Source organism: Mycoplasma sp. 10961, from assembly GCF_055523525.1.
Genome location: NZ_JBVFVD010000001.1, coordinates 461,373 through 519,043, shown reverse-complemented (window position 1 = coordinate 519,043; position 57,671 = coordinate 461,373). Strand labels below are relative to the sequence as shown.

The window sequence follows — 57,671 nt, the reverse complement described above, 5'->3', positions numbered from 1 at the left end:
GGATCAATCTTCAGCATTACCTGATGGTGAAAAAGAACCAGAAACATAACCACTAGAATCTATATTGAAATATCAAGCACCAAACCAATTCACTGAATTTGGTTTGGTTTCTTCATTCATATATGATTTATTTTGATCATTAATAGAAAAGTATGATTCATAAGCATACTTAGTGTATTCACGAGGCACTAATTCAGTTAACGAAAAGGTATATTTTAATCTTGGAGTATATGTGTAAAATGATCCGCCAGGCGAAAAGAACAGTGGAGTTTCAGAAGTTGGATATTTTTTTAAATGATCTGGAGTTTCTAATTCATTTGCTAAACGTCAAAGGTCATTTACAGATAAATTTTGGAAAAGTAAATAATCTTTTATTTCATCAGGAATACCAAACTTTTTCAATATCTCTGGATTAATATAACCTTTTTTATCTATATCATAATTTAATAAACTATAAAAATAACTAGTAAAATACGAATTTCAAAATTGCCTTGCTCCGTGTGAATGTCCATCATTTGTATTATTTTGTGGAGGATTATAGTATATTTCTGTTGTTTGGCGTTTGTTTAAATCTTTTGCTACTTCATTTTTCACGTCTATTTTAGGATCTTCGATTAGTCCAATTTCAGCATAAACACTTGCTCAGTGGTGCATGTATTCATGGATGATAGTTGGCATTAAAAAACCAATAATTTCATATAAATCAAATTGCTTATTTTGAGCCCCCGAACCATTCACGAAGATTCTGCGGGAATCAGGCATGTACAATCCATTGGCATTTTCATCAATAGCTTTATAATCATTTAAGATAAGTGCCTGTAAATCTTTGATTTCTTGACCATAAGGTATTTTACGTTTAAATTCATGAACTAACATTAGCAAACCTTGTTTACCAAGTAGATAATTATATGTTTTTCCATCATCATTTGTATAACTATATTCTCGAAAGATAAGTTCAGTCTCAGGATCAAGATATTCAAGGAAGGGTTGTTTACCCCTGATTTTTTCTTCTACTTTATCAAGGCTCGTATAAATACTTTCATTTAGTTTTACTAAGGATTGTTGTTTTTCTTCATTAGTAATATTAGCAGTTAAAAATACTTCATTTTCTGAAATAGGTAAAAAGTTATGCAATGGAACTAGTGGTTTTGCTTCATGTATTGGTTTAGAAGGATCCTTCGATTCTTCTTGACCCTTATATGCATTATTATCAATGGTGTTGTCACTAGTTGGTTCATTTTCATTAATTGCTTCTTTTTCAGTATCAATTTGATTAGTATTAGTTGAATCGCTATCACTAGTTTGAGTTTTACTCCCGGATTTATTATCATTTGGTTTTGAACCTTCTTGTGCATCAGATCCACTATTTAGTAGGGGTGTAGGTTGTTGATCTACTTTTTCTGAATTATCAGAACCACTTGGTTTATTATAAGTACTATTGTTGGGTTTTTCTGCTTCTGGTTGCTTCGTGACAGTTTTAGGATCTTCTGTTACTGGTTCTTTTGTCCCTGGGTTAGAATGTGTATTTTCTTCTCTTGGTGGATTAGGATTTGCTGGCTCTTCTTGTTCTCTATTTTCAATAGGTGGATTTGTAGCTACTACATGGTTTAATGTTGTAAATGGACGTTTGACATTAAATGATGTATCGTTGTTTACCTTGATGGTATCTAGTTCGTATGTAGTACCTTTAGTTAAACCAGTAATAGTAATTTTATATTCATTATCAGCTGGTTTGTTTAAACTTGAAACTGTAAAATTATGAACTGTATCATTAATTTTTACATTAAGTTGGTCTGTTCCTTGTAGACCAGTAATTTTAGCGGTGAATTGAGCACTAGTTTGAGTTACTGTAATTTCATTAACATTTTGAATAGTAAATTGTCTTTTTTGAGGCAGAGGTGCCGTACACGAAACAGCAGTAATTGTGGAAATGGTAACAAAGTTAGTTGTTACTAATAAAAATTTTCGTAATTTCATGATATTTCCCCGTAGTATATGTTTATTGTTTATAAATATCTTTTATTATATATATATATATATATATATATAATTTTATTATAAATACTAAAAAATGGTATAATAAAAATGCCTTAGTTTTTAAGGCAAAAAATTGGTATTACTTAATGAATTAGGAGTTATATATGTACACAAAAAAACTTAAAAAAATATTTATTATTTCGTCTATAGCAGCATCTGCAATTCCATTGGTTGCCATAAATGGAATCGATACTGTAAATAGTCTAAATAACATTATAACAGAAGATTTAAAGATACAAAATATAAATTTGGAAAGTCAATTTTTACAAGTTCAAAGCACCGGATCTGAGCAACGTTTGTTAAATTTTGGTGTAAATAGGTTAGAAATATTTACAAAGTTAAACAATGTTCAGCAATCTGAGATTATAAAATTTATAAAGGAAAATGTTGGTAACGATATACCAGTTAAATATGAAGAATTTGCAGGTGTTTTATCCATTGCTTATTTAAAAAATATTAATAAGGACATTTTAATTAATAAAGTTCTTAATTATTTTATTGATAATAAAATTACTTATAACAATATTTATAATTTTAATACAAAGACTCAATACGAAGATTTTGAAAAAAGCAAACTTGATAATGATAGTGCAGAAAATTTACAAATACCTGAAAGCAGATACAACTATGTAAATTTTAAAAATGAATCTGATAATGATCATTTATTTTCATTTGTAGGACTAACTAAAAAGACACGCGAAAGACATTTCAATAGTTTTATAAACAACAAATTAAATGTAGGTGTTTTAGAACTAGGGGTAGCCGAGACACATTCAAAAGCTTTTGATTGAAATAGAAAATATGGAAATGGTATTTGGTGAAGAGACGTATGATTTTATAGTGAAAAATCATCGAGACATGCCACCCAAGTTTCTGAATTAATAGCTGGTACAAAAGGAATTAATCCAACAGTTACTGTAGTATCTGTTCAAGCTGATATGAAGTGAAATGGCCTTTCAAGTGAATTCAATTATTTACTAAAATATACTAATTTAGTAAATAATAGTTGGGGATATCCATATGATCCAGATGATACCATGAAATGATTGTATAATTACTTAGACAATTTAATTTTTAACAACCCTGAGTTAATAAATGTTGTTGCATCTGGCAATGGTTATCGTAGACAAAAAGAAATGAGTGCTCTTGCTCTATCTAAGAATAGTATTGTTGTAGGAGCCACTTCAAATACAAATCCTGAAAAGCGTGCTGATTATAGTCAAGTTGCGAATTACAAAAACTATTTATCAGTTGTCGCGCCTGGTGGAGACTATTGATTCTCTGATAGAACAATTTATGAGGGTATAGAATATGGCTACGATAATTCTGGAACTAGCTTTTCAGCTCCGGTAGTTACCAGTATAGCTGCTATGTTAAAACAAAAATATAAAAGTTATTTTGATTTAGGTTCAGACTCAATTATCTTTAAATCTGCACTTATTACAGGTTCAAGAAAACCTAAAGGTGTTAATAATCTTTATACAGTTGAAACTGGATTCGGTATACCTCAATATGATAAAATTGAAAATGCATTGCAATCTCTAATTGTCTTACCAAATGCTAAAAAAGGAAATAACCCTGTTACTAACACTAGAAAAGTTTACTTTAATAAAGGAGATAAAATCAGAGCTTCGCTAGCATTTTTATACAATGGTACAAATGATATAACTGATGTTGATTTTAAAGTTAAAAATGAAATTGGTATAACCATAGATTCCTCAAATTCTTCATTTAACAATATTGAAGTTGTTGAATTTACTGTTCCTTTTTCAGGATGATACACACTAGAAGCTTATATACCTAAAACTACTAGAAATAGTGTGGAGACTGTAATTACATATGTTAAAGAAAACTAATAAAAGGAAACTTTGAAAATATACTTTGTTTTGTTTTTTGGTTTTAAGTATTCTTAGTATTCCAACAACTCTTTTATTAATACATTATAATGATTTGAAGAAACAAGAAGAATATTCTAAAATCCGTAATTATGCATTCTGGAACTCTAATAGTAGTGTTTTTACAAAAGAAGGTGGATCGCCACAAGTTTTTGCGATTGATAAAGATAGGATTGCTGATGAAGATAAACGTTATTTAGAACATATTGAAATAAATAATTATACTCCTGGTTCTGGTTTTGGATTTTATCATGTTTTTAAGTATTATAATAACTTAACTTATGATAACTTGCATAATAAAAAATTCCCCAAATGAAAAACAAAAAATATACAAAGCAATAGTTATCTATTTAAAAACAAAGATGATTTTATCAACTTATTAAAGAAGAACCAACCTAATTATTATACTAGCGATACAGTTATCTTAAATGACTATGCAGAACTATTGAGCAAAATTAATTTTGAGTCCCATGATTTATTAATGTTAAATAATTTTTTAGGTCTTAAATTAGCTTGATCTGATAACCGAAAATTGGGTTGGAATATTTCGGACTACAATTTGGATACAAATAATAAAAAAATTGTAATAAATTTTGAGTATAATGATAAAGTTCGTAAATTTTTATTCACTAATGATTTTAAATGAGGAGTACATGGTGCTTTTGGAAATGATGAGTGATATAAAACCTATTTTTTAATTGTTCCAAAATCAGCTGCTAAAAATGCAGAAGAGTTAGACATTGACTTTGTATATAATTAATTTTAAAATAAACCACAACCACAATTAAAAAAATAAATATTTATCAAAATAAATCTGGACAGAAACGATGATATTTTCACGTTAACTTTTCTGTCCAGATTTAACATACGAATATTTTATTAAAAAGAAAGATATTATTAAATGATATTTAAAAAACTGAAGAATTAAAAAAATTTAGGCAATATAATAAATATTAAATTTTAACATCTTAAGCAGACTTTAGTATATTTCACAAAATTAGAAAAATAATTTAATAAATAACTAAAAGAATAAATTAAAACTATATAATTTAATTATGATTATAAAAAAACAAAGCAAAAATGCACCTAAGACAAACAAAATTGCCACCAAAAAGAAAAAGAAAGTTCTTGATTATTCTTGAATTGATACTTTAAAAAAGGATGAGAAAGATGCGGTAATAATGTTCTACGACAGAATTTTTAAAGAAAATAATATTGAAGTTGATATTAACGAAGCATTACAAGCAGAAAAAAATAAGCATTAGACCTTAGTGTCTAATATTCATTAGTTAGTTTATCTAAAATTAATGTATTAGTATTATCTTTTATGCAAAACTTTTTTGGGTTTTAATCAAAATTTGCAAATCATAGTATTTATTTTCAAAAATATAGTTAAGTAGCTAATTACAACGTAATAAAATATTAAATTAATAAACCAGACTAATTATAGTCAGGTTTTTTAACTTTTAATTTTTATATTCTTATCTAGTCAAATTAATATTACAAGTTTTTATACTTTTTAGTTATATATATATATATATATATATTATAATAAGTCAATGACAAATAACATAATAAATTAAATAAAGGAAACAAACCATGAAATTAAAAAAAATAATACTTTTAACTACCTTTACAAGTGTAACAACTTTATCTGTAGTATCATGTTCTTCTCCTGAAGATGAACAATTCGAAAAATATTTTGACAAACTTTTTGCAGATTCAAAACACCTTATTACTAGTGAGCAAAAAGAAGCTATGCGAGAAGCTTTTAAAATTAGTTTAAAAGACCCAGAATTTAAAAAAGGTGTTGATGTATTACTAAATAATACTATAAATAATAATTTACTTAACATACAACAACAAACTCAAGAAGAAACTAATTATAAAAATGCTCATAAAACCGTTTTAGATAAAAATGTTGATAATATTAGCATAGCTGATGCACCAAAAGTAAGAAGTGCAATCAATGAGTATAGTAATTTAAGCAAAGAAGTTAAAACTAAATTGCAACCACAAAAAAACCACTTAGATTCCCTTTTAAAAGAAATAGTTAGTTTAGAAAATCGCCAAATAAATAATTTTAGAAATATTCATAATGTTATTTTGAACAAGACTGTTAGCAATGTCTCTCTAGCTGATGAAGCAAGATTAAATTCTGCACTTAGTGATTATCAATCCTTAAGCAATAACGTTAAAAATAAATTAGATTATTACTATAATATATTATTAAATTTACAAGATACAATAACTGATTTAAAACGTGTTGAACAAAACCAAAAAAATATTAATACTAAAGTGAATAATTATAAAAATGCTCATGCTGAGGTCTTACGTAAAAATACTAACAACATTACAATAGATGATGAAACTAAAGTTAAAAATGCTGTAAATGCATATTATAGCTTAGATAGAGAGACCAAAAGTAACTTGCAAGCTGAAATTAACCTTCTTGATAATTTAAATAAAAAAATAATAAGTTTAAAACAGGCAAACCAAGGTTCACAACAAAGTGATAAAAATCCAGAACCAAATAATCCAAATACAGATACACAAACTCCAAGTTACGAAAACTCTAATTATACTAGTGATGAAAATAACATTCTTGGTTTTGATACACTAGATGTTGAGCAACACAGGCTAGATTATTTCAGTTTACAAAATTACCAGAAAAATTGAAGCATTCAAAATATTAAATATGAACTTGAATCAAATGGATATCGAAGTTTAATTGGTAATGTAGATGGAATTAGTGCAACTAAATATAAAACTATTAAACAAGTTGATAATCAATATCAATATGCTATTATCATTGAAATAGATGTTTCACAGCAAAATGCATACCAAAATGCTAAGGCTTTTATTTCCAAGTTAAACAATGATCCTAAATATAAAGTGACTGGTTACCGTATTAAAAATATTGGTAAAAGTAACCGTAATCAAAATATGGATGAAATCTTTGATGCATTACCTGATAAATTACCTTTATTAGAATTATTTTTCGCTTCAACTAATACAAATGTAATGAAAAAGTTAAAAGATAAGGAAATTAAAGAATTAAACTTTTACACTGAGCCAGGTTTAAATACTGGATCCAATATTGAAAATTGATCAATCAACCCGCTTGTTTTAACTAAAGTCAAAAATTTAAATCTAAATGACAATACTAATAAAACTAGATCATATGATGTGATTAAATTTGACAACTTATCATTTGATGAAGAAGATGTTTATATTGCTGGTGAATTTGACTTGTATAAAGTGAACAAGGCTTTAAAGATGTTTTATTGAACCAGAAATAATGAAAAATTCTTCCAAGGATTAAATCGAACTTATAGTCTTAAGGATAATAATAGTCGTAATTTTGTTGCGTCATGACCACTTGGTCTTGATTTTTCTAATGTACCAAGCATAAAAAACTTAGCAGGTTTAGAGCTTAAAGATCGAAACGGTAATGAAAGAAATTTAAACAAAATTAAACTCTATAACAATCAATCTATTTGAACAATTTCTACTCAAGATATGAATAAAGGTCAATTTAGTGATATTTTAGTCGGTGATAATTTTAATAATGTACCAACTAAAATTACTTTTAGTAACGCTAAAGCAACTAAGGAAATTAGGATAGTTGTAGAAAAACCAAATAATTATGAGCGGCTAAATTATAATGGAATAGCTGAACTAAGAAATTTATTAAAATATAATGAAGGTATTTTTGATGAATATAGTGTTATTATTGTTCAAGAGGGCGAAACTAGTTTATTTCAATCAATAAAAGATGCTGGTTTTAATGCTAGGTATGAAAAAGAACAAGATAAGAAAATCCCATATAATACTAAATCAAAATAAATTAAACAATGTAAACCACTAACAATAAAAGCCATATGTATTTATATAGTGAACCCATAAAATTGGACTAAAATTAATTTAAGGATTGATGCCTATATCCTAAAGGTGTCAGTCCTTTTAATTTTGCGATAATTCGTTTTTTGTTGTAATAATTTATATACTTACGCATCGCTTTTTCTAAGTCTTCTAGAGTTTTGAATTCTTTTTCATGACCATAAAACATTTCGTTTTTCATGGTTCCAAAAAATATTTCAATAACACAATTATCATAGCAATTTCCCTTTCGTGACATACTTTGTTTAATGCCTCTTTTACTTAATTTGTCACGATATTGTTTCATTTGATATTGCCATCCCTGGTCAGAATGTAAAATTAAACCATTAAGATTTTTATACTTTTTAAAAGCTTTATTTAGCATTTGATTCACTTGTTCAAAATTAGGACTTTTTGAAATTGTGTATGAAACAACTTCGCGGTTATGTACATCTATAATTGGTGATAAATATAGTTTTCCACTTGCTATTTTGAATTCAGAAACATCAGTGCTTCAAGTTTGATTCAATTTTATAGTTTTGAAATTTCGCTCATAATAAGTGTTATGATTCTTTTTGTCAACAATCCTTGTAAGGAGTAAGTTATTACAAATTTTTCCAATTTCACCTTTATATGATTTATATTTTGATTTTGGCTGTAAACCAAATAAATTAAGTAATTTCACCAATCTTTTAACCCTTTTATGGTTAATAATATAACCTCTATTTCTTAATTCTAAACAAATTCTTCGATATCCATAACGGGATTTATTCTCATTAAAAATTTTCGTTATTACTTGTTTTAAATCAAAATCTTTATCATTTTTTGAAAAACTTTGAACAATATAAAAGTATGTTGACTTTGCTAATTGGAAAAAGTCTAGCATTAATCTTAATTTATATTTATTCCTTGATTCAAATATTACTTTTGCTTTTTCTTGTTTGGTTGCTCTGTCCTTTGTTGAACCAAGGCTCTCAATTTTTTTAAGAGGTCTACCTCCATTTCAAGCTGGGCATTTCTTTCTTCGAGTTCTTTAATTCTAGATAATGTTTTATCTTGTTTTGGGTTATTATTCTTTGGCATGGTCATTGGCATTTTACCTTTCTTTTTATTTATAAGACCATTATACCCAAATAATTTAAATTTTTTCACTCATGAATTAATTATTCCAGAATTAATTAATAGTTTTGCTTCCAAAGAGCGGATTGATTTACCATTTAATACTTGCTTAATAATTTCTAATTTAAAACTAGGACTGAAGTTTCGTCGTTTATTTCTTTCTGTAAATATTTCTAATCCGTGGAGGTTGTACAAATGCTTTATAAACTGAATTGTACGCATATTTACATTAAAAATTTCGGCAATTTGTTTGCTACTCTTACCAGTTTTATATAGTTTTATAATCTTTAGTTTATCTTCTAATTTTAACTTCATAATAAAAACCCCCTAAGTTTTACCAATTGATTTGGTCCAACTTGTGGGGTTCACTATATTAATACATATGGCTTTTAAGTTATGTTTTAATATCCAAATTTTGATAATTGTTGTTCATTATCATTTCATTTTTTGGCTACTTTAACTTTTAATGTTAAGGTAACTTTGGTTTGCAATTGGTGTGCTATTTTGTGTCTTGCATTTTGGCTTATTTGTTTAATTTTAGACGCATTTTTACCAATTACCATACCTTTTTGTGAATCTTTTTTAACATAAATATATGCATCAATATAAATATGTTCAGGATCTGATTCGTTAAATTCTGTTACTTCAACTGCTATTGAATGAGGCAATTCTTCATACAGTAAATTAATGGCACTTTCCCTTATGATTTCTTTAGCTATAAAACGTATAGATTTATCGGTAATGTAATCTGGATCATATTGCAAAGTATCTTCATAGGCAAAATTATCTTTAATTAATTTAAGTAAATAATTTATTGAATTTTTATTACTTATATCAGTAGATACAATGTAATCAAAGTTATATGCTTGTAATTCAGATATTTTGGATGTTAATAATTCTGGATTTCCTTTAATTTTATTGACTTTAGAAATAACTGCAATTTTATGCGTTTGATTAGTAATTTTTTTTAAAATTAATTTATCACCTTTGCCAATTTTTTCGTCAGCTGGGCTTAAAAATAAAACTACATCCACATTTTTAATTGACTCGTAAGCAGATTTGTTTAAACTTTCACCAAGTTTATTTTCAGCTTTATGAATTCCAGGAGTATCAGTAAAAATAAGTTGGAAATCTTCATCAGTATAAATACCAGTTATTTGGTCCCTTGTTGTTTGGGCAGTATCTGTTACAATTGCAATATCATAGCCAACAATTGCATTTACTAAACTGCTCTTACCGACATTTGGCCTTCCTAAAATACTAGCAAAACAAATTTTCATTATTTAATATCTTTTGGTGTAATTGGAAATGGAACTAATTCAGATAATTTGTTTATGCGCACTTTTTGCCCATCATTTGAATATTGGTAAATTAATGCATCTTGCGGCATAAATTCGCTCATTACTTGGCGACACCCAGCACAAGGACTTATTTCATCTTCTTTTTTAGAAATGATGTGGATTTCTTTGAAACTTCCAACTTTTGCTCCGTAAGCAACTGAGCCAAATAAGGCACTACGCTCAGCACATAAACCAGATGGGTAAGCAGCATTTTCAACGTTAACTCCAGGGTATTCATTGCCTGATTCATCAATAGCAATAGCGGCTACTTGGAAATTTGAATATGGTGCATATGATTTAGTTAATAAATATCTTAATTTTTCAATGTTCATAATATTGTTATCCTTCACGTGTAATATTTAATGGGTTAAATATAGCATCAACAATTTTGTTCATTTCGATTCTTTCGTTTTCTTCTTCATGATCATAACCAAATAAATGTACCAGCCCATGGGTAAATAAGTAACAAAATTCTCGTTTTAGAGAATGATTAAATTTAATTGCCTGGCGCTTTACTCGATCTCAACAAATCACCAATTCTCCTAAGTGTAGTAACGGCAATTTATCATATAATTCTTGATCGCGGAAATCAAATGATAAGATATCAGTAATATAGTCTTTATTACGATATGTTTTATTCAATTTTTTAATTTCATTGCGTGAAACAAGTGAGACATCTAAAATAATTGTTTGCTTGTCATGTAAATTAAAATAATTAATAAAATTTTTTAAAATTTTGTATAACTCAGCTTCAAAAACTGTTGGTGCTTTAATATTATTTATGAAATTAATTATAGTTTGTTGTGATTTCACAAATATATTATATAATATATTTATAGTAAATATTTCATTTTCTGGAATGTTTATTATTTTTAAAATATAAATTCAAACAAAGAAAGGAATTGACTATATGAAAAAAACAAAGAAAACATTTATATTATTAACAAATATTATAGCTTTACCACTTGGTTCTGTTGCTGCTATTGCGTGTAATAAAGACCCAGAAAAGCCTGCAAATCCAATTGACCCAATTCAAAGCAGTGTAAAGAACTTTACAACTACTCATGCAGAAATTCTAGCTAAAATTCCAAGTAATGTTGCCCTAACAGATGAATCTAAATTAAATGCTGCTTTAAATGATTATAATAATTTAAATTCAGATATTAAAAATGCTTTAACAAGTCAAAAAGCATTATTAGATCAATTAAGTGAAAAAATACGCGAACTTAAAGAGACTCAAAACAATCAAATACAAAATCCAAACCCTAGTCCAAGCGATCCAAATAAACCAAATGAACCTACAAAACAAAATGAATTAAGTGTTAAACAAGACAAAATTAATGCTATTAAACAAAGCGCAGCTAGTTTACCAACTGGTGTTATTTCAATATTTGATATTATCTTAAATAATGAAACATACCTGCAAGAAGTTAGTGTTGACACCTTAACGAACTTTGTTAATACCTTATTAACTATTAATAGTAATTCTTCTGCTTATCAAACAAAAAATTATGTAAGTGAATATCAAAACTTTTTAGAAAAAGTTTTAGACAAAAACTATAATTCATTACTTACTCAATATCAAAATAGTATTACTTTAATTAGTTCAAACAACCAAGAAATTTTAACAAATTTAACAAATGAATTACCAAAACTTCAAGAGCTTGAAACTAGTTTTGTAATTTTTAAGGCAAATGGTGAAAAAATCTTAAATGATTTTAATGAAATAGTTAAGATTTTTAACCAAGAAAATTCAATTTTTAATTCTGAAGTTAAAACTTCTTTATTAAATTTAGAAGCAGTTAATGATTATAAAACTAATAATAATTTATTAAAGTCTATTAATAAATATTCATCTATTAATACAAAAGCTTTAAGTTTAAAAACTATTTATAAAGCTTTTGTAGCTAAAACTAATAAAGATGCAGCAACTAATGATTTTATTAATTCAGTAAGTTCATATTACAATGGAGAATTTATTAATAATGCTAAATTATCTGACCCTAACTTGGTTAGCCAATTAGATACTTTTATTAATCAAGCTAATGAAATTAGTAAAAATTCTCAAAACCAGGAGAATTTAAATAACTTAAGAACTCAAGCAAAAACAAATATTAATAGTTTAAATAATTTAAGTAATGAACTTAAAAATGCATTTGGAGCTCATATTGACACTTTAAATATTGAATCATTAATTAATGAAACTAAAAACAATGCTAATTTATACAATAATAAAGTTACAAATATTTTAGCTGCAATTAATGAAGCTAATAAAGTTAAAGACACAAGTAAATACAATAATGCTTCTAATAAAACTGATTTTGATAGATATTTATTAGAAGCATCAAATTTATTAGAAAATAACTTATTGATTAATAAAGTTGAATACGTTAATTCAGCTTCAAATATTAATTCTATTAACAACATTTTAAATAATTTATCTGAAGCTCAAAGTAATTTAAACGGTAATGCTTCAAGTGCTGAAATTCAACAATTTAAAACAGATATTGAAAGTAAGCTTACACCGCAATTATCTGAGAATTTAACAAGATATAATTTAGCTAGTGAAGTATACAGTGTAAATATTACTGAACAAAACAAAAGCTTCTTTTTAGCTAATCCAAAAGTTGAAGGAGCAACTTTAACTTTAAAAGCAATTAAAACTGTTGAAAGCAATATTAACCAACTTACCTTTGTTTATACAGCTAAAAGTACAAGCGAAGCATCGCTAGTAACCGACGTAGAAAAAACATATACTTTTACGAATGATTTTAATACTAAATTAAATTTACTTAATTACACTAATTTAGATGAAATTTTTACTGTAAACTATGAAAATTTAAAAAAATATTACCAAAGTGATTTAAGTGCTAGTGAAGCTAACATTAAAGAAAACTTTAACGCCAAAAATAATATTTTGCATAACTATTTTAAATTTAGATTTAAGGCAGGAAGTTTTAAATATGAAAATTATAAAGTAGCAGCAGAACTGGAATTTTTAGTTAACGAAAGAGTTATTAAAACTTTGGAATTATCAACTCAAAATAATGTTACTTTTAAAGAAGAATGGTTAAAAGGTGTAAGTATAACCCCAAGTGATTGATTCAAGCAACAAAAATTCTATAAAGAGCCTGGATCATGACAACCTGCACATACTGCATCAGACTTTCAACAAAAATATCTTTTTTTCGTATCACAAAGATCTTCTAATATTTTAACGTGATTTGCACTTGATATTTTTAATACTGAAAAAGCTAAGATTGAAAACTTAAAAAATAAAGAACTTAAATCACAAGTTAATTTAGTTAATCCAACTGTAAAAAATAACAATAACCAAAATGCTTTAACACCCGAAGAAATCAAACAAGTTCATGCAAAAATTAAAGAAACATTTATTTCTCAAATTTTTACTATTACTGTTCCAAGTGGTGTAAGTTATGAATGAATTAACTATAATGAAACTGATATTTTCCATGTTAATGATTCTAATAAAGATGTTGCTATTTTTAAATTTAAAGTTAAACATGGTGATAAAGAACAAATTATTGATGTTGAATTAGCAAATGAAAAAAATGATAAATCAACTAACCAAGATCAAAATGATTTTAATTATTTATTGAATTTAATTAAAACAGAGACTAAAGAGGATGCTTCCAAAATTTTAGAATTAACAAAGGTTAAAGATCCTAAGAAAACTCATAATCAAGTTAATTCTAAAGATGCGGTTAATGCATTTAATGAATATTACGAATTACCAAAAGTAGGTAAATTCCAAATATATGCTGATGAATTAACTGAATCAAAAAACTTTGTAGATTCTAGTGTTGGAGGAAGTGCAAAAGTTAAATTCTGAATTAAAGAAAATGGAACTAAAGTTGATAAAACTGCTAACAGATTTTTAGTCAATTATCAAAGTCTTTCAGAATACTCTAAAACAATTAAATACTTTAAACCTTTAACATATTTAGACATTAAACCTGCTAATTCTAATAGTTGATTCACTGCATCAGATTTTAGTTCTGCTAATATTGATCAAAATCATAAAAGTATTATTGATCAAATTAATTCAACTAACTTTGAATTACGTAAAGCTAACGTAGCTAAAGATACAAATTATGCAATTATAGATCCAAAAGATATCGTAACTCAAAATGCCGCTAATAAACTTAATTATTTACTTAAATTAAAGGCTAATGCAACAAGTGAAGATAGTTCAAAAAATAATGAATTTAAAAATCCAAGTAAAACTAGTGCATCAGATGATAAGAAAATTGAAAATAGTAAGCAACAAGAAAGTTTATGATCTTCTAGTGTAAGCATTGCTAATACAAGTGATCAAAGTAATTCAATAAATTTAACTGAAATCCAAAAGAACTATTTTGTTTATTATTATGATGTTGCAAGTAATAATTCAAATGAACTAAGTTTTAAACTAGGATTTATTAGCAAAACTGATACTACTAAAAGATATACTAATTCTTCTAAGGTTATTACTCTTAAAAACCTTAGAAATGATTATAAAGAAAACTTATATCCTGAAATAATAGTAAATGCTTTAACTTATGATGATTTAACTATTGCTAACATTAGTTCATTATCAGTACAAGAATTTATTAGTAAAGATAAAACTTCTTTAAAATCTTATGTCAGTGTAAAAAATAATCAAACCTATAAAAACTTTACTCTTAGCAAAGATCAATTTAGCATTGAAGAAGTAAAGCAAGGTGATAATAATTCAGTTTATGTTAAGTTTAAAGTTACAAATCCAACAACTAATTTATCATACGTTGCTAATACTTGATATAAAATAACTGGTTTTAGATCAGGAACTACAACTAAAGAAAACTTAACTTTTAAAACTACAACATTGCAAACAGTTTTTGACTCAAGTTCAAGCATAACTAGAACTAGGGAAATTGAACCATATTTTGAAGATCTGCTATGAACTTATGATGCTAAAACTAATTCAGCATCATGAACTTTAGCTGAAAAATATATCTCAAAAACTCTGTTAGCAAATAATGCAACTCAAAGAAAATTAACAGTCACATTATTTGCTAACCAATTAATTCAAGATGATCATAGGTTAAAAAGAATTAGTGGTGAAGGTGAAGAAACTTATAAACATACCCCTTATGAATTTGACTTTGAGCAACTATTTTCAGGTCAAACTTTATCAGTTTCACGTCAAACCAAATTATATTCAAAATTAAGTGGTGGCAATTATCCACAATTTAACTATACTTTAAGTGCCAAGTATGAATCTGGTAAAGGTGTTATTTTTAAAGTTACTGTTGATAATAATGAATATAAAATATTAGTAGCTAATCCATATAAAGAAGCTATTACTTATAAAGAAACATTAGATAACTCTAAATTTGGTACTTTTGATAAAAACAAAGCCTTTTTAATTAATACAGCTGGGGCTAATGTAACAATACAATATACCAACTCACTTCAAAAAGAAACTTTTAGTAATTGAGAAACAAATCAATTTAACTACCAAAAGTTAGATTATACTCAAGAAAATCAACCAATTTTATTCTATAATTCAGAAGAAATAATCAAATCAAATGAATATAATCCAAACCAAAATGTTAGTTATAAATTACACGAAGGTTATAAACTAGACCAAGAATATATGCATAGCTCTTGAGAAGGAATTGACCTAGTTGATAATGTAAGGGCTCGTAGCTTTGCGTATAACCGTGGTTCAGCAACTATGTTAGCTAAGGTATCAAAAGATCTTTCTGACGGAAGATTTTACGTTATAACTAATAACCACGTGCAACATATTTCAAACTTTAGCGAAGTTGAAGGCGAGAATTTAGGCAAAAAACAAAAAAGTAGTTATTTAACTAAAGCATCTAATAATTTTGGGAATGATGTTGATGATGGATTTTCATATTGAGGTGGCTTAAATGTTGCTAATGAAGTACCTATTGAAGTAATTTGATCAGGTGTTGATCAAATTAATGAAAAAGGCGAAAAAGTAACTGGTATGCAAGTTGACATAACAGTCTTTGCAGTAGATATTAAACCCTTAATTGAAGCGGCTCGTAAAGAAGGAAAATTTGACTTAGTTGCTTGATTTGAAAATTGATATAAATTACCAAATATGGATATGAACTATTTTGGTTCTGAAGATGGAGTTCAATTTGGACCAAATGTCAAACAATTTGCTATTAATGGTTTTCCATATGGAAAACAAGCTGGATACTTTGTTAATCGAGCGCAAACTAGTTCAAGTGTAATAAGTTTATTTAGACAAAATGGTTATGTGCAATCATTCTTTAATTCAGGAAATTCTGGAACGGGAATTTTAGGACCAAATAATTCATATATTTCAACAATTAATTCTGGAGTTCCTTTAACTGAATTATTAGCTTGAAACTATGAAACATCTGCTTATAACTATTTAGGAGTTAATAAACCTGGCCAAGAAGCTTTAAGTATTAAAAACACAAATTCAGTAGCAGCTCAAATTTTAAGATGACATCTTAAAAAACCTGCTGAAGTTGATTTGCCTTGATTCTTACAAGAAGTTAAAGGTAATTAAACAAACTAAAAACCTTTCAATATTTTGGAAAAGCAAAATAAACTTGAAAGGTTTTTTATATATTATTTTGGTTGTCTTTAATTTAGTATTCTGTCAAAAACATCCAAAAAAACAAGCAAAAATAACTTTTAAAAATTATTTTTTTTATTATAATAGAAAAGCAATATTTAATTATTGCCTCTTACTAGTGGGAGATATCAAAATATCGCTAGACCACAATATCGAAAGGATACTAACATGGCAAAAAAAGAAATACAACGTGTTGCTAAATTGCAATTCCTAGCTGGAAAAGCAAAGCCTGGACCAGCTCTTGCTGGTGTAGGCGTTAACATGCCAGAATTTACTAAAGCATTTAACGATGCAACCAGAGACAGAGGTGATGAACCAGTTCCTGTCTTAATTACTGTTTACAAAGATAAGACATTTGAATTTAAATTATTCACAGCGCCTGCATCATACAAAATTAAACAAGCTGCTAAGATTCAACAAGGGTCAAAAAATGCTAAAACTACTATTGTTGCTACAATTTCTAAAGATCAACTTAGAGAAATTGCTGAATATAAATTACCTGACTTAAACACAAATGATATTGATGCTGCAATGGCTACAATTGCTGGTACAGCAAAACAAATGGGTGTTTTAGTTGAAGGTTATGATGATATTTTTAAAGCAAAAGCTGCAGCAAAAGCTGCTGCCAAATCAGCTGCACTTGCTGAATTGAAAGCCGCGGCTTTAGAAGCTGACTTGGCAAATTTAGCTGAAACTAAAGGACAAGGTATTGAAGTTACAACTATTAGTGATGAAGAAAAAACTAATGAAGGAGTTGAATAATGGCTAGACATTTATCTAAAAATCTCAAAAATGCTCGTGAGCAATTTGATAGAACTGTTGCCTATGATTTAGAAGAAGCAATAGAATTAGCTAAAAAAACTTCATATGCAAAATTTGATGCTTCAATTGATTTAGCATTTAACTTAAACCTGGATGTACGTAAGGCTGATCAACAACTTCGTGGATCTGTATTATTACCAAATGGTACAGGTAAAACAATTAGAGTTTTAGTTGCGACAAACAGCCCTGAAAAATCAAAAGCGGCTAAAGAAGCAGGCGCAGATATCGTAGTGGATGGACCAGCCCTTGAACAAAAAATAAAAGAAGATGAATTTGATTTTGATGTAATGGTTGCTGATCCTGCTATGATGCCTTTATTAGGAAAGTATGGTAAAAAACTAGGACCTAAAGGTTTAATGCCTAACCCTAAAACTGGTACAGTTACACCAACTCCTGAAAAAGCAGTTGAAGAACTTAAAAAAGGTAAAGCAAACTACCGTACAGATAAAGCAGGTATTGTCCACTCATTAATTGGTAAACAGTCAATGTCAACACAAGCATTAGCAGAAAATGCAAAGGTTCTTATTTCTTTAATAAAGAAACTAAAACCTGCTGCAGTTAAAGGAACTTATATGTTGAACTTAACAGTTTCTGCTTCAATGGGACCAAGTGTAAAAATTAAAATTGATAAATAATTTTAAAATCAAGTCTATTTGGCTTGATTTTTTACTTACTAATATTTTAGCTATATATGACATAAAAATTGTCATAGTAAATTTCCTAGTTTATTTTCTAAACTTTTTGTTTACAAATTTCTTAATTGATTAATTTTATAAAAAATAAATTATGAAGTATGATATATATCATATATTGAACGTAATAATATAAAATTTATTATATAATTTATGTGTTGTAAATCAGAAAAAATATTACCACAATTAACTGAAACAAATATTTGAAAGGAAACATATTTTATGAAAAACATTAAAAAAAGACTACTAATGCCCTTGGGTATGGTAGCAACAATTGGTACAGTATCAGTACCACATTATTCAACAATAAACCAAAATACAAATGGTACTTATTGATATAATAACTTAAAAAGTGACAAGTTTGAAATTAGGAATCAAGCAACCCGGCAAATTTCAAATACAAATGGTAATGAAATAGAAATTCCTATTGATAATGGCTATGAACTTAAATTGTTATTAAATCCAGGTACACAAGCGACACACGAAAACGTAATTAAACAGTTTAATTCAGATTTCATAACAAAAATTAATGAAATAAAGTTAAAGTATAAATCATACGAAATTAGTGAAATTATGCCCGTAGCATGATTTACTTTTGAAAATGAAGAACAAAGGAAGAATTTTACTAATACCATAAGTGACTGAAGCGAAATTTTTAAAGTAATAATTTACAAAAATGAGGAGATAACTCAATCTGCTTTAATTATTCACGATTTTGAACGTAATAATTATGGCACAGAATTAAAACCAACATTGCCAAAGAATAAATATATTTATGCAAGTTATTTTATCGACTATAATTTAGAATCATTTAAACATACAATGAATAAAAATATAGACATAGTAAATGCGAAATATTATTTAGATAATCAATGACCAAATAAAATAGGTATTCTTGAGGCATATGCATACCCTTTTGATAATCATTATTCAAATCTTTTTACTAAAGGAATAGAGGTGAATGATATAAATGGTACTTTAAAAAATGATTTTAAAGGTCACTCAACTCTTGTTGCAATGATATCCGGAAGTAATCATGGTGTTGACAGAAACTCGAAAGTTTATTTATCATCCTTTAACACCGATGCTGAATGAACCAAAGCATTAGAGAAAATGGTTAAAGATGGTGTAAAAATAATTAACCATAGTTATGCTACCAATTATAGAAGTAAAACTGCATATGCAGATTATAATGAAAATACACTTTACCTTGATTATTTATCACGTAAATATAACATTATAAATATTATGGGAGCAGGAAACAAGGGAAAAGATATGTATCATATAATTACAGGACGTACACATGCACTTAATTCTATTGTGGTAGGTGCTCTTTCTAATTCAGCCAACAATAAAAATTTGGGGAGCAACATCATAGCTGACTATTCTAATTATAGATTACCTAAAGGGCATGAAAATTTAGCAAAGCCATTAGTTGTGGCGCCAGGTTATTTCTATAACCCCGGAAATGGTGCAAATAAATTTGAGCCAGGCACTAGTTATGCCGCACCCATTGTAACAGGTTTAGTTTCAAATTTCCTAAAATATAAACCTGACATTGCACATAGTGAATTTGTAGTACCAATAGTTAAAACAGTATTGTCCGCTTCAGCGGTTACTCCTAAATTTTATGGACTAAAAAGAAAATCTAGTGGTTATTTGGAAAAATATGGGTCTGGAACTGTTGACTTTGTTGCAATGTTGAGAGCAGGTGACAACTATAAAACAATAAAAGTACCAGTAACTAGTAAACAAACAGATGTATTTACAAGTGAAATCATAAATTTAAACTCACAACAAACTCTTAAGATTGCGGCATCTTGGATGTTTAATGCTGGTCTTTTAAAAAATAGTGAACATCGACCATGAGAAAAGAATTGATGAAATATATTTACATCATGATTTTCTCCATCAAGTAGGGAAGCTGGAAATGAATGGGATTACACACATATCGACAAAGACCATTTAAACTTAAATGGCGTACAAAAACGGAGCAATAACCAGTGATTCAATGACTATCAACTAACACTTGAAAAATATTATCCAGATGGAACTTGAAGGAATGTAAAAAGTATCAATGAATCATTTACAAATGATGAATTAATTGAGTACAAAGCGAATGAAAAAGGAAAATACAGATATAAAATAACTAAGAAAACAGCAATAAATTTTGCAAATTCTGCCGATGATTTAATTGCTGTAACACACGTGGTAAGAGATGAAAATAATTAAAAAAATATTATTTGGGTCAATAATATCAATTTCCCCATTGTTAACTTTCTCCTGCTCAGAACCTTTAACTGAAGAAGATGCTATAAAAGAAGTTAATAAGATATACAAATTAATTCTCCCAACAAATCAAAGTTTTTCTAAATTTAAAGTATTTGCCCCTGAAGATTGGGTGGAAACTAATGGTGATAATGTAGAATATATAAAAGAACCTAGAAAGCAAGAAAACAACACAACATTTAATTTAAATTATTTTAATTCTGAGTATGAGTACTCATATAATTCTTTTATTAAAATATCTAGCAAGGAAGAATTTAATAATAAAATTATTAAACGCTTTAAAGAGTTAAATAATCAAAATGACTTTAATGAAGATGCACAAATTAAAGCATTATTTGAAAGATTATACTTAAATAACCAAGATATATATGAAGTTTTGAAACTAAAAGATATTTACATTAAACCCTTTATTGAATACTCAAACTATGGAGAAGAGGAATATTTAATTCCATTTTATGATAATAATAAAGTAACTTTAAATGTTATTAAAAATATTAACGATTTGCATCGTCCAACAGTTATGCCTGCTAAATATAATTGAGAAGTTTTCTCAATTAATAAAAATGCACAAATAATAATAAATGAATTTAATTTAGAACGAATCAATGGAACTGGTCCTTGAGATTTCCAGGGTTTTTATACTAAGATATCGAATTGATATAACCTAGAATATAAAAAGTATTATTAATTCAATTAATTTAATCTTAAAGCATGACAAAAAAGTTAACATGTAAATGTTAGCTTTTTTGTCAGTCTTTAAAATCATATTTATTTATCCGCAATTATCGACCATAAAACTAAGTTTGTGACCTATGAATTATCACTTTGAAATGATACTGAACTAATTTTTAATAATATCAGTAATACAAAATTCAAAAAAAATTTTATTTTACATTCTGACCAAGGATAACAATATCAAATGAAACAATATTATGACAAATTAAGTAAAAGAGGTATTAAACAAAGTATGTCGCGAAAAGGAAACTGATATGATAATTGTGTTATTGAAATATTTTTTGGAACCATGAAAATCGAAATGTTTTATGGTCATGAAAAAGAATTCAAAACTCTAGAAAACTTAGAAAAAGAGATGCGCAAGTATATAAATTATTACAACAAAAAAAGAATTATCACAAAATTAAAAGGACTGACGCCTTTAGGATATAGGAATCAATCCTTAAATTAATTTTAGTCCAATTTTATGGGTTCGCTATAAAACACTGCCGTGTTTTCTGTTTTCACATACATTTTTTATGTAAAATTTATGTTAAAATTAAAAGACAATTATTTTGTTAACATCTCGCAAGTGACTTTTCCAAAAACATTAAATTTTTATAATTTTTTCTACTGTAAACTGTAATATACATGTTATAATTTTTTTATTAAAATAAGTAAGAGTTAAGGGAAATTAAAATAATGAAAAAAATTAAATCTAAAATTTATTATAGTATTTTTGGACTTGCATTTGTATCTTTGCCAACTGTTTTCAGTTTTTTTCATAAAAACAAATATATATCAGAGAAATTAATATTTGATGAACAAAACTTTGAAGATATTAATATAAATAATTTAGTTATATCAAATAAAAGCGATGATACAAATATAAAAGAAGTTAAATTTGGTGTAAATAGGTTTGATATTTTAGGATCCTTTAATAATGAATTTGTAGATATATTAAAAACTAGTTTAAACTCTAAGTTTAAGGCTAAAGTACCAGTAAAATACGATGAAAATGTTGGTGTATTATCTATAGCTCATTTGGAAGAAGTTGATAATAAAGAACTCTTAGATTTTATAAATGTTTTTTTTAATAATAAAAATACATTATATAGAAAAATATATAGCTTTACAACTGGAATATATTATAAAGATTTCTTAATTGGTCTTCGAAGCGATTCAATTAAATTGAATAAAAGTATACAAAATAGTAGATACTATAACAGTAACCTTGAAACTGAGTTAGAAAATGACAGAATTTTTTCTTTTGTTGGTTTGGATAAAGAAACAAGGGTCAGACATTTTAACAATTTTATTAATAATAAATTAAATTTAGGAGTTTTAGAATGAGGTGTTGCCGAAACCCATAGTGAAGCTTTTGAATGAAATCGTAAATATGGTAACGGTCTTTGATGAAGAAATGCTTGGTTTTATACTGAAAAATACTCTAGACATGCGACACAAGTTGCAGAATTAATTGCCGGTAAAAAGGGCATTAACCCTACGGCAAGTATTGTATCGGTTCAAGTAGATACAGAAAATTGAAATGGTATTTCTGGTGAATTAAACTACCTACTAAATTATACAAATATAATTAACAATAGTTGAGGTTTACCTGGATATAATTCAGATAAAGCAGAAGACATACCGAAAGATATACTCACATATAATTGAGCTTCTAAGTACTTTGATGATATTATATATAAAAATCCTGAATTAATCAATATAATAGCGGCAGGAAATATTTATTCTAAAAAGAATGATATTTTTGAAATCGCTTTATCTAGAAATAGTATTATAGTTGGAGCTACAGATGCTTACAATAATGAAAGAAAAGCATATTACAGTCAAATAGGTAATGACTTAAATTATCTTTCTGTTGTTGCTCCCGGAGGTGATTATCGGTTCACCGATAGAACTCAGTACATAGATAAAACCGGAACATTAATAACAGCGGGATACAACAATTCCGGTACTAGTTTTTCTACCCCGGTTATTACAGCCATAGCAGGGATGCTAAAACAAAAATACAAATCTTATTTTGAACAGGGATTTGATTCAATTATTTTCAAATCATCGCTTATTACTGGGTCACGCAAACCCAATAATATAAGTTCAATTTACACAAATGAAACTGGCTATGGTATTCCAAATTATAAAAAAATAGAACAAGCAATTCAGTCCTTAATTATTTTACCAAAAACCGATAAAAGTAATGATTGATCAAAAAATTCCCGCCAGGTATATTTATCTAAAGGTGATAAAATTCGTGCTTCTTTAGCATTTTTATATAATGGCACCAACGACAAAACAGATATAGATTTTCTAATTAAAGATACATCCGGTAACTTAATCGCTTCCTCTTCATCTGGTAATAAAAATATTGAAGTTGTTGAATTCACTGTTCCGAATTCAGGTTTTTATAGATTTGAGGCATATAGATATTCAAAAAACACAAACCCTGTTCAAGTAGCAATTACATATGTTAAGGAAGAGAATAACTAATAATGGCTTGAAAAATGAGAAAAAGTCTTAAGTATGCACTTTTATTTTTAGGTTCTTCTGTTTTAATAATATCAACATCATTATATGCTTGATATTGAATTGAACATAATCAATGGCAAAAAGACAGTGAAAAAGGTGGTAGTTCTTATTGGAATAAAGATAGAACACTTCTAACTTTAGAATCGGGGTATCCAAGTTTATTTATAAAAGATCCCAATCGCCAGGTAACTATAAAAAATGAATATGATTATTATGAACCATGAAAATATAGTAATATGGATGTCCGACTTGACGAGAACAACCAAAACTCACCATGAGTTTATTCAAGTAATAATTTTAAAAATACTACATATATTTTTAAAACAAAACAAGATTTTATAAACTTGTTTAGACGTGTTAGCAGCGAAATTCATTCATATCCAAATGAAGATTTTATTATTAAAGAATTTAAAGAATTATTAGATGACATCAATTTTGAAATACATGATTTAATTTTATTAAATAATTATTATAGTCCATCAATGCCAAGCCGGGGCGATCGCAGGAAAATAGGATGGGATATAAAAAATTATAAATATGATTATGTTACAAATACTCTTTGATTAGAATGAACTAAAAACTATAAAATGAAGAAATATTTTTGAATTTCTGATTCTAGTAATTGAATTAATGATAAAGCAATAGGTTCTAATAGTTGATATAGAAGTTATTTTCTTATACTCAATAAGACAAAAGTAACAGATTCAAATGAGATTAATTTAAAAATAGAATATGATTGAATAAAATAACTAAATGTTTTGAAAGTGTTATAAATAATAACGGTAAAAGCAACAAAGCTTACTTTGTTGCTTTTACCATTCGTTAATCTAAGTTATAAATATAGAGTATGCAAGAGTTTAAAAATTCACTTTTGTGATATAATAAAATTATTATTTATAATAATTTTGTTGAATTTTAACAATCAAAGGAGCAAAAATGATATTTAATTTAGATAATGCAGATAACAAGAAACAAACTTTGGAACCTGAATATGAAGAAGATAAAAGAGTAGTTTTTAAAGATGATATAGAATCAACTATTGATGATAATGATGAAGAAATAATCCCTCAAGATAACGATGATTATTTAGTAAAACCTAGTTTAATTACAGAACCACAAGGTGGACTTAAGCCAGTTATTGTGGATGACGAAATGAAAACATCATTTTTAGAATATGCAATGAGTGTTATTGTTTCCAGAGCTTTGCCTGATGCGCGCGATGGTTTAAAACCAGTACACCGAAGAATTCTATATGATATGTTTGAACTAGGAATTACCCCAAGTTCCCAACACCGTAAAAGTGCAAGAATCGTTGGGGATGTTTTAGGTAAATATCACCCGCATGGTGATTCATCAGTTTATGAAGCAATGGTGCGTATGGCACAAGATTTCTCTATGCGCTATCCATTAGTTGACGGACACGGAAACTTTGGCTCAATTGATGGCGATCAAGCTGCGGCAATGCGTTATACTGAAGCAAGAATGACAAAACTATCAAGTGAACTCCTTGAAGGAATTAAAAAAGATACAGTTGATTTTGTCGATAACTATGATGCAACAGAGCAAGAACCAGTTGTCTTACCTGCTAAATTTCCAAATTTACTAGTTAGTGGTTCCTCAGGTATTGCTGTAGGTATGGCTACTTCAATTCCGCCACACAACCTCACAGAAATAATTAATGCCACGATAGCATTAGCTAAAAACCCTCAGATTACAACTATGGAATTAATGCAAAGTGTCAAAGGACCTGATTTTCCTACTGGAGGAATAATTTTAGGTACTAAAGGAGTTCTTGATACTTATGAAACAGGACGTGGTAGCATTATCGTTAGATCTAAAACGCAAATTGTCGAAAAAGCTAACACTAAGTCAAAAATTATAGTTACTGAAATTCCTTATGCAATTAAGACCAGCACAATTATTAAAAAAATTGTTGAACTTGTTAAAGAAAAAGTTATTGATGGAATTGCTGATATTAGGGATGAAACAAACCTTAACGGAATTAGAATTGTTTTTGATATTAAAAAAGGATATAGTCCAAGTATTATACTAAATCAATTATTCCAAAAATCAGATTTACAAACTACATTTAATTCAAATTTAGTTGCTCTAGTTAATGGAGAACCTAAAACCTTAAGTTTAAAACAAGCATTAAATGTTTATTTAGATCATCAAAAGGATGTTTTTACTCGTAGACTTAATTATGATTTAACTAAAGCACAAGAAAAAGTTCATATTTTAGAAGGGTTAAAGGTTGCAATTTTAAATATTGACGAAGTTATTAAAATTATTAAAAGTTCTAAAACTGATCAAATTGCACAAGATAATTTAATTGCTCGCTTTGAATTTACTGAACGCCAAACTAAAGCAATCTTAGATATGAACCTACGTCGTTTAACTGCTTTAAATTATGAAAAGATGGTTGATGAAATTAACCAACTATATATTGAAATAAAAGGATATCAAGAAATTTTATCTAGCGAAGAAAAACTTGTTAATCTAATTATTGAAGAATTAGAAATAGTTCGGGATAAATATGGTGATAATCGCCGCACTAGCATTGATTATTATGGAGTGGGAAAAATTAATGATGAAGATTTAATTCCACGTAAAGAAATTGTAATTACTGCATCCATTAATGGCTATGTAAAAAGAATTAATTTAGATCAATATACTACGCAACACCGCGGAGGTTCAGGTTCAACAAGTATGAAGACTTATGATGATGATGATATTTCATTAATTTTAAAATCCTCAACACACTCTAACTTACTACTTTTTTCAAATTTTAGTAAAGCATATGCCTTAAAAGGATATCAAATTCCAGAAGTGTCAAAACAAAGCAAAGGGCAACCTTTTATTAACATTTTAGAAAACTTAAACGTTAAAGAAGATGAGAAGATTATTTCAATAATTTCTGTTGATGAATTTGCTGATGATTTATTTTTAGCAACCATTACAAAAAAAGGTATTTTCAAAAAAACACCTCTTTCATTATTTAGTAATGTACGCCGCTCGGGTATTTTAGCTTTTAAATTACAAGATGAAGATCAATTAGTCAGAGCATTTATCGCTACATCTGGCGATAATGTCCTTGTTGCTAATAACTATAAAAATATTGCACTATTTGATATTGATTCAGTACGTACTTTGGGTCGCAACTCACTTGGTGTTAAAGCAATAAAACTTGTAGAAGGCCAATATGTAATTAATGGTTCTTCAAATAAAGATGGAGATTTAATTTTTTCATTAGGAGCTAAAGGATTTGGAAAAATTACTCATGAATCTGAATATAGAGTTACAAGACGTGGGGCTAAAGGAGTTACAGGTATTAATCCAGAAAAATCAGGACCTTTAGTCTTTGCCTCATTTGTTAATCAAGAAGATGAATTATTAATAATCACTTCAAATGGCAATACAATTAGAATTAAAGTTGATCAATTTAACCAAACAGCAAGAAATACTAAAGGTGTAAAAGTTATTAATTTACGTAATAAAGATCAAATTGTTGCGGTGGAAGTTTTAAAAAATATTAATAATACTCAAAAACACGATGAGAATCAAACACCTTATAATTAAGGTGTTTTTATATATAAATAATCAAATAATTTATAAATAAGTTGGTTTATAAATACAATAATTATTTATAATATGTAATTATGAGATTACGTTTTGATAATACAGCACAGGATAAACTTAATAATTCTAAATTTTATCTACAAACTTTCCCAATTCAAGTATCCAAAAATGATGTCATTGAAATTGGAGCAGGAAAAGGGGAAATGATTGTGCAACTTGCGATAAATAATCCTAATATAAAATATTATGCATTAGAAAAATATCAAACTGTTGCTAATAAAATTTTAAGTAAGATAAAACAATATAATCTAGAGAATTTATTTATTATTACTAAAGATGCTAAAGAATTAAGCGATATTTTTATTGGAAAAGTAGAGCAAATTTGATTAACCTTTTCTGACCCTTGACCAAAAAATGCTCACGAGAAACGCCGTTTAACTTACAAAACTTATTTAGATTTATACAAAAATTTACTTGTTAAAAATGGTAGTTTGTGATTTAAAACAGATAATGATAAATTATTTAATTACTCAGTTGAATCATTACAAGAAAACAACTGAATAATTACAGATATCACTACTGATTTACACAAATCTAATTATAATCTTAACAATTATCAAACAGGCTATGAAACAAAATGAGCAAATCAAGGTAAAAATATTAATTTTTTAATTGCTCGCTATAATTGAAAGGAATAAAATGAAAAATAATTTTAAACAAAGATTAACAAAATATTTAGAAATCAAAGCAATGTCACGATATGAAGAACCGATTGTTGACGAACTAAAAGCAAATATTCCAAGCATTTATGAGGTTTCACGGGATAAACTTGGCTCAGTAATTTTTTACAAAAAGTCAAAAGTTGAAAATGCTCCAAAAGTAATGATTGCAGCCCATATGGATGAAGTTGGTTACATTGTTAGATCAATTTCAAAACAAGGGCAAATTTTACTATCAGCAATTGGCGGAATTTGAGCTTCAACTATTATTGGGACAAAAGCTATTTTAAAAGTAGGAACTGGTAAAGAATTCATAGGTGTTTTTGGACATACTAGCATTCACATCATGGAACGTGAAAAAGTTGCAAAAGCATTAACTAATGATGAATTGTACGCTGATTTTGGTTTCAAAAGTGAGCAAGAAGCTCTAGATAATGGTGTTGAAATAGGAGATCCGATTTTTATCTCAGGCGAAACAATATACTTTGATAATCCAGATTTACTTGGTGGGAAAGCAATGGATAATCGTGCTGGGGTGACTATTTTGGAAAAAATTGCAAATGATCTAGCAAACAAAGATTTAAATGTAGATTTATATTTAGTTGGAACTGTTCAAGAAGAAGTAGGAACTAGGGGCGCTAGAACCTCGGTATCTATTATAAAACCAGATATTGCTATAGCATTAGATACAACATCAACCCATGATACAATTGGTACAATACCTGGAACTACTGCATTATTTAAAGGTGCTGCTTTAAGGGTAAAAGATGGTGGGACACTTATGGACCCAAAACTTATTAAATGTTTTATAGATATTTCAAAAAAATACAATATACCAGCATATAAGTTTGTAGCTGCAGGTGGCGGAACTGATGCTGCTAAGTTACAATACTCTCCTAATGGCGGGGCTGCAACTTTAACTCTTTCATTAGCACAACGATATTTACATAGCCCTATTGGAGTTTGTGCCATAAGTGATTTAATGGCAACTGCTAATTTAATTATAAAGTTCTTAGAAGATTTTGATAATGAGACATATCAAAATATTGTTTTTAAGTAAAATATAGTATAATTAATTTAAATTATTAGAATTAATAAAAAATTGGAGGAAAATTATGGTAGAAATGACTACTGGAATATTTATTTTAATGATTATATTAGTAGTAATTGGAGCGGTAGCTGCAGCTGCATTTGTTACTTTTATGCTAACTAAAAAATTCTTTGAAAAACAATTGCGTGAAAACCCACCGGTAAATGAAAAAATGTTGCGTGTGATGTTTAATCAAATGGGTAGAAAAGCAAGCGAAACACAAATCCGCCAAATCATGCGTTCTATGCAAAATGCAAAAGATAACTAATTTAATAAATATTAAATCATTATTTAATAATAATGTTTTTTATTTTTTGGATTTTTTCAGAAAGTTCAATTAATATGAAAATAATGATATTACAATCTAAATTTAAAAAAAATCCACTCTTTAAATTATTTAATAATTTTTATCAAAGGTGGAAAAGACTCTCTAAATTAAAGTATTTACTATTTGTTTATTTATTAATTCTGATTATTGCAAGTTTATTTTTATGAAGCCCAATTACTCAAACTAATCCAGAGAAAGATTGATATAGTGCAAAGAGCTATTTAAATTCTCTTTTTACAGTTTCAAGTGCTTTTAGTAACACAGGATTAGTTCTTTACGACACACACCTACATTGAAATATTCTAGGACAAATTATTTTGGCAATCTTAATTATCTGTGGCGGTTTAGGGATTTTTGTTTTAAAATTTTACATTTTTAACTTTATTTTTAAACGAAATATAAAATCTATGAATGTTTACAAAATGATCCAATATGAAAGAAACCATACTGAAGTAAATAAAATTGGAAATTTATTAACTTCTTCAGTAACATTTATTTTATCTGTCATTTTGGTTTCTGGTTTTGCCATGAGTTTTTATTTTTATTATGCTAATCCTGAGCATACTTTTGGTATCCAACAAACTCTTGATGGATATGTTAATCCACAGGGAAATTGGTCACTAGCATTTAGGTTTGGTTTTTTTCATACAATATCAGCTATTAATAATGCTGGTTTTGATTTAATTTCAGGTAGATCCTTAATGCCTTATTATCAAAATTTTGCTTTGCAATTTTGATTTATTATTTTGCTGGTTTTAGGGGGACTAGGCTTCCCGGTTATTTATGATATAAACCGTTATTTTAAACATAAACTTAAACGTAAAAAAAATAAATATCGTTTCTTATTATTTACCAAAGTATCAACAATTACATATCTTTTAATTTTTTTAGTTGGTTTGGCAATGTTGTTTGGTTTTGAATTTTTTTCAATTAATGCAAATACCTTTTGAAATAAAGTCTACATTCCAGATGCTATGAAAAATGATTATAATAATTGGCTTTATACTTTAAGTTTTTATTCAGAAAATCCAACTGAGCAAGGTAAGTTAATTTATCAAGAGCTAAGATCATTAACAAGCCTTAATGATAGTTCAGCTTTAACAACAGATAGTGCTAAAGAATGATTTAATATTTTAAATAAAAGCCACCTTAATATTATTAAATTTTTTGATCAGAATGGTATGTTAATTGGGTATAAAAATGGCACCTTAAAAGAGTTTTTAAACCAAGGTCAAATGTATGGCGGTACTTTTGATAAAGTTTTCGCTTTAGTATTTACTTCTTTATCAACGCGTAGTGCTGGCTTTGCTACTGTTAACATGAGGGATTTTTCACGAACAAGTTTTTTTGTTTTATTAATTATGATGGTTATAGGCGCAGCACCATCCTCAACTGGTGGAGGGATTAGAACAACTACCTTTGCAATTGTTTCTTTAACAATTCTTTCAGTTATCTTGAAACGTTCAAGGGTTAGAGTTTTTAAGCGCAGCATCAACCCTGAAAATGTATTTATGGCTGGCCAGGTATTTATTATTGGTTTAGTAATATTGCTAATGGCTTCCTTTGTCTTATTTACTTCCTTTGATATTTATGGTGGAAATGTTAATACAGATCAGGCATTATTAAGTAAAACATTTGAAGCTCATATTACCTCTTATGAGTCTGAGCATATCTTCTTTGAAGTCGCTAGCGCCTTTGGAACAGCCGGCTTATCGACAGGGATTACAAGAGATCTTAATATTGTTTCTAAAATTGCACTAATTTTTGTGATGTTTATTGGTCAATTTGGAATTTCTTCATCACTACTTGTTTGAAATAGAAAAAAAAGTAATAAGAGACATTATGAATATATAACTACTGACATAGTTATAGGTTAGGAAAATATGAAATTTAGTTATTCAGATGATATAGTTATTATTGGGCTTGGTCGATTTGGTCAATCAATTGTAGATGAACTTTTAAAACTAAACAAAAAAATAACTATTATTGATAGTAATGAAGAATTGCTAAAACGTTATAAAGATGATATAGATAATTTAATTTTGGGTGATGCCGCTGATACTCGTTTACTAAAAGCTAATAAAATTAGTTCAGTTGGCACAGTTGTTGTAGCAGTTCCTGAAAATATCGAGATTGTTGCCGCATTATTAGAATTAGGAACTAAAAACATTATTGCACGCTCAACTACACCAAGACACAGCCGTGTTCTTAGACAAGTTGGTGTTGATTTAATTGTTAGTCCCGAAAATGAATCAGGGAAACGAACTGCATTAATAGCTGCTAATAGTAACTTTTTAAAATATAGTGAAAATTTTCAAGAAATTGGTGATGATTTTGTAATTGGTACAACTACAATAAAAAACCACTCACTTAATAATAAATTAGTTAAAGATGTTGATTTTAACAAGCGGGGAGTAAGTTTAGTTTTAGTAAAAAATAATGGTAAAAGCATTCGCCCAACTGGTTCAACATTATTACATTATAATGATACAGTTACCTTAATTGGAGATATTTCAGATGTCAGCCTAGCATTTGAATGACTCCAACAAGAATAATTATTCATTAAAGCAAAAAATGAGTTTGAAAAAACTCATTTTTTATTACTATTTTCTTGGCAAGAAGGTCGATAAGTGGTAAAATATTATAGGATGGTGGGAAAAAATGTCAAATATTATCTACGGAACACACTCACGAAACATGGATGGAAAAAACCGAGTTGTTTTACCATCTAATATAAAAGAGTATTTAGGCACTAATTTTATGATTTCAATTGGCTTTGATGGGAATGCTGACTTACGCAGTAAAGAAGAATTTCAAAAATACATTAAAATGTTAGAAAATCAAAGTGTATTTGATAAAAAAGCCCGGATTATTACACGCTCTATTTTAGGAAATAGTTTTGAAGTAACCTTAGATAATATGAATCGCATTAGTTTACCAAAACAAATGGTCGAACAACTCGCTATCCAAAAAGAAATAATTTTTATTGGCGCTGGAACACTAGTAGAATTATGATCTGCAGAGAAATACAATAGTTTTGTTAATGAACATACTCTTGATGATATTGCTTTAATCGCACAAGAACTTTCTGAAAAACATAATGGATAAATTACACTATTCAGTTATGCTTAATGAAACTATTGATTCTCTTGAGATTAAGGCTGATGGTATTTATGTTGATTTAACATTAGGCCTAGGAGGTCATTCAGCTAAAATCCTCGAAAAAATAACGAACGGACATTTATATTGTTTTGATAAAGATTCATTTGCCATAAAGGAATCTGATCTTAAGTTAAAACAAGTAAGTCTCAATTACACCTTAATTAAAAGTGATTTCAAAAATATAAAATCAAAATTAAGGGAATTGAATATCGAGAAAGTAGATGGTATTATTGCTGATTTAGGATTTTCCTCACCTCAAGTTGATCAAGCAAGCCGTGGTTTTAGTTATAACAAAGATGCTACCTTGGATATGCGTATGGACCAAGAGCAACAATTTTCTGCTCTTGAATTAATTAATACTTATTCACAAGCTAGTTTAGAACGAATCTTACGTGATTACGCTGATGTAAGGCTTTGACAAAAAGTTGCTAAGGCCATCATAATAAACCGTCCAATTACAACTACACTTGAATTAGTAGAGATTATCAAAAAAGCATACCCTGCAGCACTTTTACGCAAAAAAAACCCCGCCAAACAAGTTTTCCAAGCCTTAAGAATTGAAGTAAATAACGAACTAGATTCGTTAAAAACTATGCTTAACGATGCATTAGAGTTACTTAATAATAATGGCACCCTAGCGATTATTACATTTCACTCCTTAGAAGATCGTATTGTAAAGCAATTTATTAAAAAAATCACATATTCAAATTTACCTCATAAGATGCCGATTCAAGAGGTAAAAAAATATGTGATTAAACAACTAACTCCTTCAAAATCGGAACTATCCGAAAATAAAAGGTCTAAAAGTGCAAAATTAAGAGTTATCAAAAAACTTGCTTAGTAAATCAAAATATTGTTTATATTTAAATAATTTCCTTTCAATTAATAATTATTATAAATAAAATTTTAGTTTAATCTAATTAATTTAGCTGATTATTAAATTAAACTTTGTTATTTGTTTTGGGCTAATGATAAATCTTAAAGTTTATTTGTGCGCACATTTAATAAGATAAACTTATTAAAAAAATAAACTAAATATTTATTTTAAGGCAATAATTAAATCATTACTTAATTAAATTAACTTAGTATTATAACTTGTTTAAAAATATTAGCTACATTTTTAAACATTATAATTTAAGCATATTTTAGTTATTTAAATGCTTTTATTATTTAATACTATATATTAAATATAGTTGCTGCCCTGTTTTGTGTTACATTTGTACCTCCTTTTTCTGTATAAAATAAGTTTTAATAATATTTTTAAACTAGTATTTGAGCAACTTTTAGAACTTTTTTATAACAAAAACAAGCAAATTAAAATGCTTGTTTTTTAATATATTTTTACTGATTGAAAGACATTTACAAGTTAAACTGGGAAATTTTTTTCGGACGGTTTTACCTTCCCCAACCATACCATTTGGCTAAGCCAAACGGAATGCTTTGGGAAGGTTTTTTTATCTTATTCTTTTATAATTATATCAGTTTATAAATTCTTTGATTTTTTGTCATAATTCAATAAAAGTAAGTCTTTTACAGGTTTGATCAAAATTTGGGAAAATTTCACTTTTAAGAATTGAGAAGAAATACTCAATTTCACGATTGTCAAGACTATTACCAATTCTTGACATTGATATTTTACCTTTTAGTGATTTTATTTTCTTAGTATATTCAAGCGAAGAATAAGCAGATCCATGGTCAGAATGTAAAATAAAATTATTTTTGAATTTTGTATTGGTGATATTATTCAAAATTAGTTCAGTATCATTTCTAAGTGATAATTCATAGGTCACAAACTTAGTTTTATGATCAATAATTGCAGATAAATAAATATGATTCTGTTCAATATCTTTTGGTGCTGGTATATAGGTCACGTCTGTTGCATATATATTATTGTTGCTTGAATTATAATCTCTTTTTACTAAATCAGGTACTTTAACACTAGTATTTTTAGATTCTTTAGTTTTACGTTTTTGTCTAACAAATGTTTTCAAATTCAGTTTTTTCATATAATTTCCTAGGGTTCTAGGATTTATTTGAATATTATATTCTTGGAAAATATATTTAGCAAGTCTCCTTCGTCCATACCTTTCTTTATTTTCGACAAAACTTTGAAAAATTATTTCTTTGTGTTTAACCTTTAGTTCTTTAGTCTTGTTGTTATCTTTCAATTTCTCGTAATATGTAGATCTTGAAACACATATCATTTTAGATTTTTTAGTATGTGACAGATTCTTGATTTTCTTTATCTTTGAGATATCTGCATCAATATTATTTTCATTAAAAATTCGATAGTAGTATTTTATAACTGCATCTTTTTCATCATCTTTAAGAGTATCAATTCATGTATAATCGAGAACTTTCTTTTTCTTTCTCCCAACACCTTTATCTTTCTTAGGTGATTTACCGCTTTGTGATTCTATGTTCATATTTAAATTATACAGTTTTCTTTTCTTTAACATATTTCTCATTGATTCTTTATTTCAGTATACTTTTCTGATATCAAAACATAAATTTTCAAATTCTGACTTGGTTATTCCCAGGTTCAAATATTTATCGTATAAGTCAAAAATTTTGATTCATTCTTTAGTCTTTAAATGTCTCATAACTACCTCTTTTTCTTTATATTAAAAATATTCGGATTTTGTCCGAATATTTTTTCCCTGTCTAAGTGTTGTATTTTTTATTTAATTTTATATAATATATATTAATATATTATATTATTTAAAAAGTGAGGCATTATGAAATCAAAAAATAAGAAACGTAGTTTATTTTTAGTGCTCTTTGCACTAGGCATCAGTACATCAGTAGTCACTGCCTGCAAGGCACCAGGTTCATCAGTTCAAATTGGACGTTCAGGTGATCAAGAACCTAAAGGCCCAAAACCTAAGGAAGATGAAAAACCAAGTGATTCACTTGATAAAATAAAGTTTGTGACAAGTGATCCAAAAGCAGGAAATAATACCCAAAAACTTGCAAAACCACAAGATGGTGATTTACCACGTAAAATATCTAATAACATCATTTATTCAGACCAAAAAATTAGATATGTTGCAATTGGTGATTCGATTACTGCGGGATTTGATGGTACTTTACCAAAAGATTATAAAGGTCAACTCGAAGCTAATAATAGTGTTTCAGGTTTATCATATCCTGCATTTTTAGCACGAATGTTAAATCAAAATAATCGTGTTGAATCATTTAATAACTATGCAATTTCGGGAGCAACAACTCTGGACTGAATAAAGTTTTTAAATTTTGAACTAGATAATAAACGCTTTGGCACAAATCCAAGTGTTATTTTTAGTTCACTTAATAATAAACGACAACAAATTATTAATGAATTACAAAACTCAAACTTAATTACCTTTACTTTGGGAGCAAATGACTTCTTTGGTCTATTATTTGACACAATTGGAGATGCCGAAAGTTTAGACTTAATTAAAAACTTTTTTGATAATAAACCAATTTTAGGTGATGCAATTAAATTTGTTAACCGCTTATTTCAAAAAGCACTGCCTGAAATGAGAAAGCGTTTAATTGCATTTGCAAAGCAATTAAAAGAATTAGCACCAAAAGCTAATATTAATATTGTTTCATATCCAATGCCATTATTAATGTTGTTCAATGTTCTTAATGAATATATTAATACTAACTTAATAGGTAATTTAGGTAGTTTAAAAGTTTTAGACTTATTACAAGAAATACTTAATGATTTATTAAAAGAAGTAGCAATTAATTCAGATGTAAATTACGTTAATACTTATAATAATGAATTTTGGAATGAAAATGCAAAAGATCTATCAGCCATTTTCTTTGATATACACCCTGGAACTAAAGGTTACAAAAAAATGGCAATGGATTTATATTTAAAGATCACAAAGCCAAATTTAAATCAAAAATATTATGATAATTACAATTTTACAGATCAATATTTAAAATTAGATGCCAATACAGCTAGTTATCAAATTCAAGTTGATAATCCTGATCAAAGCGTTTTAGGAAAAAGTTCATATGAATATATTAATACAACAAGTGATTATGAATATTCAATTGATTTATTAAGAACACCATTAAACTTCATGGGCCGTTTAAAAGAGTTAGCTTATGTCTTTGATTATTACATTGGTGATGTTCTTGATTTCTTAACAAATAGCTCAGTTTACGAACAAATTGATCCAAATGGTGTTCTTAAAACATTACTTAATAAAACTTCAACTAAAGGTAATACTTATTTTGCCAATTTAACTTCAGAAATTTTTAGTTCACAAAAAATAGCTCAAATTCTAGCTAATATTCAAATTCAAATTGATTTAGCTACTAAAGATAAAAACCTAGATTTTGCAAGTTTAAAACGAATTGTCACAAGTAATATTCTATCTCTTGATAATTTAGCATACGTAATTAGCGGAATTGCACGAAGTGAATTAGTTAAATTTAATAAAGATGAATTATCAAAAGCAATTAAAGAAGTTATTCAAAATATTTTAAGTGTCTTTAAAGATCCAATTAGTAATTTATTAGTTAATCCAATTCATAATGTATTGAAAGACTACAATATTCAAAAATCTGATATAAGTAAGATTTTTGATAACCTAATTAGTTCTAAAGATTTTGTTGCTTTAATTAGCAAGTTAATCGATATCTTTATCTACAATTCTGATGAATTTAGTGATCTTTCAAACCTTTCACAATTTATTAATGCATTTATCGCAGATAAAAAGAATAACGAAGAATTATCATCATTAATTAATAATAATTTTAAATATTTTATTAATAATGAAGGTGTTCAAAACTTAGTAACCAATGTTGTTTATAGTTCACTAGAAAAAGCTAATTTAACTAAAAATATTACTAAAGAACAACTGAAACAAGCGACTAATAATGGTTTTGATTTATTACAAGAATTAAATATTGAATTTAAAATTGTTGATAACTTGATTGCAAATGTATTAAACAAAATTGCAATTCGCGGCCTTGGTAATATAACTCAAGTAGTTTCAGAAGCTTTTGTTGATTCATTTAAATCATTTTTACTAAATAATGATTATGAAAGTAATATAGTAAAAGTAGTTAAAATCTTAGCTAATTCTAAATTTATAGCTAGCCACCAAGATTTACTTTCACAACTATTAAATAACCTTTTAGATTCTCAAAATATTTCTTCTGTAAGCATGGTCTTAACTAGTGCAATAAGAAGCAACCAAACATTGAGTAAATTTTTCAATGAACAAGATTTAAATAATGTATTTAAATTTGTTCTTAATTTAACTGAAACCAAACAAATGTTGCTGTCAACAGTTGATGCAACATTAAAAAACTATGAAACTTTTAAAAATGTTCAAAGTTTAAATGAAGTAATTCTTAAAATAATTAGTAATTTTAACCTAGATTTATTTAAAACAAACTTAGTAAGCTTCCTAAATAAAATCCGTAATTCATCTGAATTTAAACAATTTTTAATTAGTTCATTAACTAACTATGTAAGTTCTGCAAATATTAAATTAACAACTAAAGATCATGAATTTATCCAATCATTAATCAATGATTTAAATCCAACCTTAGATGATATTAATATTTTAGAACCAGTTATTAATACATTCTTTGAGCACCTTAAAGAAATTAAAAATTCAGATAACATCCTTGGTGATCTTAATGGTCTTTCAGATAAACTTTTAAATGTTATCCAAAGAAAAATTAATGATCCTATTGCTTTTGCTAAAAAACTTATTAATAAACCATATATTAAAAATAATGTTGATTTTATTGGGACAATTGCCAAAATTGTCTATGCTGATTTAAATGCAAAAGGATTATTAGTTAACTTGGTGAATAATAATTTGTTTACATTGCTTGAAAATGCAAATGTATCTAAATACCTTGACCAAGATGAAATCAAAAAATTATTTATTACACTAATTAATAACCCTGAAACACAAAACATTATTTATAGTGCAATTACAGTAATTATTAATGATCCTAATTTACTAGATAAACTAAATGATACAAATGATTTAATTAATACATTATTAGTAAAAGCTGATGTCAAAAAGTTAATTAAAAATAGCCTAAAAAATATTAGCATTGATCTCTTTAATGATATTTCACTGAATAAAACCTTAGCGAAAACCTTAGTTGAAATATCAAAAGATAGTTTTTTAGCAATTGATAAAAAATATCAATCATTAATTCATAATGTTATTCCAAGTATTAAACATATTTTAAAATCAACCAATAAATATGAGCAATTCTTTAGTTTAATTTTTAATACGCTATCTGAGACAAATAGTATTGATCAAATTGCCTCTAATTTATTTGATAAATTTAAAGACTTCTTTGATTTTAAAGATTTAAATCTTTATAAAGTTATCTTAACATCTCCAATAGTTTTAGAAACTAAAGACTTATTAAAAGAATTTTTAAATGATTTCTTAACAAAGATAAAATCACCGCAATTCCCTGAATTTATTAATTCTTTATTACCTGAAAGTTTACCTTATAATATAACTAAGGATGAAATAAAAACAACTATTTCATTAATTTACAATAATGAAAACTTGCATAAAGCATTTAATTTAGCAATTGATTTATTATTTAATAACCTTGATAACCTAAAAAATGCAACTTCCCTAATTCAAGCTTTAAAAGTGGTTTTAAATGATAAAACTAATTTACAAAGCTTGGGAACTGAAATAGCAAGTTTTGTTAGTGCAGTTCATAAAGACCGCACAATTAAAAAAGTTATTGTTAACCTATTGCAAGGATTCTTAAACCAGCCTTCATATAGTTGAGTATTAGAAAATGTTAATGATAAAGAAACATTTTTAAATAATACTTATGATACTTTAATTAGTGAGTTAACCAACCTTAATTTAATTAAACATTTATTTGGTGGCTTAGAACAATTTATTAGTAGTGATTCGCTGGATTTTAGTAGTTTAATCTCATTTTTTATTAAAGAACTTTTCAAAGAATTTGCAGCTGATAAACTTGAAACTAATTTAGTTAGAATTATTAAAGCGATAAGTCAAAATTATTTAACACAAAATAAACAAGCAATATTACAAGTTTTTAAAAATATTTATAATCATTTTGCTAATGATAAAGAGAAATTCCCAACCTTGCTTAGTGGAATATTACCTGAAAATATTAAATCAAAAATTCAAGAATATGCAAACTTAAGCGACCTTGCGGATTTAACAACCTTAGTTTTAAGTGATAACGAAGTTAAAAACAACATTTTCGAATTAGTTAGCTCAATTTTAAATAATAGTCAAAAACTTGCTCAAATTAACTCTTTATCAGATTTAATTTTTACAGCCTTAAAATCAATTGATCATACTAAACTAAAAACATTATTAACCAATATATTTAGTAAGGTTAATACTCCATCTTGAAGCAATTCAATTGTTAAACTTTTAGCGCAAATTTTAGAAAATAAATATCCTAAAATATACAAAAAATCTACTACTGAAGGATTTATTGAAAACTTAATTAAAGATTATTATGCAATAGATAAAATAGCAAACTTTAATCAAAAAATTATTGATTATATTTCAAATGCTATTGGAAATTCTTCACATAAAAATCTTAATGACTTATATAATGATTTAAGTATTAATAAACTAACCAATAGTATCTTTGATGATTTAACAACTAAGCTTGATCAAATAATACAGGCATTTGTTAAATCTAATGTTATTACTAAAAATAAAACATACTTCTTGGAAGTTATTGAATTTGCAAGTTTAGAATTATTAAATAATTACAATTTACTTTTAGAACCACTTAATAAATTACTAGTGAGTGAACAACTTATCGATGAAAGTAAAAAACTTACCTTAGATCAATTTAAAAACTTCAACGAATTTGTTCAGGATGTTATTTATTTTGATTCTAATGTTTCATTAATTTATAAAACACTTAATTTTAGTGACCAGCAACTTAAATCAATTACTAATCTAGAGACTCTAAAAACAGCACTAATTAATAATCTTACTAATGCTGTTAATATCCAAGAATATGATTTCATTAAATCAATTATTCATTCAAACTTTTTAAGTAAAGAAAAAGAATTTATAAAACATATTATTGAAAAATTAATTCAAAAATTTGTAACAAAAGAAACACTTACCCCAATTTTAACTAACGTTAGTCTTAACTTATTTGGATCTGAAAGTCTTAACAATACTTTAAAAAATGCATTAGCAGATATTTTGGTAAAAGACGATTTTAAAGCAATCCTTAAAACTATTGTTAATACTGTGCTAGACAACTTAAATCATTTACAAAAAGCAACAACATATAATGATTTAGTAAAAGCAATTTTTACAATTCCATCTTTAAAATCACAAATTGAGCAACCTTTAGTTAAATTTATTAAAGATGCAATCTTAAATGATAAATTTAAAACTTCATTTAGAGAATTGCTTACTAACTTATTGAATAATCCTTCTTTTACAGAATACTTCAAAGGAATAGAAAATAAACAAAGAATTGTTGATAATGTTTTAGATGTTTATAACATAATTGATAAACATCTAAACTTTAGCCAATTGATCTTCAATACAATTTTTGATGCCTTAGCGACTTATGGTTCCCAAGTTAACATAACTAAAACTGCAAATGTAATTCTTAATGGACTACAAAAACATTTAGGAGACTCAACCAACCAAGAAAGCAAAGTTATTGCTTTAATTAAAGAGTTAGCTAATTCAAAATTATTTGCAGAAAATAAAGATGATTTAACTAAATTACTTTCTAATATCATAAATATTTTAAAAACACAAGGTACTTTTGATAATGCTCTTGATGCGTTACCTCAAAGTGCTAAAAGCACTATTGCTAAATTTATACCATTAAATTCCCTTAAAACATTATTTAATTACATCCTTGCAAACCAGCACTTTAACTCAATTTTCAATAATACTGTATATAACTTTATAACCAGAATCAACGAATTTAAAGATGTTGCTTCATATTTTGATGTTTTAAAGAAAACATTAAGTATCATTGATACAAATAAACTTGAAACCGACGTTAATGGATTAATAAATGACTTATTAAAAAATTCAACTGAAGTTAAGCAGGCAATTAATGACTTTTTAATGCAAACTTTAACTACTTATGGAGTTTCAGTTACTGATGCAAAAATTAAAAATTTAATTACGAATATAAGTAATAATTTAGATCAACTAGTTGAAGCTGCTGATATTTTAAAACCAATTATTGATAAATTCTTTATTAGAATTAAATCAGCAAGTTCTCAAACTAATTTAACAGGAATGCTTGATGAATTTAAAGCATTAACTAATGATGTTTCATTAATTATTCAATCAAAATTAAAGGATAATCCAAAACAATTTGTCGATAAGATTTTAAACCTTAGCTTTTTAAAAAATGACAAAGCAACTTTAGCAAAAGTAATCTCGCAACTATTAATTGGTTTAAAAAATAAAGGTGTTTTAGCAAATATTTTTAACCAAGTAGTTGATAATATTGAGCAAAATACAGCATTTTTAACCTTAGTAGATAAACAAACCTTAAAATTATTAGGGCAAATAGCTTTAGATAATACTAGTTTAAATAATGCCTTAACCAGTATTGTCCCTGAACTTATTAATGATACAAACTGGCTAAATCATACAAATAATCTTTTTGAATTACTTAAAATAGTTTTAACAAAAGCACCTGTTAAAAATGCAATTATTTCATATTTAAATACTTTTGCAAATTCATTATCTAACAATCCTAAGGTGCTTGAAATAGCTTTAAGATTAATTGATAATTTAGCTAAAAATTACCAAATTAACCTAAATGGAATTAATAAAACTGCATTAGTATCTGCTCTTTTAAATAATCTTAACAATTATTTAAAAGATATTCAATTATTACCTAACTTATTTACTCAAACTCTTGATTCAATTACTTCATCAATTAATACTGAGCACGCTATAAGTAGGTTACAAGATTGAATTTCTAGCAAGTTAAATCTTGGTTCATATCAAACATATAAAAAATTCTTTATTCATTTTGAAAATTTAAGTAATAATAAAAATGATTTAAAACAAATTTTCAACAGTGTTTTGACTAATATTGGCCAAAATAATGAATTACTTAAATCTTTTGTAAATACTGCAAGTCAAAGCAATGTATTAGTTAAATACCAAATTCCTGAGACTGATTTAGAAAGCGTTTTAAAAGCTATTTTAAGTGATAACCAGATTCTAAATAATTTTAAAGATCTATTTGGGGCTTCAGTTAATAATTGAAATGCATTTAAATCAGCAAATGATTTTTGAGATTTATTAAATAGATTATTGCAAGACTCTTCTTTTTCAAATAGTTCTGCAAATTTATTAAAAACTATCTTAAACAAACTTTTAATAAATACTAATTTTCACAACATTATTAGTAAAATAACGGTTAATGAAGTTAAGAATACTAAATATAGTCAAATCTTTGACAGATTGTCAAATTCTGAAAATTTTGTTAAAAACTCATTTTCACTTGTCAATATCTTTAATAAGAATTTAAAACTTACTGATAACTTAGTTGATAATTTAATTTTGGATCTTAAAAAATCAAAAGACCCACTTACAATTAACTCAATTATTAATAGTTTAGTAAAAAGTGTCAATAATTTTATAAGTCAAGATAATTTTGACTTAAGAGCTGCACAATTATTTAAAGAAGTTTTAAATAATTCTGCTTTTGAAATTGCTAAGTTAGATTTAACTGTTGTGGTTGAAAATGCTACTACTATCTTAATAAAAGATGTGCAACTTGGAGAACTCGTTTGAAGTTTATTACCAAGTAGTTCAAGAGCATTTATTACCCGTAATTTCATTGATAAAACACACTTTACCGGTGTTATTGATGATATTTTAGATCCAAGTTCAATTAAAGAAGTTGTTGGCGAAATTATGGTTTATATTATTAACAATAAATCACAATTTGCAAATATTAACAACTTAGTTGATATCTTTAAAATTTACTTTAATAACCCAAATAACAAACAAAACTTCCAGGCTAAAATTGTTAAAATTTTACAAAATGGATTTAAGAAAACTAACGCCAAAAATGCTATTATAGCTGTTTTTGACAAAGGAATTAAATTCTTCAATATTCGTAATACTTCACAAGCAAATAAACTAAAACGTAAGTTTGCTGATGGATTTGGTGATTTTTTAGTACGCCAGGAAATCTTTACAAATGCACTAAATGCTGTTTTTGAAACAGTATCACGTGCAAATAATCTTAAACAAATTCCTAGTGTAATCGCAAATGCATTAAGTGGCAATTTAAAGATATCTGAATTTAATACAATTAAAAAACTCTTAAAAGATGAATTAATTCAAAAGAATTCAAAATTAATTATTGATTTTGCATTTGAAGCAATTAGTAACTTCATTAATGATCAAAATAGAATAAGGGCTGCAATTGATGAATTTGGCATTGTAGAATTAATAACAGCAAGTTATCCAGATATTGATAAAATACTTGTCAAAGACATGTTAATACTTGCAATTAATAACCCTGATTTGCGGCAAGCATTAAATACTTCAATTAGTGATTTTATAACTAGAATCAATGAATACCAAAAAAATAACAGTTGATTAACGGCTCTAAACACCTTGTTAAATGCTCCTACAGAAACTTCAAGTAAATTAAAAGATAATTTCTATAATTGAATAAAAGCAACCTTAAAAAATCCTGATCAAAGGTTAGTTAAAGGTGCGGCACAAGTTTTAATTTCAAAACTAAGAGATTCAAATGTTATGTTTAGTTTTACAGGCCAAGATGCCACGATGGTTAATAACATGGTTGGTAATTTCTTTAAATTTATTGCTGACCGCAACGAATTAAAGGGTATGATTGATAAAATCTATGAAAGAATTAGGTTAATTGATTTTTCAAAACTAAAACGTGATGATCCAAAAATCGTAATTCGTGCAATTACTGATGGAGCATTCCACTTTCTATTAGCATGAGATTATAAAACATTCCAACTTAGCAAAATTTATGAGAATATTCCCTTTTTAAAGGCTTTAATTGATAGTTTAGGGGATGATAATTATGTTAGATTTATTAACCGTATTTTTGAAGCAAGTGACCGCACTAAAATGACTGGTATTTACGGATTTATAAAAAATACATTAATGAATGGAGAATGAGAACACGAAAAACCAGGTAAACCAATTGATCCACCTAAACCACCAGTGGATCCTGGTAAACCAATTACTCCTAGTCCATCTCCTACTCCAACACCACCTGAAGCACCAATTGATACAGAAGAAGGTTATGGTTTTTACCAAGATTACAGTGTACTTACAATTAGGGATCGAGTTGCAGATTTATTAAGAATATTCTACCGTCCAATTTTTAGACAAATGTTAGTTAAATTGTCAAATAAAACATATAATATAAATAATCCTAAAGGTAATCCAGAATATCATGCTGCTTATCGTATAACAGCACTTGTATTATGATTCTTAAAAGACAAAGCTGAACTTGGCGGATGGTTCTGAAATATCGGTTTAGATGCCGTTTCCATGGTGGTTAATTCTTTAAGCATGGCTTTTGGTGATGCTAGAGATACTTATCCAGATAAGTTTAAGCAACTATCTAATAAAGAATTAGAAGCTATGGGTGGTTATTCTTCGTGATATGGCATTAGATCTTATAATACCGATTTTATAATAGGAAACCGTGCTTCAAGTACACGTCATTGAAACTATTGATCAGATCAATTATTAGCCTATGTTTACTACCGTGTTGGCTACAATGATAGATATACAGGACGTGCAAATACTGATATATTATTAGACTCATTAAAAGATGGTTTCTTACATAAAAGATAATTCAAGATATAAATACTTTAATATTTAAAAGCATTACAAAACCACCTATAGACAGGGAAAAAATATTCGGACAAAATCCGAATATTTTTAATATAAAGAAAAAGAGGTAGTTATGAGACATTTAAAGACTAAAGAATGAATCAAAATTTTTGACTTATACGATAAATATTTGAACCTGGGAATAACCAAGTCAGAATTTGAAAATTTATGTTTTGATATCAGAAAAGTATACTGAAATAAAGAATCAATGAGAAATATGTTAAAGAAAAGAAAACTGTATAATTTAAATATGAACATAGAATCACAAAGCGGTAAATCACCTAAGAAAGATAAAGGTGTTGGGAGAAAGAAAAAGAAAGTTCTCGATTATACATGAATTGATACTCTTAAAGATGATGAAAAAGATGCAGTTATAAAATACTACTATCGAATTTTTAATGAAAATAATATTGATGCAGATATCTCAAAGATAAAGAAAATCAAGAATCTGTCACATACTAAAAAATCTAAAATGATATGTGTTTCAAGATCTACATATTACGAGAAATTGAAAGATAACAACAAGACTAAAGAACTAAAGGTTAAACACAAAGAAATAATTTTTCAAAGTTTTGTCGAAAATAAAGAAAGGTATGGACGAAGGAGACTTGCTAAATATATTTTCCAAGAATATAATATTCAAATAAATCCTAGAACCCTAGGAAATTATATGAAAAAACTGAATTTGAAAACATTTGTTAGACAAAAACGTAAAACTAAAGAATCTAAAAATACTAGTGTTAAAGTACCTGATTTAGTAAAAAGAGATTATAATTCAAGCAACAATAATATATATGCAACAGACGTGACCTATATACCAGCACCAAAAGATATTGAACAGAATCATATTTATTTATCTGCAATTATTGATCATAAAACTAAGTTTGTAAAGCCGGACAGAAAAGTTAACATGTAAATGTTAGCTTTTTTGTTACCATTCGTTGGTACCAACGAAAAAATTTTTTGAAAGGAAAATTATGTCAAGACATTTAAAGAAAGAAGAATTTGCAAAAATATATGAAGAATATCAAAAGTCAGGTTTCCCAGGTGCTTTTCGGGCTATTTACCAAATATCACCAGGAACAAAAAACTTACAAAGAAATAGTGTAAAAGTTAGAATTAATAAAATAATTAAGTATTATAATTTAGGTATGGAAGACTTATTGCAGACAAAGAAAGGCGAAAACCGCAAAAAAGGAAGTGGCAGTCCTAAGAAGAAAAGAGAACCAAATTGAGATATTTTTGATCGTGATGATTTGTTACAAATAGCTAAAAGATATTATGAAATTACCAATGAATTACCCAAAAGTAAGAAAGTTATTGAATTAAAAAGTTTTAGCATAAGTTATGTGAAGCTTTCAGAAGTTTTTGGCATTTCTAGGCAAACAATTTCTAAAACTCATAAGATTAAAATTTCACAAAAACTCCCTAAACATAGTGATGTAATTGAAAAATCGTTCATAGAAACAAAGTCAAGATATGGAAGGCTAAAGCTAAGTGTTTACATATCTCAAAAATACAAAATAGATATAAACGAACGTTCTTTAGGGAGATATATGAACCTTTTAGGCCTAAAATGTAAGCTTAGACAAAAATCAAAACGAAAAGAAATTAAAAATGTATCTTCACAAATTGATAACTTCGTAAATCGTGATTATAACGATCAAAACAATCGAAATATTTATGCAACTGATGTTTCATATATAAAAGCACCAAAAGACGTGTTAGAATCACACGTTTATTTGTCTGCAATTTTGTCTCATAAAACTAAACAAATTGTTGGTTTTAAATTATCAAGAAGTAATAATCTAGAACTAGTTTTAGACAATTTAAATTCATTAAAACAATACAAACCCAAAAATTTTATCATTCACTCAGATCATGGCTTTCAATATACACATCATCAATATATTAAAGAAGTTCAAAATATTGGTGGCGTTGTTTCGTTATCAAGAGTGGGAAATTCACTTGATAATCGAGAAATTGAATATTGGTTTGGGATCATTAAAACCGAATTATTAAATGATTTAGATTATTCCAAAATAACATTCAATGAACTCAATGATATGATACAAGAATATGTAGTTTGGTATAATAACGATCGAATTCAATCAAACTTAAACTGAAAAACGCCAAAGCAATTTGCAATGGCATTATAAGTTACTAAAATGTTAAATTTTGCTGTCCATGTTTATTGTGACCTATGAATTATCACTTAGAAATGATACTGAACTAATTTTGAATAATATCACCAATACAAAATTCAAAAATAATTTTATTTTACATTCTGACCATGGATCTGCTTATTCTTCGCTTGAATATACTAAGAAAATAAAATCACTAAAAGGTAAAATATCAATGTCAAGAATTGGTAATAGTCTTGACAATCGTGAAATTGAGTATTTCTTCTCAATTCTTAAAAGTGAAATTTTCCCAAATTTTGATCAAACCTGTAAAAGACTTACTTTTATTGAATTATCACAAAAAATCAAAGAATTTATAAACTGATATAATTATAAAAGAATAAGATAAAAAAACCTTCCCAAAGCATTCCGTTTGGCTTAGCCAAATGGTATGGTTGGGGAAGGTAAAACCGTCCGAAAAAAATTTCCCAGTTTACTATAAATTTATAGGTGGTTTTTGCAAAATTATTTTTTCCCCAAATAGACATATGCAGGATAACCAATTTCTTTAGTAGTGCGATCGATAATTGCACCTAATGTTTCAGTAAAATTATCAGGATGTACATTTAAAACTTCTTTGACAACTTCCCAATAATTTCCATTAATTGCTCCTGAATAAGATCCTGGTTCATTAATAAAATACAATAATTGAGGCATAATTTTTACTTTGTTGTCAACTTTTTCAAGTTGCATAATTACTCTACCCAGCGAAACATATACTCTAGTATTATTTGTTATTTTAGAGGTAAAACTCTCAGATATATCGCTAAAGGATTTAAAACCGACAACTTTATCAACTTGTTTAATGTGGTTGTGTGGGATGGATTCATTTTCAATTTTTATTAATCCAATACTATGTTTATATATATCGGAATATTTTGCATTAGGTTTTTCTGGATATAAAAATCACTTAGTATTTGGATATTTATAGTAAGCAAAATAATCTAGATTCGAAAGGAACAAAGCCCAATTTTCATTTAATAAATCATTTAACTTTGTTTCATAATCACTATCAGTATAGTTTAAAGTATCAAACCTTTTAGTAAACTCATTTCATTTTAAATTTATGTTATTAACTGAAGCAGCAAGGTCCTCAATTCCTAATTTATTGGCAATATTTTTAACATTTCTTGCAACTGCTTGAGGATTAGATAAATCAATGTCTCTAGTATTTGCATTGCCAGCTTGGGGATCTTTGTTTGTGCATGAGATAACCCCAATTATTGGTAAAATATTTAAAGTTAAAAGTCATTTTTTCATAATATTATCCTTTGATATTTATTAATATGTAGCGAAATTCTTTTGCACCATATTCATCAGTAAATAAGGTTTTATTTATATCGCTATAACTGTAGTTTTCATCGTCTCATTCAGCTGCTACTTCGACGTATTTTTTTAAATCAAAATCACGCAATTTATCTTTACTAGTAATTAGTTTGGGATACGAATATAAATAACTATGCAAAGCAGGTGGCGAACTTTCAGAGATTGAATTAGTTGAATTATCTCCGCTGATATCAAAATGTAAGATTCGTCCATCTTTAGTTAATAAGTAAATTCTAATTTCATAAGGTTCACTAGTATTTTGTGAATCGCTTACTTGAATTTTCTCGCTATAATATTTTTGAACTACAAAATCAATTATCTCGTTACTTGCTGGAGTATAAAAAGCATCGTAAATTAAATTGTTAGTTTCAATTTCATCAATTAAATCATTTTGTGCTTCATCAGAAGCTTGCAATTCAGTATATTGTAAGAAAGTAAATTTATCTAAATTATATAAAAAGAATAATCAATTTTTAGTATATAAATCAACAATAGCATTATTACCACTTAAAGCAGCATAATGTGCTTGATTATTTTTATATTTTTCTTCTTCTTTATTAAAATATGGATAAATTATATTATTGGAATATCGTATCTTGGTACGTAATTCTGCAAAATAATCTTGGTTTAAAGCTTTTTGTGTTTGAATGTATTTATTTTGCTTTTCTAAATCATCTTTATAAATTGACTTTAAGATTACTTGGATGTAATTACGGTTAATAAAGTTTTCTCAATTTTGGTCAACTTTTGATTGGTTAGATATTTTAATTGATTTAATTTCTTGATTTTTTTGGTCAAAGCTATTTGAAGAACAACTCACAGTTAACCCAAATGTAATTAACATTAAAGGTGATACAAATAAATATTTTTTTAATTTTCTAAACATTTTTATCTTTCCAAGTTAGGAATACAAAGCTTGGTGAGCCATACTTTTGTTTTTTTACCATTTCAACTTCAAATTCTTGACGCCCGCGCTCGTATCCATGAATAAATAATTGATGTACTACATTTGAAATTAGCGAAGGTGAAATTGTATTTGCTTTAGATTCACCAAAATATCAATTAATTGGACGTAATTGTACTTCAGGTTGTGTATTTTCAGCCCGAAGATTATTAATAATCACCCTAAAGATAAGTTTATTTTTACGTATATAATAAACCACCACATCACCTAGTTCGGTTGATTCAATACCTTCTCTAATTGCTTCCAAAAAGTGATTTTCAAATTCCCAAGTTCCTCTATCAATGCCATTTTTTATTCTGTTAGTTTTAGGTATGATTTCTTCTTTGTATTCTTCACTAGTTGAATAATTTTTAGCTAAGTCAACAGTAACAAATTCAACAAAAGTAAGTTCAATTTTATCAAGATTATTTAATATAAAATACCAATTTTTACTAAAAAAGTCATTTTGCTCTAAGGCGTATTTTTTCTTATCGTTGCTATTTTTAAAGTTATTTGTAATTTCTTTAAATTGATTAACTAAATTTTGGTAACTATCAGGGGATGTTTGGGAATTAACATATTCTTGAATTTTAAGAGAATCAAACCGATAGGCATTATTTAAAATTGTATCGATAATAGTTTTGTGAGTTTTGTTTTTATTATCATCTGAAACTGAAGTTATTGCATCAACGTTATTAATTATTTTATTTAATTCTGGTTGCTTTGAATAATTTACACATGAAACTGTAGCAAAAGGTAACATGCTTAAAGTAAAAAAAAGATATTTAAATTTCTTATTTCTCATCAATAAACCCCCAGGTATAGCGATACATTTTATTATTTGGTGATTCTTTATTAAATAATTCATTTGCATAATAAAATGCATTTGCATAATTATTTTTATGATAATGATTTAAAAAATATTCATCATTAAACTCACTTAAAATTGGATTAGGATCAAAATTATTATTAGAATTAAGTTTTTGGTAATAATCTAATTCTTTTTGTGGATAAAACTCCATTCCTTTTGAAATATATGATGATAAAGTTTGATATAACATTTCAAAATTATTTATCGTATTTTGAAAAGTAAATATTTCCCCAGTTAAAAAGATTTCTCTTTGTGAACTATTATTAGTTTTTTCAAAAAGAAAAATAGGAATTAGAATGTTATGATCTTGTTTGTTTTTCAATCTTAAAAAAGTAATTTTATGATTAAAAAATTTATTTGTTGGATTTTGTCATAAACTAAATGAGTTGCTAAATTCAACTATTTGGTAATCTTTAAATGTTTTGCTTAATGTTTTTTGGTTTGTATAATATTCTTCAAAACTTGATTGGTTTTTCAAATATTCCTCTTGGTATTGGGCTCTATGTTCTTTAAAATTTGGCATTCAATTATTAAAAACATATGTAAAATTACCAATATTTTGTAAATACCAAAACCAACGATCATTCAAGGTTGAGGATATTATTTTAACTGAATTAAGAGCTGTTTTTAATTTTCAACGTTCTGCAATTTCCTCAATTTTAGGTATAAATAAAGGTGCAAAAGTTAAAGACATATTCAATTCTGATTTAAATTTTTCTTCCACTCTTAATTGTTCATTAAAAAAACTCTTTAATCTTTTTGGATCATCTTGCTTTAAATTATCTTTAACAAACTTTTTAATAATTTCATTAATTTGGTAATCTTCTTGGATTAAATCTTGGTAAGGAGAAGTTGTTGGCTTATTATGTTCTGAACATGAAATAATTAAAGGCATACTTACAAAACTTACTGTTAATAAATTAAACCTTAATAACTTTTTCATAAAAAATTTCTTCAAGGCTTGCATATTTTTCACCTGAATATACAATTCTACCTTTATGAATTAAGGTTAAAGTATTAACAAATTTATCAATTTCACTTAAAATGTGTGAACTAATAAAAATTGTAATTCCTTTTTCACGTAAGTTTTGAAGTATGTTAAACAATTGGTAGCGAGCCGTTGGGTCTAAGTTGGCAGCTGGTTCATCTAAAATAATTATTTCAGGGTTGTTTAGCAAAGCCTGAATTAATAAAACTTTTTTCTTTTGGCCACTAGAGAAATTAAATGGTTTTTTGCGTTTTAAATCACTAATTTCAAATTCTTCTAAATATTGATCAATTTTTTGTAATAATTCTTCTTTTGGAATTCCATTTAATTGTCCAAGGTACATTAAGTAATCTAAGACTGTTAATTCTTTGGGGAAAATTGCATTTTCAGGAATATACCCAAGTGCAAGGCGGCTTTTATGGTCTTTAATGCTAATCCCATTAATAAATACTTCACCAGTATGGTTAATATATGCACCAATAATTGTTTTGATTGTGGTTGTCTTTCCTGCTCCGTTTTCGCCAATAAAAGCATGGAATGATCCTTTTGGAACACTAAATGTTAAATCAAATATACCAGTTTGTTCATTTTTATTGTCATAGATTTTACTTAAGTTTTTGACTTCTAAAATTTTTGTTTCCATTATTTATAATCCTTTTTAAAGTATAGTCAATTATTAAGTGCAACAAAACCAACAATTAAAATAATTCAGATTAAAAAGTAATAATTTTTATTAACTGTTTGAATGTTATTTCTTGCTACTTGCCAAACTTCTTCAACCGGTTGAAAGGCATAATTATTAGATGGTTCTAATTCATATCTAATAATTACTTTTCGCTCTTTTTTTTCATCTTCTTCAATTTGTTGTTTTGCTACATAGTTAGCAAAACCTCCTAAGTTATATCTAAAGCCTTCAATATCTAAATTAATTGAATGAGGATCAAAATTATTCGTTGTTGTATTAAATAAAATAGCATCAGCCACAAATGTATTATTATATGTAAAATATAAATAGTAAATTAATCCTAGTGCGATATAAATTTTCTTCTCAATAATAGTTTTAATACTACGGTTTTCAAGAGAATCTTTATTCAAAACAACAGAGCGAATATCATGTATTTTTAAAAGTTCATATTCTGAATCTATTTTTAAATGTTGTGAAATTAATTTAAAAATAATATCTTTCACTTCAAAAACATTATCTAAGGAAGCTTCTTTAAATTCATTAGCCAAAGCTTGTACAAATTGTTTTGCATAGTATTGGAATACTTCGCTTTCTAAAAGTTCTTTTAAATATTCTCATTTAATTTGGCCAACTAAATTATCTGAAGCTGAATAAATAAATTTATCTTCAGGGAATTTTTGTCCAAAACTTTCAGCCCCTTCCCTTGCATAAATTAAGTTTGTATTAACTAAGTTTTCAATGTGACTATATGATTTTAATGAACCAGGAATTAAATAAGCATTTTTATTGACCCTAGATTCAATAATATCATTTCCATATTGATCCTTAAGATAATTACCATCTGAATCTTGTTTTTTAACAATATGACTAGTAATTGGATAAAGTTTTAAATTAACATTTTTATTTAAATCATAATTATAAGTATAAGTATCTTGATTTTTATAATAAATATAATTACTTAAATTATTGTTTGAACTTTCAACAAATGTTTCAGCAATATTTTTATTCTGAGTATTAAAATAATCAACAAATTGGTAAGGTAATGATAAATAAGAATAAATTTGTCATTCTAAGGCTGAGTTTTTTGAATAATTAAATGCTTCTTTTAAATATTCTCTTTGGTCAGCTCGTAATTCTTTTTTATCATTTCCGTTAGGAATAATGTAAAAGGTATCTTGTTTGTTATTTAAATAAAATTTTTCTAAGTTTGGCAAGTTTCCAGAAGGATTATTTTCATATTTGGTGTTTAAATAATAAGCAATATTATTGCTTGTTGAAGTGCTTTTAGTTGAAATAATGGTTCCACCAATTACAAGTGGACTAAATAAGACCAAAGGAATGGTAATTGCCACTTTAGCATTAACTTTATAAGCAATTAAAGAGCTTATATTACCAAATAAAATATATCCTAAACTAAAAATTGGTATTGATAAAAAACCTAAAGCAATTATATTATGGTCTTTTAAAGCTCCTAAAATTATAAAATTTGAGATTGCTAAAACCAATGATCAATAAAAGGCAAATAAAAAATTTGTCAATGTTTTTCCTCATATTATGCTTTTACGAGATATAGCTTTAGATAAAGTTAATAGTTCAATACCTTCTTCTTCTAAATCCTTAAAAATATTAATTGATTTAATAGATGAGTATAATAAGGTTAATAGTAATTCTATAAAAACAATGATATAAAAAATTAATGTTTTTATGTTTGTATTTAAATCAAATGAGATAACAGAAGCCAAAAATATAAGGGCCACAGTTAACCATATTAACGGGATAATTAAGGTATTTTTCTTTTTTAATGTAATTTTGTGTATAAAGAAAATATACTTAAAAAATGTGTTCATAGTTTCCTTTCTATATTACTGCACAGTAATATTATAAAATAAATTAACTTAAAAGCTAACCATTATTTTAAAAACTTTTAATTTTTGAAATAACTACTATTTAGGTCCATATATAAATCTCAAATAAATTAAGCCAAATTGATTAAATATATAGCCATACAGAAAAGCTAACATCAAATGTTAGCTTTTCTGTTATCATTCGTTGGTACCAAGGAAAAAAATTTTTTGAAAAGAAAATTATGTCAAGACATTTAAAGAAAGAAGAATTTGCAAAAATATACCAAGAATATCAAAATTTAAGTTTCCAAGGTGCATTTCAGGATATTTATCAAATATCATCAAAAACAAAAAACTTGCAAAGAAATATTGTAAAAGTTAGAATTAATAAAATAATTAAGTATAAAAACTTAACAAAATACGAATTAAAAAAGAACAATCTTTTAGATTGATTGCTGAAAATGTTGAAAAAACTTTATCCCAGCCTAGTTTAATCACAAGGCTTAGTGTATAAACTGTAAAAAAATATGAAAAATAATAAAAAGTAATCAAAAAATTGTTATTTCTCACAAAAATAAAATCAACAAAGAAGTTGCAAAGTTACAAATTCAGAAATTGAATCAGTGTTTAAGGATTATTTAAAGAGGTGTGAATTTCTTTTAAACAGTAATTTAGCAAATAATCAACTTTCGTTTAAAATTTATTATTATTCTGAATCATGGTTCTTTTATAAGACAAAAAATTTCTTACAAAACCTTAATTAGAAGATTCAACCAATTAGGTTTATTTAATACAAAAACAACCAAAAGAGTAAGAAAAGTTCAAGATTAGCACAGAATAAAACTTCACAATAAATAACGTTAATATTAGAAATTTAGTTTCAACAAACTAAACAAAATAAAAACAAAGACATATTTAAAAATTAGATGAAATTGTTGAGATTGTGTACAACTTAAACCATTATATCTTACCAGCAATTAGTATAGTAACAATAAAAATTGCTAACACCCCGATTTTAAGAGAAAGAAGCAACATTAAGGTATCAAAGGGGGTTAGAAATAGTATTTAAAAATATGGATTTTTATAATGATTGACATAAAAGATAGTCATTATTTTAAAAACTTTTAATTTTGTCATTTAATATAAATTCAAAAAGTTTTTCTAAATGGGGGTTGATATTTAAATTTACTAGTTGTTGAACTTTTGTTTTAAGTATTTGTTGTTCTTTTACTTCAAAATTTTGGTATGTTATTTGCAAATCACTTTGGTGCAAAAAGCAACTTTTTAAAAAATTATTATTTCATTCAATAAAGTCAGTTCAATTTTTAGTTTTTATTTTGCTAGAAAAATGCGAATCTTTTATTTTAAGGTTGTAAAACTCTTTTTCTTTTAAAACAATTTTATTGGGTAATTTTGTATCTAATAGGTTTATATCCTCTTGATCAAAAACAAGCGAATGAATTATGCGATCTTTAATATATTGATCATGATTTTTATGTAAAAAGACTTTATTTAAATGAATAAAAGTATCCAAAATTGCATTTACTCATTTAAAAGAATTATTAAAACAAGCATGATTAAAATTTTCACACTTATAAAAGGTTTTGCTGTATATTCTAATTATTAAATTAAAGATATCTTGGTTTGTTGCAAGCTTGATTTTTTGAATTAAGTTGTTTTGTTGATAAATAAATAGTTTCATGGTTCTCCTTAATTTTCCTGATAAGTTTATTACAAAAAACAGAAAAATCTATATAATAATTATATGAAAAAGATTAATAAGAAATTTAAAAATGTTTTAGCATTAACTTTAGCAACTTCAATCACGCCAGTGATTGTATCATGTGGTACAACTGACGCACCTGAAAGAGGTGCGTCAGACAATACTCAATTAAAAGCTGATATTAATGCATACATCTTAAGATTAAATACACAAACATCATTCCAATACAAACGTAATTTGGAAACAGCTTCAACTACCGAAGATTTAACTCGTTTAAAAAATCAAATTACTGAATATTGAAATAAATTAGTAACAGAAACACAAAGCGCAATTGATAAAGTTACTGATACACAAATTAAAACCCAATTAACAACTGAGTTTAATGGATTTAAAAATTCTAATACATCAACAGAATCAAACTTTAATTCATTAAAACAAAGAGCTAAAGATCAAGAAAATAAAGAAAAAAATCCTAATTCTAACACAAACCCAGGAGGATCAAATACAAATAATAATTCAGACCCAAATAATGGACAGGGTCATACAGCAAATCCTGGACAACCTGGTGAGCCAACACAAAACCCTCAAGAATTAGAACCCTTAAAACAAGAAATTAGAGCTTTAATCCAACAATTACCTGATGATAACAGACAAAAAGGTGTTTTTGGTCTTCGTATAGAATTTAGTCAAACTAAACAACAACTCGAAGCCTTGAAAACTGAAGTTCAAAACGCTATTAAAGAAGAACAAGAAGCAGCCCAAGATACAAGTCCAACCGAAACTAGAACATTTAGTTTCCAAAAAATATCTCAAGAAAAAGCTATTGAAAAATTAAAAGACCGTAGTTTTTCAATTGGATATGGTTATAAAAACAAAGGTGAACAGGTTTACTCAAATTATGATGGAACAGGTTGATTACTTGATTATGCATTTGATAATAATCAGAGCAAACAAAACCTCATTTTATTTTTAGCAACTAATTTACACGTTCATAATAGACAAGCAAACACTTTTGAAGGAACTGCTGATAAAGGTAAATTTTTAGAATACGAAACAACTGAAGATTCAAAAAACACTAACTTCTTTTTAGGTGTTCCAAAATCAAATATTAATACTGCTCCAATTAAAAATAAACAAATTCCAAGTATTGAAACAAATATACCTAAATTGTACTCTAACTTACCTGATTCAGTTACTGATAAACAAAAATCAACACCAATTGGAGATATCTTAGGAAATCCAAAAACAGTATTTGCTGCAATTGATATTTTTGATTCAACTTCAAATAATCAACTTAAACAAACAGCGAGTGTAAGACCTAATGATGAATTTACTGACCAAAAACTTGGAATTGATTTTGCAGTAT

At 26.8% G+C, this 57,671-nt stretch carries 40 protein-coding genes (2 of these 40 cut by a window edge); 26 read left to right on the top strand and 14 right to left on the bottom strand.

Annotation, left to right across the window (positions count from 1 at the left end):
• Positions 1-1,977, bottom strand: partial view of an MYPU_1760 family metalloprotease gene (locus tag AC0B4T_RS02185; RefSeq protein ID WP_465102944.1) — the 5' portion only. It extends 825 nt beyond the left edge of the window; 1,977 of the gene's 2,802 nt are visible here — the first part of the coding sequence; the start codon lies at positions 1,975-1,977; the stop codon falls past the left edge of the window.
• 164 nt (positions 1,978-2,141) lie between these two features.
• Here AC0B4T_RS02185 and AC0B4T_RS02180 point away from each other — a divergent pair, with 164 nt between their 5' ends.
• The 4 genes from AC0B4T_RS02180 (at position 2,142) to AC0B4T_RS02165 (ending at position 7,781) form a co-directional block, all read left to right on the top strand.
• Positions 2,142-3,893, top strand: coding sequence for a S8 family serine peptidase (locus tag AC0B4T_RS02180; protein WP_465102943.1), 1,752 nt, complete (start codon positions 2,142-2,144; stop codon positions 3,891-3,893).
• 94 nt (positions 3,894-3,987) lie between these two features.
• A complete protein-coding gene (locus AC0B4T_RS02175) occupies positions 3,988-4,692 on the top strand; it encodes a hypothetical protein (RefSeq protein ID WP_465102942.1) in 705 nt (234 codons plus the stop codon).
• 295 nt (positions 4,693-4,987) lie between these two features.
• Positions 4,988-5,197, top strand: a complete 210-nt coding sequence (locus AC0B4T_RS02170) for a hypothetical protein (protein ID WP_465102941.1) — start codon at positions 4,988-4,990, stop codon at positions 5,195-5,197.
• Positions 5,198-5,531: 334 nt separating this feature from the next.
• A complete protein-coding gene (locus AC0B4T_RS02165; protein ID WP_465102940.1) occupies positions 5,532-7,781 on the top strand; it encodes a putative immunoglobulin-blocking virulence protein in 2,250 nt (749 codons plus the stop codon).
• Positions 7,782-7,854: 73 nt separating this feature from the next.
• Here the strand turns inward: AC0B4T_RS02165 and AC0B4T_RS02160 are convergent, their stop codons facing one another.
• The 5 genes from AC0B4T_RS02160 to ybeY all read right to left on the bottom strand — a co-directional run bounded on the left by AC0B4T_RS02160 (position 7,855) and on the right by ybeY (position 11,086).
• Complete coding sequence (locus AC0B4T_RS02160) at positions 7,855-8,793, bottom strand: IS3 family transposase (protein WP_465103276.1); 939 nt, start codon at positions 8,791-8,793, stop codon at positions 7,855-7,857.
• On the bottom strand, positions 8,736-9,248 hold the full coding sequence (locus AC0B4T_RS02155; RefSeq protein ID WP_465101968.1) for a transposase: 513 nt from the start codon (positions 9,246-9,248) through the stop codon (positions 8,736-8,738). The genes AC0B4T_RS02160 and AC0B4T_RS02155 overlap by 58 nt, the downstream gene beginning before the upstream one ends.
• Before the next feature lie 86 nt (positions 9,249-9,334).
• Entirely contained in the window at positions 9,335-10,213 is an 879-nt protein-coding gene (era, locus tag AC0B4T_RS02150; RefSeq protein WP_465102939.1) for a GTPase Era, read from the bottom strand.
• The gene (gene cdd, locus AC0B4T_RS02145; protein ID WP_465102938.1) at positions 10,213-10,605 is read right to left on the bottom strand and encodes a cytidine deaminase; all 393 of its coding nucleotides are present in this window, start codon (positions 10,603-10,605) and stop codon (positions 10,213-10,215) included. Before cdd ends, era begins: the two co-directional genes overlap by 1 nt.
• A 7-nt stretch (positions 10,606-10,612) precedes the next feature.
• On the bottom strand, positions 10,613-11,086 hold the full coding sequence (gene ybeY / locus AC0B4T_RS02140; RefSeq protein ID WP_465102937.1) for an rRNA maturation RNase YbeY: 474 nt from the start codon (positions 11,084-11,086) through the stop codon (positions 10,613-10,615).
• Positions 11,087-11,183: 97 nt separating this feature from the next.
• Between ybeY and AC0B4T_RS02135 the strand changes: the two genes are divergently transcribed.
• The 16 genes from AC0B4T_RS02135 to rsmH all read left to right on the top strand — a co-directional run bounded on the left by AC0B4T_RS02135 (position 11,184) and on the right by rsmH (position 33,684).
• Positions 11,184-16,832 carry an MGA_1079 family surface serine endopeptidase gene (locus AC0B4T_RS02135; protein WP_465102936.1) on the top strand — a complete coding sequence of 1,883 codons (5,649 nt, stop codon included), beginning with the start codon at positions 11,184-11,186 and terminating at the stop codon, positions 16,830-16,832.
• 237 nt (positions 16,833-17,069) lie between these two features.
• The gene (gene rplK / locus AC0B4T_RS02130) at positions 17,070-17,663 is read left to right on the top strand and encodes a 50S ribosomal protein L11 (protein ID WP_465102935.1); all 594 of its coding nucleotides are present in this window, start codon (positions 17,070-17,072) and stop codon (positions 17,661-17,663) included.
• Positions 17,663-18,358 (top strand): 50S ribosomal protein L1, encoded by a 696-nt coding sequence (rplA, locus tag AC0B4T_RS02125; protein ID WP_465101525.1) that lies wholly within the window; start codon positions 17,663-17,665, stop codon positions 18,356-18,358. Before rplK ends, rplA begins: the two co-directional genes overlap by 1 nt.
• Before the next feature lie 279 nt (positions 18,359-18,637).
• Positions 18,638-20,647 (top strand): S8 family serine peptidase, encoded by a 2,010-nt coding sequence (locus AC0B4T_RS02120; RefSeq protein WP_465102934.1) that lies wholly within the window; start codon positions 18,638-18,640, stop codon positions 20,645-20,647.
• Positions 20,634-21,392: a hypothetical protein gene (locus tag AC0B4T_RS02115; RefSeq protein WP_465102933.1), complete on the top strand. Its 759-nt coding sequence runs from the start codon at positions 20,634-20,636 to the stop codon at positions 21,390-21,392. The genes AC0B4T_RS02120 and AC0B4T_RS02115 overlap by 14 nt, the downstream gene beginning before the upstream one ends.
• 231 nt (positions 21,393-21,623) lie before the next feature.
• Entirely contained in the window at positions 21,624-21,890 is a 267-nt protein-coding gene (locus AC0B4T_RS02110; RefSeq protein WP_465102932.1) for an IS3 family transposase, read from the top strand.
• 230 nt (positions 21,891-22,120) lie between these two features.
• On the top strand, positions 22,121-23,926 hold the full coding sequence (locus AC0B4T_RS02105) for a S8 family serine peptidase (RefSeq protein WP_465102931.1): 1,806 nt from the start codon (positions 22,121-22,123) through the stop codon (positions 23,924-23,926).
• Positions 23,927-23,928: 2 nt separating this feature from the next.
• A complete protein-coding gene (locus tag AC0B4T_RS02100; protein WP_465102930.1) occupies positions 23,929-24,714 on the top strand; it encodes a hypothetical protein in 786 nt (261 codons plus the stop codon).
• Positions 24,715-24,901: 187 nt separating this feature from the next.
• Positions 24,902-27,544 (top strand): DNA gyrase subunit A, encoded by a 2,643-nt coding sequence (gyrA, locus tag AC0B4T_RS02095; RefSeq protein WP_465102929.1) that lies wholly within the window; start codon positions 24,902-24,904, stop codon positions 27,542-27,544.
• A gap of 80 nt (positions 27,545-27,624) precedes the next feature.
• Entirely contained in the window at positions 27,625-28,242 is a 618-nt protein-coding gene (gene trmB, locus AC0B4T_RS02090; RefSeq protein WP_465102928.1) for a tRNA (guanosine(46)-N7)-methyltransferase TrmB, read from the top strand.
• A 1-nt stretch (position 28,243) separates the two neighbouring features.
• The gene (locus AC0B4T_RS02085) at positions 28,244-29,323 is read left to right on the top strand and encodes a zinc-binding metallopeptidase family protein (RefSeq protein ID WP_465102927.1); all 1,080 of its coding nucleotides are present in this window, start codon (positions 28,244-28,246) and stop codon (positions 29,321-29,323) included.
• A 55-nt stretch (positions 29,324-29,378) separates the two neighbouring features.
• Entirely contained in the window at positions 29,379-29,621 is a 243-nt protein-coding gene (locus AC0B4T_RS02080; protein ID WP_465101533.1) for a YneF family protein, read from the top strand.
• A 32-nt stretch (positions 29,622-29,653) separates the two neighbouring features.
• Positions 29,654-31,558, top strand: a complete 1,905-nt coding sequence (locus tag AC0B4T_RS02075) for a potassium transporter TrkG (RefSeq protein ID WP_465102926.1) — start codon at positions 29,654-29,656, stop codon at positions 31,556-31,558.
• A gap of 6 nt (positions 31,559-31,564) precedes the next feature.
• The gene (locus tag AC0B4T_RS02070; RefSeq protein WP_465102925.1) at positions 31,565-32,236 is read left to right on the top strand and encodes a potassium channel family protein; all 672 of its coding nucleotides are present in this window, start codon (positions 31,565-31,567) and stop codon (positions 32,234-32,236) included.
• 106 nt (positions 32,237-32,342) lie between these two features.
• Entirely contained in the window at positions 32,343-32,789 is a 447-nt protein-coding gene (locus AC0B4T_RS02065) for a division/cell wall cluster transcriptional repressor MraZ (RefSeq protein WP_465102924.1), read from the top strand.
• Entirely contained in the window at positions 32,782-33,684 is a 903-nt protein-coding gene (rsmH, locus tag AC0B4T_RS02060; protein WP_465102923.1) for a 16S rRNA (cytosine(1402)-N(4))-methyltransferase RsmH, read from the top strand. Before AC0B4T_RS02065 ends, rsmH begins: the two co-directional genes overlap by 8 nt.
• Before the next feature lie 613 nt (positions 33,685-34,297).
• Here rsmH and AC0B4T_RS02055 read toward each other — a convergent pair.
• The gene (locus AC0B4T_RS02055) at positions 34,298-35,446 is read right to left on the bottom strand and encodes an IS3 family transposase (protein ID WP_465102922.1); all 1,149 of its coding nucleotides are present in this window, start codon (positions 35,444-35,446) and stop codon (positions 34,298-34,300) included.
• Between the two features lie 135 nt (positions 35,447-35,581).
• Here AC0B4T_RS02055 and AC0B4T_RS02050 point away from each other — a divergent pair, with 135 nt between their 5' ends.
• From AC0B4T_RS02050 to AC0B4T_RS02035, 4 genes are all read left to right on the top strand, one after another.
• Positions 35,582-45,703, top strand: a complete 10,122-nt coding sequence (locus tag AC0B4T_RS02050) for an SGNH/GDSL hydrolase family protein (protein WP_465102921.1) — start codon at positions 35,582-35,584, stop codon at positions 45,701-45,703.
• A 112-nt stretch (positions 45,704-45,815) separates the two neighbouring features.
• Positions 45,816-46,658 (top strand): IS3 family transposase, encoded by an 843-nt coding sequence (locus AC0B4T_RS02045; protein ID WP_465102920.1) that lies wholly within the window; start codon positions 45,816-45,818, stop codon positions 46,656-46,658.
• Positions 46,659-46,719: 61 nt separating this feature from the next.
• Positions 46,720-47,901 (top strand): IS3 family transposase, encoded by a 1,182-nt coding sequence (locus AC0B4T_RS02040; protein ID WP_465102800.1) that lies wholly within the window; start codon positions 46,720-46,722, stop codon positions 47,899-47,901.
• A gap of 28 nt (positions 47,902-47,929) precedes the next feature.
• Complete coding sequence (locus AC0B4T_RS02035; RefSeq protein ID WP_465102919.1) at positions 47,930-48,274, top strand: IS3 family transposase; 345 nt, start codon at positions 47,930-47,932, stop codon at positions 48,272-48,274.
• Between the two features lie 116 nt (positions 48,275-48,390).
• Here the strand turns inward: AC0B4T_RS02035 and AC0B4T_RS02030 are convergent, their stop codons facing one another.
• Genes AC0B4T_RS02030 through AC0B4T_RS02005 form a run of 6 tightly spaced genes read right to left on the bottom strand, consistent with a single transcriptional unit; the run spans position 48,391 to position 54,480 of the window.
• On the bottom strand, positions 48,391-49,185 hold the full coding sequence (locus tag AC0B4T_RS02030) for a hypothetical protein (protein ID WP_465102918.1): 795 nt from the start codon (positions 49,183-49,185) through the stop codon (positions 48,391-48,393).
• 4 nt (positions 49,186-49,189) lie between these two features.
• Positions 49,190-50,137 carry an aromatic motif membrane protein gene (locus AC0B4T_RS02025; protein ID WP_465102917.1) on the bottom strand — a complete coding sequence of 316 codons (948 nt, stop codon included), beginning with the start codon at positions 50,135-50,137 and terminating at the stop codon, positions 49,190-49,192.
• The gene (locus AC0B4T_RS02020; RefSeq protein WP_465102916.1) at positions 50,130-50,999 is read right to left on the bottom strand and encodes an aromatic motif membrane protein; all 870 of its coding nucleotides are present in this window, start codon (positions 50,997-50,999) and stop codon (positions 50,130-50,132) included. The genes AC0B4T_RS02025 and AC0B4T_RS02020 overlap by 8 nt, the downstream gene beginning before the upstream one ends.
• A complete protein-coding gene (locus tag AC0B4T_RS02015; protein WP_465102915.1) occupies positions 50,989-52,008 on the bottom strand; it encodes an aromatic motif membrane protein in 1,020 nt (339 codons plus the stop codon). Before AC0B4T_RS02015 ends, AC0B4T_RS02020 begins: the two co-directional genes overlap by 11 nt.
• Complete coding sequence (locus AC0B4T_RS02010) at positions 51,986-52,696, bottom strand: ABC transporter ATP-binding protein (RefSeq protein WP_465102914.1); 711 nt, start codon at positions 52,694-52,696, stop codon at positions 51,986-51,988. Before AC0B4T_RS02010 ends, AC0B4T_RS02015 begins: the two co-directional genes overlap by 23 nt.
• Positions 52,696-54,480, bottom strand: a complete 1,785-nt coding sequence (locus tag AC0B4T_RS02005; RefSeq protein ID WP_465102913.1) for a hypothetical protein — start codon at positions 54,478-54,480, stop codon at positions 52,696-52,698. The genes AC0B4T_RS02010 and AC0B4T_RS02005 overlap by 1 nt, the downstream gene beginning before the upstream one ends.
• Positions 54,481-54,824: 344 nt before the next feature.
• Here AC0B4T_RS02005 and AC0B4T_RS02000 point away from each other — a divergent pair, with 344 nt between their 5' ends.
• The gene (locus AC0B4T_RS02000) at positions 54,825-55,076 is read left to right on the top strand and encodes a hypothetical protein (RefSeq protein ID WP_465102912.1); all 252 of its coding nucleotides are present in this window, start codon (positions 54,825-54,827) and stop codon (positions 55,074-55,076) included.
• 620 nt (positions 55,077-55,696) lie between these two features.
• Here AC0B4T_RS02000 and AC0B4T_RS01995 read toward each other — a convergent pair.
• Positions 55,697-56,284: a hypothetical protein gene (locus AC0B4T_RS01995; protein WP_465102911.1), complete on the bottom strand. Its 588-nt coding sequence runs from the start codon at positions 56,282-56,284 to the stop codon at positions 55,697-55,699.
• Between the two features lie 63 nt (positions 56,285-56,347).
• On the opposite strand from AC0B4T_RS01995, the gene AC0B4T_RS01990 reads away from it, so the two are divergent.
• On the top strand, positions 56,348-57,671 hold the 5' portion of the coding sequence (locus AC0B4T_RS01990) for an MIP family Ig-specific serine endopeptidase (protein WP_465102910.1). 692 nt of this gene lie beyond the right edge of the window; the window shows 1,324 of its 2,016 coding nt (coding positions 1-1,324); the start codon lies at positions 56,348-56,350; its stop codon lies beyond the right edge, outside the window.